Origin of the sequence: Streptomyces parvulus, from assembly GCF_014648855.1 — a bacterium.
GTDB lineage: Bacteria > Actinomycetota > Actinomycetes > Streptomycetales > Streptomycetaceae > Streptomyces > Streptomyces parvulus.
In genome coordinates this window covers 173,015-230,685 of sequence record NZ_BMRX01000007.1, presented here as the reverse complement: position 1 = coordinate 230,685, position 57,671 = coordinate 173,015, and the positions used below count along the sequence as shown (strand labels likewise).

Genomic DNA, 57,671 nt, shown 5'->3' with positions numbered 1-57,671 from the left:
CCTCAACGACATGTTCGGCAACCGCACCGTCTGCGGCATCGGCCGCGGCGACTCCGCGATGCGCGTGGCCGGCCGCAAGCCCAACACCCTCGCCCGCATCAGCGACGCCATGCGCGTGATCCGGGCGCTGGGCCGCGGCGAGGAGGCCGACCTCGGCGGCGGCACCACCGTGCGCTTCCCCTGGATCAAGCCGGGCGCCGAACTCCCCGTTTGGATGGCGGCGTACGGCCCGAAGGCCCTGAAGATGACCGGGGAGGAGGCCGACGGCTTCATCCTCCAGCTCGCCGACCTCTACCTCACCGAGTACATGGTCAAGGCCGTCAAGGACGCCGCGGCGGCCGCCGGCCGGGACCCGGACGAGGTGACGATCTGCGTCGCCGCCCCGGCCTACGTCACCCCCGACGACTCGCCCGAGGCGCTGGCCCACGCGCGGGAGCAGTGCCGCTGGTTCGGCGGCATGGTCGGCAACCACGTCGCCGACCTGGTCGCCAGGTACGGCGCCCACACCGGCGCGGTCCCCGACGAACTCACCGGCTACATCAAGTCCCGCGAGGGCTACGACTACAGCCACCACGGACGCAGCGGCAACCCCGACACCCGGTTCGTGCCGGACGAGATCGTCGACCGGTTCTGCCTCATCGGACCGCCGGAGAAGCACATCGAGAAGCTCCGGGCCCTGCGCGCCCTCGGCGTCGACCAGTTCGCCGTCTACGACATGCACGACGCGCAGGAAGCCGTGATCGACGCCTACGGCACCCGGATCATCTCCGCGCTCAACGCCTGACCCCCTCCGACTCCCCTCCCCTTCCTCCCGGGGGAGGGGCCCAGGGCGCACCCGCGCACCCCCCACGGCACCACCCCCGCACGGCCTCTCCCGTCCCACCGCACGATTGGCCTGCCCATGACCGACACCGCGCCCACGCCCATACCTCCCACCACCCAGGTCGCCCTCCCCGACGGCCGGGTGGAACTCGCCCCCGGCGCCCCGCCGCCCAGCGGCCCCTACGCCAACGACGACCTGCTGCCGGTCCCCGTCGAGGGCCGGACCTGGACCACGTACAACTTCTCCGCGCTGTGGGTCGGCATGGCCCACAACACCGCCTCCTGGACCCTGGCCTCCGGCCTCATCGCCGTCGGCATGGACTGGAAGCAGGCGGTGCTCACCATCGCCCTGGCCAACGTGATCGTGCTGGTCCCGATGCTGCTCACCGGGCACGCGGGACCCAAGTACGGCATCCCCTTCCCCGTCTTCGCGCGTGCCTCCTTCGGGATCCGCGGCGCCAACCTGCCCGCGGTCGTGCGGGCGCTGGTGGCGTGCGGCTGGTTCGGCATCCAGACCTGGATCGGCGGCGAGGCCATCTACTTCCTGGCCGGCAAGCTGATCGGCGACGGCTGGACGGGCGCGGCGGAGTTCGGCGGACACGCCTGGACGATGTGGCTGTCGTTCGCGATCTTCTGGGCGATCCAGGTCGCCGTCATCCTGCGCGGCATGGAGACGATCCGCCGCTTCGAGAACTGGGCGGCGCCCTTCGTCCTGGTCGGCGCGTTCGTGATGCTGTGGTGGATGGCCGACAAGGCGGGCGGCTTCGGCCCGCTCTTCGACCAGCCGTCCAGGCTGGGCTGGGGCGGGGATTTCTGGAAGCTCTTCTGGCCCTCCCTGATGGGCATGATCGGCTTCTGGTCGACGCTGTCCCTGAACATCCCGGACTTCACCCGCTACGGAAAGAGCCAGAAGGCCCAGACCCGGGGCCAGGCCCTCGGACTGCCCACCACCATGACGCTCTTCGCGTTCCTGTCGGTGATGGTCACCTCCGGGTCGCAGGCGGTCTACGGTGAACCGATCTGGGACCCGGTGCAGCTCGCCGCGAAGACGGACAACGTGGTCGGGCTGCTCTTCGCGCTCGTCACCGTCCTGGTGGCGACGCTGTCGGTGAACATCGCGGCCAACCTGGTCTCACCGGCCTTCGACTTCTCCAACGTCGCCCCGCGCAGGCTGAGTTTCCGGGCGGGCGCCCTCATCACCTGCGTCCTCGCCGTGCTGATCTTCCCGTGGAAGCTGTACGCCGACCCGCAGGGCTACATCTTCACCTGGCTCGGCCTGGTCGGCGGGCTCCTCGGCACGGTCGCGGGCATCCTCATCGCCGACTACTGGATCCTGCGCCGGGCCCGCCTCCACCTCGTCGACCTGTACCGGGCGGGCGGCCGCTACTGGTACGAGGGCGGCTGGAACTGGCGGGCGGTGGCGGCCTTCGTGACGGGCGGCGTCCTCGCCGTCGGCGGCGCCGACTTCCATCCCCTGATCGACGGCCGGCCCGTGCCCTTCCTCGAACCGCTGGCCGACTACGGCTGGGCGGTGGGTCTCGGCACGTCCCTGCTGCTGTACCTGGTGCTGATGCGGCTGCCCGCGACGCGGCCCCGGGTGCCCGAGGGGCCGGCCGACGCTCAGCCCTGACCGTCCGCCAGGGCGGCCACGGCCTCCTTGGCCGCCTTGATGGCGCCCTTGTTGATCGTGTCCGAGGACGGCGCCTTCTTCGACTCGAAGTCGCTGCCGTTGTACGTGATCATCACCAGGGCGTTGGAGGCACGGACCAGCACCGTGCCCTCACGCGTCTGCTGCTTGTCCTCGGTGGTGAGGTTCACGACCGAGTAGGCCGCGTCGCCGAGCCCCGGCACCTCGCCGCCCCCGCTCCGGTCGGCGACGCGCCCCTCGTACGACTTCCGGGCGGCGTCCTCGGAAGCCATCACCTCGAAGGAGACGTCGAGCCAGCGGTAGTCGTATCCCTTGAGCGCGTTCCAGGAACAGGTGCGGCGCACGTCGGTGTCGGTCGACGGGATCTCCTTGCCGGCCGCCTTGGCGCCCGGGACCAGGGAGGTGACCGTCTTCGCGGCCAGGCTCCCGCAGGGCGCGGGCGCGGCGGCGTACGTCTTCGTCGCCGCCTCGGTGGCGGGCGCGGAGGCGGACCGGTCGGCGGGAGGCGGCGTCTTGTCCTTCGCGGCCGGAGAGGTGTCCGGCCCGGACGACAGCGCCCAGCCCGCCGTGGCGAGCACGGCGACCGGCGCCAGACGCGCGGTCAGGGCGAGCGGCAGGGGAAGAGAACGCACGGCGCACTTCTCGTGGGGGACGGTGCGGAGGGGGTCCGCACAGCGGACGGGACGCCAGTCTCACACGAGTCCCGGTGGGGCGGAAGCCCGAACTCGGTGCGTGCCCGGGCGGTGACGCAGACGGACCGGGACGGGGTGACGAGCGCCCCGGCTCGCGGCGGGAGAGCCGCCGGCCGTCTCCGTCAGGGCACCCGTGCCGTCCACTCGGCCGAGGAGAACTTCGTCCGCGCCAGCTCCCGCGCCCGGGCCAGTTCCCCGTCGGTCACCTTGCCGCGGCTCAGCCCGTACCGGGCGTCGAAGGAGGAGATCATCCGCTCGATGACCTCCTCGCGGGCCAGTCCCGTCTGGCGGCGCAGCGGGTCCACCCGCTTCCTGGCGCTCCGGGTGCCCTTGTCGGACATCTTCTCCCGCCCGATGCGCAGCACCTCCAGCATCTTGTCCGCGTCGATGTCGTACGACATGGTCACGTGGTGCAGCACGGCGCCGGGACCGCCGCCGGGACCCACCACGCGCTTCTGTGCGGCGCCGGCGATCTTGCCCTGGTCGGTGGCGATGTCGTTCAGCGGCTGGTACCAGGCGCGGATCCCCATCTCGCCGAGCGCTCCCAGCACCCAGTCGTCGAGATAGGCGTAGCTGTCCTGGAAGGAGAGCCCCTGCACCAGCGCGTCCGGCACGGACAGCGAGTAGGTGATGGTGTTGCCGGGCTCGACGAACATGGCGCCGCCGCCGGAGATCCGGCGCACCACCTCGACGCCGTGACGGGCGGCGCCCTCGGCGTCCACCTCGTTGCGCAGCGACTGGAAGCTGCCGATGATCACCGCCGGGGCGCCCCACTCCCACACCCGCAGCGTGGGCGGCCGCCGGCCGGCCGCCACCTCGGCCGTCAGCACCTCGTCCAGTGCCATGTGCAGGGCCGGGGGCTCGGGCCCCTCGTGGATCACCTGCCAGTCGTAGTCCGTCCAGTCCGCGGCCTGTGCGAGCGCCCGCCGCACGGCGACCGCCACGCCCTGCGAGGTCAGTCCGTACATCACGGTCCCCTCGGGCAGCGCCGCGTCGATCCGCGCGGCGAGCCCGGCCGCGTCGGTGTCCGCGGGAGCGCCCTCCAGCGCGCGGTTCACCGCCTCCAGGGCCTCGTCCGGTTCGAGGAAGAAGTCGCCGGCCACGCGCACGTGCCGCAGCGCGCCGTCCTCCTCGTCGACGTCCACCACGACCAGCTTGCCGCCGGGGATCTTGTATTCACCGTGCACCGTCGCGCCTCCGTTCCGCATCCGGGCAACAGCCGGGCCGGCCGGTGTGTTCCCATGCTCCTCCTGGAGCGGCGGTGTCGCCTGCGTGGCCGCCCGGGGGCTGCACCAAAGGGCAGTGGAACTGCCCATTCGGTGCCGGAAGAGGGCCCGCGTCGAAGCCGCCGGGACAGAAGTTCTCCAAGACCTTCACAGCCGATGAACTTCCGGGCCGGAAGCCCGCACAACGGCTGCTAATGTCCCCGCCGTTCCACCCCCACAGCAGGAAGCCCGAGCTTTGGAACTCTCCTCATGACTACGCCAGACGAAACCCCCACTCATGCATTCGCGCCCGGCGGAAACCGCCGGCACCGCAGGGCGAGAGGCGGCCGGACCGGCGCACGCCGGGCCCTCGTGCTCGCCATGGCCGTGCCCGTCGCCTCCGCCACGCTGGCCGGCACCTCCGCCTTCGCCGCCGACGACGGCCCCGCGGCCGCGCGGGGCGTCTCCGCGGGCGTCCTCGACGCCGACGACGCCCAGCTGGTCGCGAACCTCGACGAACGCGTCGCCGACGCGCGCCTCGGCACGAACGTCAGCGGCGTGGTCCTCGACGCCGACTCGGACACCCCCCTGTGGGACCACAACGGCTCCACCACGCTGATGCCCGCCTCCAACGCCAAGCTCGCCACGGCGACCACCGCGCTGACGCTGCTGGGCGCGAACCACGAGTTCACCACGAAGGTCGTGTACGGCGACGGCACCCTCACCCTCGTCGGCGGCGGCGACCGCACCCTGTCCGGCGACGACGTCGCCGAGATGGCGAGGACCGCCGTCGACGGGCTGAAGGCCGCGGGCCTGTCCAGCGTCAAGGTGCGGGTGGACGACAGCCTGTTCGCCGAGCCGAGCCTCGCCGAGGGCTGGAACGAGGGCTACTACCCCACCGAGATCGCACCGGTCCGCTCACTGGTCGTCGACGGCGCCGCGGTCGACGACACGGCGATCGACGCGGGCAAGGTCTTCGCCGAGAAGCTCGCCGCGCTCGGCGTCACCGTCGACGGCGACGTCGCCCGCAGGACGGCCCGGGACTCCGACGTGCCGGTGGCCCAGCACAAGTCGGCGCCCCTGTCGGACATCGTCCGCACGATGCTGAAGACGAGCGACAACAACATCGCCGAGACGCTGTTGCGCATGTCCGCGGTGGAGCTGGGGAGGCCGGCCACCTTCGAGGGCGGCGCCGCACTCGTGCGCCAGGTGCTCAGCTCGTACGGGATCTCCCTCGACAACTTCGTGATGCACGACGGCAGCGGCCTCTCCCGCGCCGACCGCATCCCGGCCGCGACCCTCGCGCAGCTCCTCGACGCGGTCACCGAGTCCCCCGCCCTCGGCTCGATCCTCGACGGGCTGCCGGTCGCCGGCGAGGCCGGTGCCAGCCTCGGCCCGGAGTGGGGGCGCTTCGACGATCCCGACTCCCGGTGCGCGGTCGGCAAGGTGCGGGCGAAGACCGGCACGCTCACGGGCGCGATCGCGCTGAGCGGCGTCACGCGCACCGACGACGGGGACTGGCGGATCTTCTCCTTCATCGAGAACGACTCCACGGCGGCTCCCGGCGACATCAAGGACGCCATGGACGGGCTCGCCGCCACGGTGAACGGCTGCTGGGCCTGAGGCCTGCGGCTGCGGAGTTTCCGTGAAGAAAGTGCTGCTGTCCTTTCGGGCAGCAGCACTTTCTCATCGGCGGGTCAGCCGTGGTACGTGATGTAGCCGTTGCCGTCCCGGTCGTTGGCGCTCTTGGTGTAGGCGTGGACGTCGGCGCGGGCCCCGGTGGGCTTGTAGAAGTAGATCGTGTCCTTGTCGTTGTTCCATATGAAGTTGCAGTTCTGGCGGTAGACGACGTTCCCCGCGTCCGAATCGGTCCCGCGTCCGCCGCGCAGGCTGACCAGGTCGCCGGGCTGGAGCGTGTGGCTGTTCCGGAAGGTGAACGTGTTGCCCACGGCGTCCTTGACCTTGTAGCCCTTCAGGTTCACGGTCGTCGTCTTCGAGTAGTTCTTGATGGTCAGGTACTCGTTCCGGGTGTTGCCGCCGGAGCACTTGTTGGAGTCCCGGCCCGGGGCGTCGTACTGGACGCCCTTGATCTTCAGGGCCGAGGAGTACTCGGCGGCCTGCGCGGGAACGGCGGCGGCCAGACCGAGCGCGAGGGCACCGGCGGTCGCGGCGGCGGCGCTCAGGGTACGGCGGATGCGCATGAGGAATCCCCCCTCAGTGGTGCGGATGGAGCGCCCGGAGCCTATCCAATGTGAACATCAGATGTTGTTGATGTGGTGAAAGTGTGACCGCTCGGCTCTCACCCCCTCCCGCGAGGGCTGCTGCGTACAGGACGGCGGCCGCGCGCGCCGCTGCTTCGGGGCCACCGCCGGCCACCCCGTCCACGCGACGGTCCGCTGATGATCGCCGGAGTGTGCGACGGCGTCGGCTACCAGGCGGTCTGCCCGGTCATCGCGGGAACCTGGACGCCCGGCGCGCTGGTCCTGGCGCTGTTCGGACCGGCGACTCGGTGGCGCCGACCGGCGGCGGAGGCGGCCCCGTGGTCCCGGCCGCGGTCCGTCACGGCGACTCCCTCAGGGCCGGCGCGGGCACCAAGGTCGTCGCGGCCGCGTGCGGTGACGGACACCGCTGGAGGCGAGTCGGCGACCGCGCCGCCGGGCTTGCCGCCGGCCTTCGCGGATTGGCGTTCCGGCGTGCCTGTCAGGCGTCGGCGAGGAGCGGGTCGTAGGGGGTGCTCGTGCGGCGTCGCGCCATGAAGGCCACGAAGTCGCCCACGAAGTCGCTGCGGACGCAGGTGCCGTTCACCGTGGACAGGTCGCGGTGGAAGGCCGTGCGGAACAGGGCCCGGTAAGGGGGATCGGCACCCCTGATTCGTACGTGCGGAACCCTCCGAGGGCAGCGGCGAGGTGACCGGCGCCCGGCTCCGGACCCGGAGCGCGTGGCCGGGGTACCAGTGGCGGTGCGGCACCCGGCTCGGGGGCCACGGGTGCGCTGGCCCAGGTTGATTGAGTATCCGTGGATCCGGCGTCCCGGATGTTCCGGGGGCCCGGAACCGTGGTTGATTTCAGGTGCCGGTCCACCGGGCCCGCGGCGCCGCGCAGCACTTGCGGGGAATCCGCCGGCCCCGGTCGGCCGGCGAGTGCACGGGCGTGTGGAACGAGCCGCCCATGCCGATCGCCGGCTGTCCCGAGCCGGACGGCATGGGACCCCGGGTTCGAGCGGATGGTCGGGCGTGCTCCGCGGCGCGTCCTGACACCGGGAGCTCTTCCAGACGCCCGGGCACGTACGCCCTGGGACGGCAGAGGACGCGGGTGGCCCCCGCCGACCGTGGCCCCCCATCGTCGCTCGGGCCGGGAGTCTCGCGGTTCCTGCGAGGAGAGGCGGTGGACGTTCTGATCCTGTGCATGTCCGATGATGTGATCGTCTTGGTACGGTGCGGCGATGAGCGAGGATGACGGCCTGACCGCCGAGCGCGGTTTCGCTGGATCGCCCCTGGCCCGCGTCCTCGCCGACTCGCGTGCCCAACCGGTGCTGCTGTTCGTGGAGGGCGCCGCCGGACAGGGGAAGTCCCACCTGCTCCGGGAACTGGCCGACCTGCCCCGGGCGGCGGACGTGGCCCGCTCGTGGTGGCGGTGCGGTGCCGGTGACGGACCGCCGCCGGTGGACGCCGGCGCGGACACGCCGACCCTGTGGCTCGTGGACGATGCCCACCGGGCGGTCGGGGATGAACTCCGGTTGCTGCGGCGGATGCTGGAGGGCCTGCGGCCGGGCTCGGCGGCAGCGGTGGCCTACCGACCCGAGGAACTGCCCGTACCCGGGCTGCCTCTGGGCGATCCGCCGGTGACGTACCCGTCCCGGATGACCGTGCTCCGGCACCGGTTGGGGCTCTGGGACGAGGCACGCGTACGGCGGGCCGCCGTACGGGCGCTGGGGGAGGGATTCTCGTCCGAGGCGGCGAGGAGACTGCACGAGCGGACCGGCGGAGTACCCAGGGTCGTCGTCGACCTCCTGACCGAACTCCGCGAACGGCGGCCGGCCTTCGGCGGCACGGCGGCCGAAGTGGAAGCGGCAGGTCCCCCGGTCCGGCTGGCCGAGTTGGTGCTGAGCCGTACGCGCGCCCTGGCCCCCGAGGACCGGCCGGTCGTCTGGGCGGCCGCCGTCCTCGACGGACCCGCCGGCCGCGGCGAACTGCTGGCCGTGTCCGGGCTGGGCCCGGTGCCGGGCAACGCCGCGCTGCTGCGGGCGTTGGGGGGCGCGGCACTCTCGGAACTCGGCGAAGACCGCTACGGCTTCCCCGTCCCCCTGGCGGCATCGGCCGTCCGAGCCTCCCTGCCCGGCCCCGTACGCCAGAACCTCCACCGGCGAGCGGCGAAAGCCCTGCGCCGCGGGCAGCCCGTCCCCTGGGCCGCCGTGGCCGACCACCACAGGGCGGCCGGCCAGAGCCGAAAATGGATCAACGCGGTGGAGAGGGCCGCCGAGTCGGCCGCGGCCTCCAGCCGGCATCAGGAAGCCATCACGCTGCTGGAAAGGACGCTGGCCACCCCCGGACTCCCGCCACAGGTCCGCGCTCGACTGGCACCGCTGCTGGCCCGCAGCGCGGTGACCGGACTCCGCTCGGACCAGACCGTGGAAGTCCTCGCCCAGATCGTGCAGGACGCGTCACTTCCCGCGGCCGTACGCGGAGAGCTGCGGCTCGACCTGGGGCTGATGCTGTGCAACCAGATGGGACGGTACCCCGAGGGCTGGCGCGCCCTGGAGACCGCCGCCGCCGAACTGCACGAGGTCCGCCCCGGCCTGGCCGCACGTGCCATGGGCGCCCTGTCCAGCCCGTTCTGGCCGGGCAACTCCATCGACGTCCACCGGGAGTGGCTGGTCAAGGCCATGGCCGCCGCGGACATGAGCGGGGACGACGCGATGCGGACGGCGGTCCTGGCCAACAGGGTCGCCCTCGCGACGAGTTGCGCCGAGACGGACGCCTGGGAGCTGGTGCGGCGGCTGCCCAGGGGCACCACCGACACCGCCCGCGCCGGGCAGGCGGCACGCGGTCTGTGCAACGCCGCGGACTCCGCCGTGTGGCTGGGCCTGCACGAGCGGGCCTCCGACCTGCTCGCGGAGGGCCGGGAGCTGTCCGCACGAAGCGGTGCGCCCTACTTCGAGCACAACGCGCTGGGGGCGCAACTGCTCCAGGAATGGTGGACCGGCCAGTGGCCTGGTCTGGCCAGACGGTGCGAGGACTTCGTCGCGGCCACCGCCGACATGCCGCTCATCGCCTCCGACGCCTACGTCGTGCGCGGCCTGCTCGCCCTCGCCCAGGGTGACTGGGGGGAGGCGGCCTCCTGGCTGTCCCAGCGCGGGACGTTCGGCAGGGAGGACCTTCCCGTACCGCTGGCCACCACGGCGGCCGGCGCCCTGACCCGCCTCGCCCTGGCCCGCCAGGAGGTGCGGGCCGCGGCGGATCAGGCGCGAGCCGCCTGGTCCGTGGTGGCCGGCAAGGGAGTGTGGCCATGGGCCGCCGAACTCGCGCCGTGGGCCGTGGAAGCACTGGTACGCGCGGGCGACGACGTCACCGCGCGGGCCATGGTCCGGGACTTCGCCCAGGGGCTCGGCCCGGGCCAGGCACCCGCCGCCAGGGCCGCGCTGACCTGGTGCCGGGCCGTACTCGCCGAGACCACGGCGTCGGCCGGGGACCGGCGGGAGGGACTGCTGCGGGCCGCGGAGCTGTACCGGGCGGCCACTACGGCCTACGGGAAGCTGCCCCGCCCCTACGCGCAGACGCTGACGGCGGAGGGAGCGGCGCGCTGCGCACTGGCGGCGCACACCGACGCCGGTCCCGGCCAGGTCGCCGGGATCGAGCACGACGCCGCCCCGCCGGAACCGGCGACCGACCTCACCCGCGCCCTGTCGGCGGTGGCCGAACTGGAGGCCTGCGCCCAGCGCTTCACCGAACTGGGTGCCGTCTGGGACGCGGCCCGCACCAGGGCCCTGCTGCGCACTCGGCAGCCGGCCAGAAAGGGACGGCCGCCCGGACGGCCCTCGCACGCCGACGAGTTGTCGCCGCGGGAGTCGGAGGTCGCGCAGCTCGCGGTTTCCGGACTGACCAACCGTGAGATCGCGGTGACCCTGCACCTGTCTCCCCGCACGGTGGAACAGCACATCGCCCGTGCCATGCGCAAGACCGGCGCCCTCTCCCGTCGTGACCTCGCCCGTCGGCTGGAAGGGGGTTCCGGGACGGGGAACGCCCCCTCGCCCGGCCCCGACGGCCCTCCCGTCAGGACAGATGACGTCTGCTGAGCCGAAGCCTGCCGTCCGGCCTCCAGGCGTCCACGGTCGCACCCGCCCAGTCCAGCACCCAGCCGGGCCGCAGCCCGCGAGCCGACCAGCCGTCCGGACGCCGGCCGGGGGCGGGAAGGCCCGCCTTCTGCGCGGCGGTTGCCCTGTCGCAGGTCTCGCGCGCGATACGCAGGGCTGCCGCCCAGGTGTCGGCCGCGCCGGTGAAGACGTGGAGTCCGCACTGCTCGGGCCGTACGGAGTTCCGGATGGGCACGTGGACCTGGAAATAGATTTCGGGCACGGCACCGGCTCCTTGTTCTGCGTTCCTGCGCGCTTTCCCAGTGGGTCACATCAATGTACGGAACGGCTCGGCTCCTGAATATCCGGTGCCGGTCATCACCTATACGTATCCCCGCTTCGGAGTTTTCTGCGTATCCGTGAAATCGACGACCTGATATCGCGGTGAACGTGGGCTCTCTACTCTTCCCTAACGGCCTGAGGGGCCCCAGATGTTCGCCGGGGGCGGGGTGATTTCGGCTGTATGAATTTCTCGCCGCCGGCCTCTTGAATTTCGATAAATCGCTGCGCAATAGTTCGGGTCCACAGCGGGCTGCTGGCCCGCCGTCAGGCAGGAACTATTCCTGTCCGGGGCGCGCTTGTGTCCCGGCGGTAAACCCCCCATTGGGTTCCTGCCTGTCACCCGGAAGGAATCAGACGTGCGCAACTCTCGTAAGTACCGCCTGACCGCGGTCTGTCTCGTGCTCTCGGCCTCCACGGTGCTGGGGGCCCAGACCGTGGCCCAGGCGCAGGGCACGGACGCCACCCCCCACTACCAGCCCGAGATGGTCCGGGCGCTGGCCGCCTCGCTCGGTGTGAGCGACGAGGCGGCGGCCGGCCGTCTGGACCGGCAGGACACCCAGCAGGCCAAGCTCGCCGAGCTCGCCCGGAGAGGTATAGCCGGCGACGGGGCCTTCTTCGACGCCTCCGGCAGGCTGACCGTCAACGCCGCCGACAGCGCCGAGGCCGCGACGATCGAGAAGGCCGGCCTCGACGCCCGGGTGCCCGCACGGGGCCAGGCCGCACTCGACGAGGTCAAGGCGGAACTGGACGGCCTTGCCGCCAGGAAGGCACCGTCCGGCGTGGTCGCCTGGTCCGTGGACCTGGCGTCCGACAAGGTGACCGTCAAGGTCAACAACGACCGGGGAGCAGCCGCCCGGGCGTTCCTCGCCAAGGCCGCCGAGCACGGATCCGCCGTCCGCATCGTGCGCGGTGAGGAGGAGGCCGAGGCCAAGGCGGCGATCTACCCCGGCAGCAAGATGACGTTCAACAACACCGGCCAGTGGTGTTCCGTCGGGTACGGGGCCCGTGACAGGTCGGGCAACCAGTACCTGGTGACCGCGGGACACTGCGTCACGAACACCCTGCGCTACGACGGGACCGCCTTCGCCAAGGGCTACAAGACCCGCTACGCGCTCGGCACCCGCAGCGTCGACATGGGCATCCTGACCATCAACCCCGGCCACTACATCACCACGAGCGTCGGCACCTGGGGCAACAGCAGCCCGGTCGCCGTCAGGGGCGGCAACCGTGCCGTGTCGGGCGCCTCGGTCTGCAAGTCCGGCGCCACCACCGGTTGGACCTGCGGCACGATCGGCTCCTACAACAACACCGTCACCTACGTAGACCGCAACGGAGGGCCCGACACCGTCATCACCGGCCTGGCCACCTCCAGCGTCTGCGTCGAGGGCGGCGACAGCGGCGGTGCGTACATCTCCGGCAACCAGGCCCAGGGCATGACCTCCGGCGGCCCGATCGACCAGCAGTGCACCGGCGGGGTCTACTCCCGCGGTTCCTCGTACTTCCAGCCGCTCGACGACGCCCTCAACTACTACGGGCTGACGCTCAACTCCAACTGAACGCAGTCGTAGCAGGACCGGCCGGGGCCGCTCGTCAGCCGATGACGAGCGGCCCCGGCCGCCGGCTCGATCTGCCCCCGAGAACGACCCGCATGGCACGATGACCGCCATGTCGGGTCAGGTCTGGGTGTCGCTCATATCGCTCGGCGGCGTAGTCCTCGGCGGCTCGCTGTCCTACCCCGTCCAGCGCAGGACTCGACTCTCGGCGGAACGCGCTGAACAACAGTGGCAGAAGACCGCCTTGTCGGAGGCCCGGCGCGGGGAACGGCTGGCTCTGCTGGAGCGGTTCATCGAGGTGGCTGGCGTTCCTGGACGCGGCCGGGCGGTCATGGGGTAGCACACCGACGAGACGGAGACCCTTCGGGGGACGGCCCGCAGTAAGCCGGCCGCCGGCATGCCCGAGGCGGGGAAGGAGCGGCGCGGGGCGGTCGATAGCCTGCCGGGGGAGCGGGCGGAGAAGAACTCCGGTCCACACTCCTTAGATTCTGGTCCGGAGTGCGGCCCCGACCGTCAGGCGCGCGTAAACAGTGAGGTGAGAGCCCGTATGTTCACCACCCGACCCACCCTCCAGGGCACCTTCGGCATGGTCTCCTCCACCCACTGGCTGGCCTCGCAGTCCGCCATGGCCGTGCTGGAGGACGGGGGCAACGCCTACGACGCCGCCGTGGCCGGTGCCTTCGTGCTGCACGTCGTGGAGCCGCACCTCAACGGGCCCGCCGGTGAAGTGCCGATCCTGCTCGCGCCCGCGCACGGCGAGGTGCGGGTGCTGTGCGGGCAGGGAGTCGCGCCGGCCGGGGCGAGCGTCGCGCACTACAAGGGGCTCGGTCTGGACCTCGTACCCGGCACCGGGCCCCTGGCCGCCGCCGTGCCCGGCGCCTTCGACGCCTGGCTGCTCCTGCTGCGCGACCACGGCACCAAGACCCTCGCCGACGTGCTGAAGTACGCCATCGGCTACGCCGAGGACGGGCACGCGCCCGTGGAGCGCGTCGCGGAGACCGTCGAGACCGTACGGAACCTGTTCGAGACGGAGTGGACGACCTCCGCCGAGGTCTACCTGCCGGACGGCCGCCCGCCCCGCCCCGGCGAGCTGTTCCGCAACCCCGCCCTCGCCGCCACCTGGAAGCGGCTGCTGGCCGAGACGGCCGGCGCGGGGGACCGCGCGGCGGAGATCGACGCCGCGCGGGAGGTCTGGCGCTCCGGGTTCATAGCCGAGGCCCTGGTCCGGCAGGCCGCCCGGCCCACCATGGACACCAGCGGCGAACGCCACACCGGCACGCTCACCGCCGCCGACCTGGCCGGCTGGTCCGCGCACTACGAGGCACCCGCCACCTACGACTGGAACGGCTGGACCCTGTGCAAGGCCGGCCCCTGGAGCCAGGGCCCCGTCCTCCTCCAGCAGCTGGCGCTGCTCCCGCCCGAACTGCCCGCCTACGGCAGCGCCGACTACCTCCACCTCCTGATCGAGGGCTGCAAGCTGGCCATGGCCGACCGGGAGGCCTGGTACGGCGACGCCGACGGCGCCGACCGGGTGCCGCTCGGCGACCTGCTCTCGGACGGCTACAACGCCGCCCGGCGCGGACTCGTCGGTGACCGGGCGTCCTTCGAGCTGCGGCCCGGCGCCCCGGGCGGGCGCACCCCGCGCCTGAGCGCCCACGCGCTGCTGGCGGCCGACGAGGCGGAGGGCTTCGACGCCCTGGGCGTGGGCGAGCCGACGGTCGCCAAGAGCCCGGACTCCCCGGTGCCCGGCGAACCGGACGTCGCCGCCGACGGAGGAACCCGCGGGGACACCTGCCACCTCGACATCGTCGACCACTGGGGCAACATGGTCTCGGCCACGCCCAGCGGCGGCTGGCTCCAGTCCAACCCGGTCGTCCCCGAACTCGGCTTCCCCCTCGGCACCCGGCTCCAGATGACCTGGCTGGAGGAGGGCCTGCCCAACTCGCTCACCCCGGGCCGCCGCCCCCGCACCACGCTCACGCCCTCCGTCGCCCTGCGCGACGGCGTCCCGGTGATGGCGTTCGGCACACCCGGCGGCGACCAGCAGGACCAGTGGCAGCTGCACTTCTTCCTCGCGGTCGCCCTGCGCCCACGGGTACGCGGCGGCCTCGACCTCCAGGGCGCGATCGACGCCCCCAACTGGCACAACGACGGCTTCCCCGGCTCCTTCTTCCCGCGCGGCATGCGGCCCGGCAGCGTCACGGTCGAGTCCCGGACGCCCGCGGACGTCGTCGGGGAGCTGCGCCGCCGCGGGCACGACGTGACGGTGGGCGGCGCCTGGTCGGAGGGCAGGCTGTGCGCCGTCGCCCGCGACCCGGAGACGGGCGTGCTGTCGGCGGCCGCGAACCCGCGCGGCATGCAGGGGTACGCGGTCGGCCGCTGACGCCCGCACTCCGTGTTCGTGTCGATTCCACCCGGAGTACACCACCCGGGCGGGGATTGTCAGCGGGACGTGCTCTCATGGAGTCATGATCGAGAACAACGAAACCATCGACGAGTTTCTCGCCCGGCACGCCGACGACGTGGAGGAGGCCGTCCGCAAGGCGGCCGCACTGGAGATCATGCCGCGCTGGCGGCGGCTCGCCGCGGACGAGGTCGACCAGAAGGCGGGCCCGCACGACCTGGTGACGGACGCCGACCGCAAGGCCGAGCTGTACCTCACCGACGCCCTCGCCGCCCTGCTGCCCGGCTCGGTCGTCGTCGGCGAGGAGGCGGTCCACGCCAACCCCGCCTCCTACGGGGCGATACGGGGCGACGCACCGGTGTGGATCGTCGACCCCGTCGACGGCACCCGGCAGTTCGTCAGCGGCGAGCGGGGCTTCTGCACCCTGGTCGCGCTCGCCCAGCACGGCGTCGTCCACGCCTCCTGGACCTACGCCGCCGCCGACGACCTACTCGCCACGGCGGTGCGCGGGCGGGGCGCCCACCTGGACGGCGAGCGGCTGTACGCGGGCGTGCCCGAGCCGGGCCGCGACCTGCGCGTGGCGACCTCCCACCCGGACTACACGACGGACGAGCAGAAGCACGACCTGCTCGGCCTGCGCACCCCGGGCGTGGCACCGCGGCCCTGCGGTTCGGCCGGCCTGGAGTACCTCGCCGTCGCCCGCGGCGAGTCCGACGCCACCGCCTTCTCGTGGGAGGCCGCCTGGGACCACGCGGCCGGACTGCTCCTGGTCGAGGAGGCGGGCGGCACCCACCTGACCCGTACGGGCGTACCCTTCCGCATCACCGGCGGCAACGACCTGCCGTTCACCGCGGCCCGCGACGCGGCCACCGCCCGGCGGGTGGTGGGCCTGCTGTCCGGCGAGGCCTGATCCCGGCGCCGGGGCGGCTCCGGCCCGCCCGGGGCCGGGGCCCGGGTCGCCCGCCCCACCCGCGGCCGACGACCGCCGGACCCCGGGCCTATCCTGATCCGGAGTTGCCATCGGCTGACGAAGGGGTCCGAAGGTGCCGTCGATGCTCGATGCGGTCGTAGTGGGTGCGGGGCCGAACGGGCTGACCGCTGCCGTGGAGCTGGCCCGCCGGGGCTTCTCGGTCGCCGTCTTCGAGGCCCAGGGCACCGTGGGCGGCGGCGCGCGCACCGAGGAACTGACCCTGCCGGGCTTCCGGCACGACCCCTGCTCCGCCGCGCACCCGCTCGGCATCAACTCGCCCGCCTTCCGCGACCTCCCGCTGGAGCGGTACGGACTGGAGTGGCTGCACCCCGCGCTGCCGATGGCGCACCCCTTCCCCGACGGATCCGCCGCCGTGCTCTCCCGCTCGGTCGGCGAGACCGCCGCCTCCTTCGGCGCACGCGACGCGGGCACGTACCGCAGGCTGGTCGAGCGCTTCCTGCCCCGGTGGGACACCCTGGCCCGGGACTTCATGTCCCTGCCGCTGACCGCGCTGCCCCGCGACCCGGTCACCCTCGCCCGGTTCGGCCTGGTCGGCCTGCCCCCGTCGACGTGGCTGATGCGCCGCTTCCGCGACGAGAAGGCCAGGACCCTCTTCGCGGGCCTCGTCGCGCACGTCATGGCCCCCCTCGGCGGCTTCGCCACCGGCGCCGTCGGCATGGTCTTCGCCCTCGCCGCGCACGCCCGCGGCTGGCCCGTGGCCCGCGGCGGCTCCCAGGCCATCTCCGACGCCCTCGCCGGCCACCTGCGGGACCTCGGCGGCACCGTCCACACCGACTACGAGGTCAAGCGCCTCGACGACCTGCCGCCGGCCCGCGCCTACGTCTTCGACACCTCGCCGACCGCGCTCGCCCGCATCGCCGGGCTCGGCAGCCACTACGCCGGCTACCGGTACGGCCCCGGCGTCTTCAAGATCGACTACGCGCTGGACGGCCCCGTGCCGTGGACCGCCGAGGAACCCCGCCGCGCGGGCACCGTGCAGATCGGCGCCGACAGCGCCGAGATCGGCACCGCCCTGAACGCCGCCTCCCGCGAGGGCCGCGCCCCCGACGCCCCGTTCCTCATCACCGTGCAGCCCAGCGTCGCCGACCCCACCCGCGCGCCGGCCGGCAAGCACGTCTTCTGGGCGTACGGCCACGTCCCCCACGGCTGGACCGGCGACCTGACGGACGCGATAGAGCGCCAACTGGAGCGCTTCGCCCCCGGCTTCCGCGACCGCGTCCTCGCCCGCGCCACCGCCGGCCCGCCCGAACTGGCCGCGCGCAACGCCAACTACGTCGGCGGCGACATCGCCTCCGGCGCGGTCTCCGGCCTCCAGCTCCTGCTCCGCCCCAAGCTCTCCCTCCACCCGTACGCCACCCCGCACCCGGCCGTCTTCATCTGCTCGTCGGCCACCCCGCCCGGCCCGGGTGTGCACGGCATGTCGGGGCACAACGCGGCCAGGGCGGTGTGGCGCAGGCTCCGGCAGACCTGACGGGGCGGAGACCACCGACGACCGGAGAGGCCCCCATGACCACCATCACCCTCGTCCAGGGCGACATCACCCGCGAGAGCGCCGACGCGATCGTCAACGCGGCCAACTCCTCGCTGCTCGGCGGGGGCGGCGTCGACGGTGCCATCCACCGGCGGGGCGGCCCCGCGATCCTGGCGGAGTGCCGGAGCCTGCGCGCCGGTCACCTCGGCAAGGGCCTGCCCACCGGCGAAGCGGTGGCCACCACCGCCGGCGACCTGGACGCGCGCTGGGTCATCCACACCGTCGGCCCGGTGTACAGCACCACCGAGGACCGCTCCGGCCTCCTCGCCTCCTGCTACCGCGAGTCCCTGCGCGTCGCCGACGAACTGGGCGCCCGCACGGTCGCCTTCCCCGCCGTCTCCACGGGCGTCTACCGGTGGCCGCTGGACGACGCGGCCCGCATCGCCCTCGACACGGTCCGCACCACCCCCACCTCGGTGACGGAGGCCCGCTTCGTCCTCTTCGACGAGCGCGCGTACGAGGCGTTCAGCTCGCGGGCCGGCTGACCGGGCTCCCCGGCCCCCTGCCCACCAGCAGGGCCACCCCCACCAGCGCTCCGCTCACCCACAGCGGCCCCGTCGCCCCCGCCGGGGTGCCGAGCGCCGTCGCCGCGAGGAGCGGGCCCGCCGCCGCGCCGGTGTTGAGGGCCGCGGTCGCGTAGGAGCCGGCCATCGTGGGCGCCCCGGAAGCCGCGTAGAGGACCCGCGTGATCAGGGTGCCGCCCACCGCGAAGGACAGGGCGCCCTGCGCGAAGACCAGGGGGAGCAGGGCGGCGGGCCGGTCCGCCAGGAGGGCCAGGGCCGGCCAGCCGAGGAGCAGCGCGGGCGCGCAGACGGCGACGACCGCGCCGGGGCGCCGGTCGGAGAACCGGCCGGCGACGGTGACACCGGTGAGCGAACCGGCTCCGAACAGGACCAGCGCGACCGTGACCCAGAGTTCGCCCAGTCCGGCGGTGCCGGTCACGACCGGCGCGAGGAAGGTGAAGCTCGCGAAGGTCGCCGCGTTCACCAGGGCACCGAGCAGCATGACCGTCAGCAGGCGCCGGTCGCCGAGCCGGGCGAGTTCCGCGCGCAGCGGAGTTCCCGCGTCCGGCACCCGCGGGCCGGTGCGGGCCGGCACGCCGGCGAGGATGCCGGCGGCGGCGGGCAGGCAGAGGGCGGCGACCGCCCAGAACGTCGCCCGCCAGTCGAGCAGGGTGCCGAGCAGCGACCCGCCGGGCACACCGGCGATCGTCGCCACCGTGGTGCCGGACAGCAGGACGGCGAGCGCGCGCCCCTTCCGGTCCGGCGGGACCAGCGCGGCTGCGGTGGTCAGGGCCACGGCGAGGAATCCGGCGTTGGCGAGCGCCGCGACGACCCGGGTCGCGAAGAGGACGGCGAAGCTCGACGTGACGGCCCCCGCGGCGTGGGACGCCAGGAAGACCAGGACGCAACCGAGCAGGCTCGCCCGCGCGGGCAGGTTCCGGGCGAGGGCGGCCATCGACGGTGCCCCGACGACCATGCCGGCCGCGAAGGCCGTGGTGAGGGTGCCCGCCGTGCCGACGCTCACGTCCAGATCGGCGGCGATGTCCGGCACAAGGCCGGCCAGCATGAACTCCGAGGTGCCCATGGCGAAGACGGCCAGGGCGAGCAGGTACAGGGGGAGAGGCATCGAGTGGCTCCGGGGTGAGGAGAGGAACGAGGAGTCATCTCGTCACCGCGGCCGGCCCGGCCCCGCGGGCGCACCCGTCGGACCGCGGAGCGCGGTGCGACGACGGGGCCGGAGTGCGGGGCTGTGAACTGCGGACTAGGGCCTGTCTGACAATTCCCGTCGTCGCCCGGAGGGCGGCCTTGCGTCGTCAGGTGCGTGCTCTCGGCGTGCCGGGCGTGGAGCCTCGTACTGGATGTACTTGGCTCTGCGCCCGGTGCGGCGAGAGTGCGTGCATGGCGGCGCGAGGCTGGGGGCACCTCCCGGCCGGAGGCTGGGGGAGGGAATTGTCAGACAGGCCCTAGTGGTGCAGGGGGCCGGCGGCGTGACCGAGGGCCCCCACCCTGTCCGATTCGGGACTCGACATGGCCCGCACGCTACCCGACCACCCCGCGCGCGGGCATCCCGGTTTCCCGCCCCGCAGCCTTCGTGCGCCTCCCACCTGGCTTGACGCTTTAATGCGGCTGATGTGCAATAACGTCGCATCGACAACAAGCGTGGGGGAGACATGACAACCCGTCGGATACGAAGTGCCGCCGTCGCGGCGGCGGTTGCCGTCGGCGTCACCGCCTGCTCCGCGCCCGGTGGCGGCGGCAAGGGCGGCGGCGCCGAGGCGGCCGGGTCCGTGGTGATCGGGGTGGCCTCCGAACCGGACACTCTGAGCCCGCTGCTCGGCTACGGCAAGGACGGCAACTCCAAGATCTTCGACGGGCTCCTCGCCCGCGACACCGACCTGAGGCTGAAGCCCGCGCTCGCCACCGCCCTGCCGAAGATCACCGACGGCGGCCTGACCTACACGTACACCCTCCGCGAGGGCGTGAAGTTCAGCGACGGCGAACCGCTGACCGCCCGGGACGTCGTCTACACGTACCGCACCGTCCTCGACGAGAAGACGAACAACACCGCCCGCACCGAACTCGACGCCGTCGAGAACGTCCGCGCCGCGGGCGACGACACGGTCGTGTTCACGCTCAAGTACCCCTACGCCGCCTTCGCCGCCCGCACCGTGCTGCCCGTCGTCCCCGAGCACGTCGCGGGCGGCCAGGACCCGAACACCGGCGACTTCAACACCAGGCCCGTCGGCACCGGGCCGTACGTGCTCAGCGGCTGGAGCAAGGGCGAGAAGCTCACCTTCAAGGCCAACCCGCACTACTGGGGCGCAAAGCCCGCGGTGAAGTCGTTCACCACCGCGGTCATCGCCGACGACAGCGTGCGCGCCACCCGCCTGCGCTCCGGCGACCTCGACGGCGCCGTCCTGCCGCCCAACCTCGCCGCCACCTTCAAGAACGACGGGGGCAAGCGCACCTACGAGGCCCGGTCCTACGACTTCCGGGCCGTCACCCTGCCCACCTCCGGCAAGGTCACCGGCGACCGCGCGATCCGGCGGGCCCTGGACGCCGCCGTGGACCGCCGGGCCATGGTCGACAAGATCCTCGACGGCGCGGGCCGCCCGGCGTACGGGCCGCTGCCCGTCGACGACCCCTGGTACGAGCGCGTCATCGAGCGCCCCCGCGACCTCGCGGGCGCCGGGCGGATCCTGGACGAGGCCGGCTGGAAGGCGAGCTCCGGCGGCATCCGCGCCAAGGAGGGCCTGCGCGCCTCGTTCACCCTGTACTACCCCTCCGGCGACAAGGTCCGCCAGGACCACGCGCTCGCCTACGCCTCCGACGCCAAGAAGGCCGGCATCGAGGTGAAGGTGGAGGGGGCCACCTGGGAGGTCATCGAGCCGCGCATGGGACGCGACGCCGTCCTCGCCGGCTTCGGCAGCGTCGGCGACCCCGACTTCGGCCTCTACACCCTGCTGCACTCCTCGCTGGCCGGCGACGGCTTCAACAACATGGCCCACTACGACGTCCCGGCCGTGGACCAGGCACTCGACGCCGGCCGCCGCAGCCAGGACCCGAAGACGCGCGCCGCCGCCTACGACAAGCTCCAGCAGGCCCTCGTCGACAACCCGGGCTACACCTTCCTCACCCACATCGACCACCTCTACGTCCTCGCCGACCGCTGGGACGGGCTGACCACCCAGCTGGAGCCGCACGAGCACGGCTTCGCCAGCGGCCCCTGGTGGAACATCGAGGACTGGCAGCCCAAGAAGTGACCCGGTCTCCCCGGCGCGTGCCCTGGGGAGCGATGGCGCGGCTGGCGGGGCGGCGGGCGCTGTTCGCCCTCCCCGTCGTCCTCGTCGTCACCTTCGGCGTGTTCGCGATCGCCGCCGCCTCCCCCTTCGACCCCGTCAAGGCGTACGCCGGCACCGCCGCGCTCGGCGCCGACCAGGAGACCCTGGACCGGCTGCGGGAGAACCTCGGCGTGGACCAGTCCTTCGTCGCCCGCTGGTGGCACTGGCTGACCTCCGCGCTCTCCGGCGACCTCGGCCACTCCGGGGTCATGCGCCAGCCGGTGACGCAGGTCATCGGCGAACGCCTCGTCTGGTCCGCGCTGCTGTGCGCCGTCGCCTTCGCCGCCGCCGTCCTGGCCGGCACGGTCCTCGGCGTACTGGCCGCCCGCCGCCCCGGTTCGATGCTCGACCGGGCGGTCACCGCACTCGCGTACGTCCTGGAGGCCGCACCGGTCTTCTGGCTCGCCCTGCTCGCCGTGTGGCTGTTCGCCCTCCAGTGGGACGTCCTGCCGGCCGGCGGCCTGACCGACACCGCGAGCGAGCGGGTCACCGTCGGCCAGGTCGCGAGCCACGTCGCGCTGCCCGCGGGCGTCCTCGCCGTCTCCCAGCTGCCGTGGTTCACGCTCTACGTCCGCCAGGGCGTCGGCGACGCCCTGGCGGAGGACCCGGTGCGCGGTGCGCGGGCCCGCGGGCTGGGGGAGCGCACGGTCCTCGTCGGGCACGCCCTGCGCTCGGGTCTGCTCCCGGTGCTCACCCTGATCGGCTCCCGCGTGCCCGAACTCATCACCGGCGCCCTCCTGGTGGAGAGCGTGTTCAGCTGGCCGGGGATCGCCGCCGCCACCGTCGAGGCGGCCACCGCCGTCGACTTCCCGCTGCTGGCCGCGCTGACCACCCTCGCCACCGCCGCCGTGCTCGCCGGCAACCTGCTCGCCGACCTGCTCTACGGACTGTTCGACCCGAGGGTGAAGCTCAGTGACATGTGACCCCGCCGCGCCCAAGCCCGACCCCGCCGCGCCCAAGTCCACCGCGACCGCGACCGCCGCCGCCCCGGCCCCCGCACCCGCCTGGCGCTCAGTCGGCGCCGCCCGCCGTTCCACCCGCGCCCTGCGCCTGCGCACCTCCGCCGCGCTGCTCGCGCTGACCGTCCTGGCCGTGCTGCTCGTGCCGCCGCTGGTCCAGCTCGACCAGCAGGCCGTCGACCTCGCGGCGAAGCTGCGGCCACCGAGCCCGGAGCACCCCTTCGGCACCGACGACGTCGGCCGCGACCTGCTGCTGCGCTGCGTGTACGGCCTGCGCGTCTCCCTCCTCGTCGGAGTGGCCGCCGCGCTGACGGCGACGGTCGTCGGCACCGCCGTGGGCGCCACCGCCGGGGCGCTGGGCGGCTGGGTCGACCGGGGCGTGATGCGGGTCGTCGACACCGTCTCCTCCGTGCCGCACCTGCTGCTGGGCATCTTCATCGTGGCGATGTTCCGCCCCGGCGTCTGGCCCGTGGTCGTCTCCGTCGCGCTCACCCACTGGCTGTCCACGGCGCGCATCGTCCGCGCCGAGGTGCTGTCCCTGCGCTCGCGCCCCTACGTGGACGCGGCCGTCTCCGGCGGCGCGTCCCGGTGGCGGGTGGCCGTACGGCACCTGCTGCCGGGCGTGCTGCCCCAGGCCGCGCTGGCCGCCGTACTGATGGTGCCGCACGCCATGTGGCACGAGTCCGCGCTGTCCTTCCTCGGGCTCGGGCTGCCCACGCACACCGCGAGCCTCGGCAACCTGATCCAGGAGGCGCGGGGTTCGCTGCTCGCCGGGCAGTGGTGGCCCACCCTCTTCCCGGGCCTGTTCATCATCGTCCCCACCCTCGCCGTCGCCGGACTCGCGGGCGCCTGGAGGGAGCGGATCAACCCCCGCCGCCGATCGGAGCTGATGCTGTGACCGGGCGAACCCCCGTGCTGTCGGTGCGCGGTCTGTCGGTGCGCTTCCTGATGCCCGGCGGCCGCGGCGTCGCCGCCGTGACCGACGCGCACTTCGACGTGGCGGGCGGCGAGTGCCTGGCCCTGATCGGCGAGAGCGGCTGCGGCAAGTCCGTGCTCGCCTCCGCCCTGCTGGGGCTGCTCCCCGGCAACGCGCAGACCGCGGGCGCCGCGCTGCTCGGCGACCTGGACCTGCTCGCCGCCGACGAACGGACCCTCGCGCGCACCGTACGGGGACGCCTCGTCGGCCTGGTCCCCCAGAGCCCGGCCGCCCACCTCACCCCCGTCCGTACCATCCGCTCCCAGCTGGAGGAGACCGTCGCGGAACTCACCGGAGTCCGGGGCCGCACCGCCCTGCGCGCGGCCGCCGAGAAGGCCGCCGCACGCGCCGCCTTCCCCGCCGACCACCTCGACCGCCACCCGCACGAACTCTCCGGCGGCCTCGCCCAGCGCGCCGCCACCGCACTCGCCCTCGTCGGCGACGCCCCCCTGCTGCTGGCCGACGAGCCCACGACCGGACTCGACCGCGACCTGGTGGACCGCACCGTCGACGAGTTGAGACGACATGTCGACACAGCCCACGACGTCGACAAAGCAGACAGTGCGGACAAAGCAGACAGCGCGGACGACGCGGACAACGCAGAGAACGCCGGCAACACGGCGGGCCGCCGGGACCGCGCCCTGCTGATGATCACCCACGACCTGGCCGCCGCCGAACGCGTCGCCGACCGGATCGCCGTGATGTACGCGGGCCGCATCGTCGAACTCACCCGCGCCGCCGACTTCTTCGGCGCCCCCGGCCCCCGCCACCCCTACAGCCGGGGCCTCCTCGACGCGCTGCCCGACCGCGCCTTCACCCCGATCCCCGGCCTGCCGCCCGAACTCGGCGCCCTCCCCGGCGGCTGCGCCTTCGCCGCCCGCTGCGACCGCGCGAGCGACGCCTGCGCCGTACAACCGCCACTGACCGGGACGGCCGCCTGCCACCATCCGCACGCCGCGCTCACGGAGGCCGCCGACCGTGCTTGAACTGCGCACCGTGACCGCCGGATACACCCGCGGCGCGCCGGTCTTCCGCGACGTGACCCTGACCGTCGCACCGGGGGAGGCGGTCGGCCTGCTAGGCCCCAGCGGCTGCGGCAAGTCCACCCTCGCCCGGGTCGCCGCCCTGCTGCACCGGCCCGACGCCGGCACCCTGGTCGTCGACGGCACCCCCGTACGGCAGTGGCGCCACCGGGCCCCCCGGGAGCGGCGCACCGCCTTCGGCGTCGTCTTCCAGCAGGCCCGCCTCTCCGCGGATCCCCGGCTCACCCTCGCCGATCTGATCGCCGAACCCCTGCGCGCCACCGGCCGGCGCGCGGACGCCGCCGTCCGGGTCGCCGAACTGGCCGCCACCGCCGGCCTCACCACCGACCTCCTGACCAGGCGCCCCCACGAGGTCAGCGACGGCCAACTGCAGCGCGCCTGCGTGGCCCGCGCCCTGGTGCTGCGCCCCCGCTGGCTGGTCTGCGACGAGATGACGGCGATGCTCGACGCCTCGACCACGGCCGCCCTGGTGCGGGTCGTGGAGGACTACCGGACCGCCACCGGCGCCGGCCTGCTGGCCGTCGGCCACGACCGCGTGCTCCTGGACCGCTGGTGCGACCGCACCGTCGAGTGGGACGCCCTCACCCGTCCCCGGCCGGAAGCCGCCACAAGTGGCCCACCAGGAACGAACAAAGACCGACGGGATAATTGATTCGGTTGTGTTCGGGTCCTAGGGTGACCATGACCCAGTAGTCGCCGCGTCACCAGCAGTTGCGACCGACCCCCCTGCCAACTGCCCCCACAGCACCGTGTGTTGAGCCGCCCCCGAAGCCCACGGAAGGCCACGGTCATGCCGCACTCGCCCGTGTCACCCACCGGATCCCCGGCCCGCCCCCACCTCCCGGCCGTCAGCCGCCGCCGTCTCCTGGAGGGCGGTGCCGCCGTCCTCGGCGCCCTCGCCCTGTCCGCGTCGCCCACCGGGGCGCACGCGGCCGGACGGCGGCCGGCGGCCGACGCCTCCCCGGAGTGGAACGACTTCGGCGTGTTCCGGCTCGGAACCGAACCGCCGCACGCCACCCTCATGCCGTACCGGGACGCCGAGCAGGCCCTCGCGGGCGACCGCACCCGCTCGCCGTACCGGCTCAGCCTGGACGGCACCTGGAAGTTCGCCTACGCCGACCGCCCCGAGGACCGGGACGCCGACTTCCACCGCACCGACACCGACGACGGGGACTGGGACACCATCCCCGTCCCGTCCGTGTGGCAGCTGCACGGCCACGACTTCCCGATCTACCTGAACATCACCTACCCGTACTGGGGCCCCAACGGCCTCGGCGAGGACCCCCGGCCGCCCGCCGCGCCGACCCGCTACAACCCGGTCGGCCAGTACCGGCGCACCTTCACCGTCCCCCGCGACTGGACGGGCCGCCGCACCTTCCTCCACTTCGAGGGCGTCAAGTCCGCCCACTACGTGTGGATCAACGGCGAACTGCTCGGCTACGACGAGGACTCCTACACCCCCTCCGAGTACGACATCACCGACCACCTGAAGCCCGGCACCAACCAGATCGCCGTGGAGGTCTACCGCTACGCCGACGGCGACTGGCTGGAGGACCAGGACATGATCCGGCTGAGCGGCATCTTCCGCTCGGTCTACCTGTACTCCACCCCCACCGTGCACCTGCGCGACTTCAAGCTGGACACCCCGCTCGGCGACGGATACACCGCCGCCGAGCTGGCCGTCACCGCGAGCGTGCGGGCGTACGGCGAGGGCGGCACCGGCCGCTACACCGTCGAGACCCAGCTCTACGACGCGCGCGGCCACGCCGTCTGGTCCCGCGCCCTCCAGCAGACCGCCGACCTCGGCACGGCAGGCGCCGGCGAGGACGTCACCGTACGGGCCGCCAAGGCGGTGCCCGAGCCCCGGCTCTGGTCGGCCGAGCACCCGTACCTCTACACGGCCGTGCTGCGCCTGCGGGACCCGGCGGGCAAGGTCGTCGAGACCCTGTCCCACCGGGTCGGCCTGCGCGAGTTCGCGCTCAGGGACGGGCTGATGCGGATCAACGGCCGGCCCGTCTCCTTCCGCGGCACCAACCGGCACGAGATGCACCCGTCCCGCGGCACCGCCCTCACCCGCGAGGACATGGTCGAGGACGCGAAGATCATCAAGCGGATGAACATGAACAGCGTCCGCACCTCGCACTACCCCGACAACCCGTACTGGCTGGAACTGGCCGACGAGTACGGCCTCTACCTCGTCGACGAGACCAACCTGGAGACCCACGGCATCCGCGACGAGTACCCCGGCGACCATCCCGACTGGACCGAGGCCTGCGTGGCCCGCGCCCAGAACATGGTCCACCGCGACAAGAACCACGCCTCGGTCGTCATCTGGTCGCTGGGCAACGAGGCGGGCGGCGGCAGCACCTTCACCGCCATGCACGACTGGATCCGCTCCTACGACCCCACCCGCGTCATCCAGTACGAGGGCGACGACCGCCCCGGCATCAGCGACATCCGCTCCGAGATGTACGACACCCCGCAGCGCGTCGAGCAGCGCGCCCGGGACACCTCCGACACCCGGCCGTACGTCATGATCGAGTACGCCCACTCGATGGGGAACTCCACCGGCAACCTCAAGAAGTACTGGGACGTCGTCCGCGCCCACGACGTCCTCCAGGGCGGCTGGATCTGGGACTTCGTCGACCAGTCCCTGTACACCCCGGTCCCCGCCCGCACCCTGCTCACCGAGTCCGGGCCGGCCGCGCTGCGCGGCGAGATCCTCGCCACCCGCGGCAGCCTCGACCGGGACGAGGGCCTGTCCGGCATCACCGTCTTCGAGCGCGACGACAGCCTCGACCTGCGGGGCTCCCTCACCCTGGAGGCCTGGATCACCCCGCACGTGACCGGCTACCACCAGCCGATCATCGCCAAGGGCGACACCCAGTACGCGCTCAAGCAGAACGACCGGAAGCTGGAGTTCTTCATCCACTCCGAAGGCCAGTGGATCACCGCCAACTGGGACGTCCCCGATGACTGGACCGGCAAGGAGCACCACCTCGCCGGCGTCTTCGACGCGGACGCCGGGACGCTGACCCTCCACGTCGACGGTGTCGTACGGGCCACCCGCACCACCGACCGCCGCCCCAGCGGCAACACCGCGCCCCTCGCCCTCGCCACCGACGCCGACAACCAGATCAGGGAGTTCAGCGGCCGGATCCGGCGCGCCCGCGTCTACGCCCGCGCCCTCACCGCCGCCGAACTGGCCCGCGACGACCGCCGTCCGCACGACGACGGCGTGCGGTTCTGGTTCGACGCCGCCACGGTGCGCACCGAGCGGAAACGGCCCCGGGAGAAGACCTTCCTCGCCTACGGCGGCGACTGGGGCGACAACCCCAACGACGGTGCCTTCGTGGCCGACGGCATCGTCACCGCCGACCGCGGGCACACCGGCAAGGCCGCCGAGGTCAAGCGCGTCTACCAGGCCGTCCACGCCACCCGCCGGCCCGGCGGCGGCCCCGGGGCGCTCACCCTCGCCAACGAGTACCTGTTCACCGGACTGCGCGAGTTCGACGGCCGGTGGGAACTCGTCGCCGACGGCAAGGCGGTGCGGGGCGGGAAACTGACCCGGGACCAGCTCGACGTCGCTCCCGGCACCCGCAAGGACATCACCCTCCCCGTCCGGCTGCCGGACGACGCGGAGGAGGGCACCGAGTACTTCCTCGAACTCTCCTTCACCACCAAGGAGTCCGCCCCGTGGGCCGACGCGGGCTTCGAGGTGGCCCGGCAGCAGCTCCCCGCCGGCCCCGAAACCCCCGCCGCCGCCCCCGTACGGCTCGCGAGCGTCCCGGCCCTGCGCCACGACGACCGCGACCGGGAGGTGCGGGTCCGCGGCCGGGACTTCTCCGTCACCGTCGACAAGCGCACCGGCACCATCACCTCCTACGAGGCGAAGGGCACCCGGCTGCTCACCTCGGGCCCCGCGCCCAACTTCTGGCGGGCGCCCACCGACAACGACAAGGGCAACGGCCAGCACACCCGCAACCAGACCTGGCGCGACGCGGGCGCCCGCCGCGCGGTCACCGGCGTCGCCGTGCGGGCCCTCGGCGACCGCGCCGTGGAGATCAAGGTCAGCGGCACCCTGCCCACCACGGTCGAGTCGGCGTACACCACCACCTACACGGTGTTCGGCAACGGCGAGATCAAGGTCGACAACACCCTGCACCCGGGCGCCGCGTCCCTGCCCTACATCCCCGAGATCGGCACCCTCCTCTTCCTGCCGGGCCGCCTGGACCGCCTGCACTACTACGGGCGCGGCCCCGAGGAGAACCACTGGGACCGCAACACCGGCACCGACGTCGGCCTCTACTCCGGCACCGTCGCCGAGCAGTGGACGCCGTACATCCGCCCGCAGGAGAACGGCAACAAGACCGACGTCCGCTGGATCGCCCTCACCGGACCCGACGGCAAGGGGCTGCTCGCGTCCGGCGAACCCCTGCTGGAGGCCAACGCCTCCCACTTCACCCCCGAGGACCTCTCCACCGGCGTCCGGCACGACTACCAGCTGACGCCGCGCGACGAGGTCGTCCTGCGCCTCAACCACCGCCAGATGGGCGTCGGCGGCGACAACAGCTGGGGCGCGCACACGCACGACGAGTTCAAGCTGTTCGCCGACCGGGACTACGCCTACACCTACCGGCTGCGCCCGCTCACCGACGTGCGCGAGGCGATGCGCGCCGCACGGCGGCGCACGGCGACCGAGTAGCCCCCCGCGGGACGGCAGGAAGTCTCCCGGACGCGGGTACCGGTACGCCGGCGCCCAGTCCGGGAAACCTCCATGTCGGATTCCCGCCAGCCCGGGCCCCGTCGGTGCACCATGCTGGACCCATGCAGACGGGAATGCACACCGACACCGAGCGCTGCGTGCGCGCCGTCCGGTCGAAGGACGCGCGGTTCGACGGCTGGTTCTTCACCGCCGTCCTGACCACCCGCATCTACTGCCGGCCCAGCTGTCCCGTGGTGCCGCCCAAGTCCGAGAACATGACCTTCTACCCGAGCGCGGCCGCCTGCCAGCAGGCCGGATTCCGGGCCTGCAAACGCTGCCGCCCCGACACCAGCCCCGGCTCCCCGGAGTGGAACCGGCGGGCCGACCTCACCGCCCGCGCCATGCGGCTCATCGCCGACGGCGTCGTGGACCGCGAGGGCGTGCCCGGCCTCGCCGCCCGCCTCGGCTACAGCGCCCGGCAGGTCGAACGCCAGCTCCTCGCCGAGCTGGGCGCGGGCCCGCTCGCCCTCGCCCGCGCGCAGCGCGCCCAGACCGCCCGCGTCCTCATCGAGACCACCCCGCTGCCCATGGCGGACGTCGCCTTCGCGGCCGGCTTCGCCTCCGTCCGCGCCTTCAACGACACCGTCCGCGAGGTCTTCGCCCTCTCCCCGAGCGAACTGCGCACCCGCGCCCCGCAGCACCGCGTCGCCGGCTCCACCCCCGGCACCCTCTCTCTGCGCCTCCCCTTCCGCACCCCCCTCAACCCCGACAACCTCTTCGGCCACCTCGCCGCCACCGCCGTACCCGGCGTCGAGGAGTGGCGGGACGGCGCCTACCGCCGCACCCTGCGCCTCCCGCACGCTCACGGCACCGTGGCCCTCACCCCCGGCCCCGACCACATCGCCTGCCGCCTCACCCTCGGCGACCCGCGCGACCTGACCGTCGCGATCAGCCGCTGCCGCCGGCTGCTCGACCTGGACGCCGACCCGGTCGCCGTCGACGACCAGCTGCGCGCCGACCCGCTGCTCGCGCCGCTGGTCGACAAGGCACCCGGCCGGCGCGTCCCGCGCACGGTGGACGAGGCCGAGTTCGCGGTCCGGGCCGTCCTCGGCCAGCAGGTCTCCACCGCCGCCGCCCGCACCCACGCCGCCCGCCTGGTCACGGCCCACGGCGACCCGGTCGACGACCCGGAGGGCGGCCTGACCCACCTCTTCCCGTCGACGGCCGCGCTGGCGGCGGTGGACCCGCAGACCCTGGCGATGCCCCGGACCCGCCGCGCGACCCTCACCACCCTGGTCGCCCGCCTCGCCGACGGCTCGGTGAACCTGGGCGTCGAGTGCGACTGGGCCGACACCCGCGCCCGCCTCCTGGCGCTGCCCGGCTTCGGCCCCTGGACCGCCGACGTCATCGCGATGCGCGCCCTCGGCGACCCCGACGCCTTCCTCCCCACCGACCTCGGCGTCCGCCGGGCCGCCGGGGACCTGGGCCTGCCCTCCACCCCGGCCGCGCTCACCGCCCGCGCCGCGGCCTGGCGCCCCTGGCGGGCGTACGCCGTCCAGTACCTGTGGGCGACCGACAGCCACCCGATCAACTTCCTGCCCGCCTGAACCGGGCCGAGGAGCCCCCATGAAACAGCACACCGTGACCGACAGCCCCTACGGCCCGCTCACCCTGGTCGCCGAGGACGGCGTCCTGTGCGGCCTCTACATGACCGACCAGCGCCACCGCCCGCCGGAGGAGACCTTCGGAACACCCGACGACGCGCCGTTCGCGCAGGCGGAGGAGGAACTGACCGCGTACTTCGAGGGCAGGCTGACCGACTTCACCCTCGACCTGCGGCTGAACGGCACCCCGTTCCAGCGCACGGTATGGGACCGCCTCCGCTCCATCCCGTACGGCGAGACCAGGACCTACGGCGAACTCGCCGACGCCCTCGGCAACCCGGCCGCCTCCCGCGCCGTGGGCCTCGCCAACGGCCGCAACCCGATCGGCATCATCGTCCCCTGCCACCGCGTCATCGGCGCCGGCGGCTCCCTCACCGGCTACGGCGGCGGCCTGGACCGCAAGCGCCGGCTGCTGGACTTCGAGCGGGGCGTCCCGGCCCCGGCGCCGCTGTTCTAGCCCAGCCCGCGCAGCAGCTGGGGCAGGGCCGTGCCGATCGGTTCGCGGATCACCTCGTCGGCCAGGTCGTCGTACGGCGTCGGCTCCGCGTTGACGACGACCAGCCGGGCGCCGTGGTCGGCGGCCACCCCGGCCAGGCCCGCGGCGGGCTGCACCTGGAGGCTGGTGCCGACGGCGACGAACACCTGGCAGGCCTTGCTGACGGCGAGCGCCTCACCCATCACGACCGGGTCGAGGCGCTCGCCGAACATCACGGTCGCCGGCTTCAGGACGGAGCCGCACTCCAGACACGGCGGGTCGTCCTCACCGGCGTCGACCCGGGCGAGAGCGTCCGCCATCGGGCCGCGGACCCGGCAGCCGGTGCACACGTAGCTCAGCGCGGTGCCGTGCAGTTCGAGGACCTTGCGGGGGGAGAGCCCGGCGCGCTGGTGCAGGCCGTCCACGTTCTGCGTGATCACGCGGACCGGGACCCCCGAACGCTCCAGCTCGGCGACCGCCCGGTGCGCCGCGTTCGGCTCGGCGCCCAGCGTCCGGTTCGCCCGCCGCATCAGCCAGGAGCGGCGGCGGATCTCCGGATCGCCCATGTAGTACTCGTACGTGACGAGCTTCTCGGCCTCCGGGTCCCGCCGCCACAGCCCGTTGGGGCCGCGGTAGTCCGGGATGCCCGAGTCGGTGGAGACACCGGCCCCGCTGAGGATGGCGACGAGCGGCTTGCTGGACATGCGGTCGAGGGTAGGGCGGCGGGGGCGGGGCCGGCGAACGGTTATCGGCCGACCCGGACGCCGTTCTCCAGCTCCGCCGGGCCCGCTCCGTCCGCCAGTACGTCCAGCGCGGCCAGCACCCGGCCGTGCAGCGACCCGAGCAGGTGGGTGCCGAGTTCGCAGCGCGGCACCAGCCGCCACGACAGCAGTTCCTCCTCCTGGAGCCTGATCGCCTTCAGCTCCTCCTCGGAGAGCACGCCGCCGTCGTACAGGTACGCCACGATCGGCGGCCGGCCCGTGCCGGCCACCCAGTCCACCGCCAGCAGCCGTCCCAGCGGGACGTCCAGACCGATCTCCTCCAGGGTCTCGCGCCGCGCGCCCTGCCGCGGGGTCTCCCCGTCGTCGGACTCGATCGTCCCGCCGGGCAGCGCCCACCCCTCGCGGTAGTTCGGCTCGACGAGCAGCACCCGGCCCCCGGCGTCCCGGAAGAGCGCGGCGGCGCCGGCGAGGACACGGGGGAGGCCGGCGATGTACGTGGCGTAGTCAGGAGTGGTCATCCCGAAAGCGTAGCGAGAGCGGGGCCCGTCCCCGCCGAGGCCGTTCCAGGGTGCGGGCAGGGCATGACTAGGCGGGTGTCCTCCGGTTATGGTCGCAGCGGCGCGACTGCCTTGACGTGCGCAAGGCTCGGAGAGCAAGGGGAGATCAAGGTGGCTGACGCTGCTGTGGACGGGGCCCGCCGGGTGCTCGTCGCCGCGGACAAGTTCAAGGGGTCGCTGACGGCCGTGGAGGTCGCCGAGCGCGTGACGGCCGGGCTGCGCCGTGTCGTGCCCGACGTCGTGGTCGAGGCGCTGCCCGTCGCCGACGGCGGCGACGGCACCGTGGCCGCCGCGGTCGCGGCCGGGTTCGAGCGCCGCGAGGTGCGGGTCGCCGGGCCGCTGGGCGACCAGGTGACCGCGGCGTACGCGCTGCGCGGGGACACCGCCGTGGTGGAGATGGCCGAGGCCAGCGGCCTGCAGCGGCTGCCCGAGGGCGTCCTCGCGCCGCTGACCGCCTCGACTTACGGCTCGGGCGAGCTGCTGCGGGCCGCGCTGGACGCGGGGGCCCGGTCGATCGTGTTCGGGGTCGGCGGCAGCGCCACCACCGACGGTGGCGCCGGGATGCTGGCCGCGCTCGGCGCGCGGTTCCTGGACGCGGACGGCGAGCCGGTCGCGCCGGGCGGGGGCGGCCTCGCCGCGCTGGCCTCGGCCGACCTGTCCGGCCTGGACCCGCGCCTCGCGGAGGTCGAGCTGGTGCTCGCGAGTGACGTCGACAACCCGCTGACCGGCCCGAAGGGCGCGCCGGCGGTCTACGGCCCGCAGAAGGGCGCCTCGCCGGACGACGTGGCGGCCCTGGACGCGGCCCTCGCCCACTTCGCGGAAGTACTGGCGGGCACGGAGTCCGTCGGCGCGCGGGCCGCCGAGTACGCGGCCTCGCCGGGCGCCGGAGCGGCCGGCGGCATCGGGTACGGCGCGCTGCTGCTCGGGGCGCGGTTCCGGCCCGGCATCGAGGTGATGCTGGACGTGCTGGGCTTCGCGCCGGCGCTGGAGCGGGCCGGTCTGGTCGTCACGGGGGAGGGCTCGCTGGACGAGCAGACCCTGCACGGCAAGGCACCGGCCGGCGTCGCGGCGGCGGCGCGGGCGGCGGGCAAGGAGGTCGTCGCGGTGTGCGGGCGGCTGGCGCTGCCGGCGGACGCGCTGGGGCGGGCGGGGATCCGCCGCGCCTATCCGCTGACGGACGTGGAGCCCGACGTGGAGAAGTGCATCGCCGAGGCGGGGCCGATCCTGGAAACGGTGGCGGAGGGCATCGCCAGGGACTTCCTGAGCTGACAGAAGAAGGGCCCCGGACCGATCAGGTCCGGGGCCCTCTCCACATCGCCGTCGCTACGGCTGCGCCGCCCGCGCCTCGCGCCGGTTGTCACGGAAGTTGTTCACCCGCCGCGCCGTCGCGAACAGCGGGATCACCGCCCCCATCACCAGCTGCAGCGCGCACCCCGTCTGGAGCAGCAGCTGCCCGCTCGGCGCGTCGAAGGCCCACGCGGCCAGCAGACCCATGGAGAGCACGATCCACGAGAGCATGGCCACCGCGAGGCGCCCCCGCGGCTTCGGGTACTCGACGCGGCTGACCATCAGCCACGCCGTGCCGATGATCGCCAGCAGCGTCGCCACGAAGGGCAGCTCGAGCAGCACGATCGACACGACCGTCAGCGCACCGAACGGCGACGGCATGCCCTGGAAGGTGCCGTCCTTGACGGTGACGCAGGAGAACCGCGCGAGCCGCAGCACCACCGCCAGCAGCACCACGATCGCCCCCACCGCCGCCACGCGCTGGTAGGCGTCGTCCGCGACCATGCCGTAGACGAGCACGAAGTACGCCGGCGCCAGCCCGAAGCTGATCAGGTCGGAGAGGTTGTCCAGCTCCGCGCCCATGGGCGAGGAGCGCAGCTTGCGGGCCACGAGACCGTCGAACAGGTCGAAGATCGCCGCGCACAGCATCAGGATGACCGCGGTGGCCGCGCTGTGCCGGGCCATGCCCGACTCGTCGCTGCCCATGAGGTGCGGGATGAGGATGCCGGTGGTGGTGAAGTACACCGCCATGAACCCGCACGTGGCGTTGCCGAGGGTGAGGGTGTCCGCTATCGACAGGCGGAGCGAGAGGGGCATCTCCTCCTCTTCGTCCGCCTCGTCGGCCTCGGGCACCCATCCGGCCTGGGTCTGCGGATCAATCACGGTCAATTCGAGTCACCCCAGCCACCGTCTTCTGACCCACTTCGACGTCGACCTCCACACCCTCGGGCAGGTACAGGTCGACACGCGAGCCGAAGCGGATCAGACCGACCCGGTCGCCCTGCTCGACCTTGGTGCCCCGCGGCACGTACGGGACGATGCGGCGGGCCACCGCGCCGGCGATCTGGATCATCTCGATGTCGCCCAGCTCGGTGTCGAAGTGCCACACGACGCGCTCGTTGTTCTCGCTCTCCTTGTTGAAAGCGGGAACGAAGCCGCCCGGCACGTGCTCCACCGACGTCACCGTGCCCGACAGCGGGGCGCGGTTCACGTGGACGTTGAGCGGGCTCATGAAGATCGCGACGCGGGTGCGGCCGTCCTTCCACGGCATGATGCTCTGCACCACACCGTCGGCGGGCGAGACGACCCGGCCCTGGGTGATCTCGCGCTCGGGGTCGCGGAAGAACCACAGCATCCCGGCCGCGAGCGCGGTGGCCGGGACGGCGACGGCCTTGGCCGCGCCGGAACGGCGGGCACGCAGGAGGCTGACGGCTGCGGTGGCGACGGTCGGCAGAAGCCACGGCGATGCTCCGCGCGCGAGGCGTACGCCGGCGAGGCTGTCGCGAGGTGCAGAGGTTTGGCTGTGGGGCATGGATGACCTTCGTAGCGGATGATGCCGCACACTGACGGGGGACGGCGGCTTTCCGGCGATCGTAGCGGCTTTGAGCCGCAACTGGGTAAGCCAGGAAGCCGAGTCGGCGGCCGAACACTGCCTACGGGGTGTGACCTTCTTCTCCAAGAAAACACCCCGTATCCGGACATCTAACCCTGGAATCGATACTCTTCGAGCAGTCGGCGGCCGATGATCATTTTCTGGATCTCGGCGGTGCCTTCACCGATCAGGAGCATCGGGGCCTCGCGGTAGAGGCGCTCGATCTCGTACTCCTTGGAGAAGCCGTATCCGCCGTGGATCCGGAAGGCGTCCTCCACGACCTCTTTGCAGTACTCGGAGGCGAGGTACTTGGCCATCCCCGCTTCCAGGTCGTTTCGTTCGCCCGAGTCCTTTTTGCGTGCAGCGTTCACCATCATCGCATGCGCCGCCTCCACCTTGGTAGCCATCTCGGCCAGCTTGAACTGAATGGCCTGGTGCTGGGCGATCTGCTTGCCGAAAGTGTGGCGCTGCTGGGCGTACTGGACACCGAGTTCGAAGGCACGCTGAGCGACGCCGCAGCCACGGGCCGCCACATTGACCCGGCCGACCTCGACGCCGTCCATCATTTGGTAAAAACCTCGGCCGGTGACGCCGCCGAGCACCCGATCGGCCGGAACCCGCAGGCCGTCCATGATGAGCTCGGTCGTGTCGACGCCCTTGTAGCCCATCTTGTCGATCTTGCCGGGGATGGTCAGCCCGGGGCGCACCTCGCCGAAGCCGGGCTCCTTCTCCACGAGGAAGGTCGTCATCGACTTGTGGGCCGCGGTGCCCTCGGGGTGACCCTCGTCACTTTTCACGAGAACGGCCACCAGAGACGACGTACCGCCGTTCGTGAGCCACATCTTCTGGCCGTTCAGGACGTACTCGTCGCCGTCCCGCACCGCCTTCGAGGAGATGGCCGACACGTCGGAACCGAGCGCCGGCTCGGACATCGAGAAGGCGCCGCGGATGTCGCCCGCGGCCATCCGGGGCAGGAAGTGGTCCTTCTGCTCCTGCGTGCCGTGCTGCTTGAGCATGTACGCCACGATGAAGTGCGTGTTGATGATGCCGGACACCGACATCCAGCCCCGGGCGATCTCCTCCACGCACAGCGCGTAGGTGAGGAGCGACTCGCCCAGGCCCCCGTACTCCTCCGGAATCATCAGCCCGAACAGGCCGAGTTCCTTGAGCCCGTCGACGATGTCCTGCGGGTACTCGTCCCGGTGCTCCAGCTCCGTCGCGACCGGGATGATCTCCTTGTCCACGAAGTCCCGGACGGTGGAGAGGATCTCCGTCTGCACGTCCGTCAGGCCGTGGGTCTGGGCGAGGCGGCTCATCTACTTCCCCTGTTCCTTCAGGTCGGGGCGGCCCGGCTGCTCGCCGCCGCGCTCCTTGATGTACGTCTCTGTCGGCACCATCACCTTGCGACGGAACACGCACACGAGCGTGCCGTCCTGCTTGTAGCCCTTGGTCTCGACGTGGACGATGCCCCGGTCGTCCTTCGACTTGGACGGCCACTTGTCGAGCACGGTCGTCTCGCCGTAGACCGTGTCGCCGTGGAAGGTCGGCGCCACGTGCTTCAGCGACTCGATCTCCAGGTTGGCGATCGCCTTGCCGGAGACGTCCGGGACGGACATGCCGAGCAGGAGCGAGTAGATGTAGTTGCCCACCACCACGTTCCTGCCGAAGTCCGTCGTCTTCTCGGCGTAGTTCGTGTCCATGTGCAGGGGGTGGTGGTTCATGGTGAGGAGACAGAACAGGTGGTCGTCGTACTCGGTGACCGTCTTGCCCGGCCAGTGCTTGTACACCGCCCCGACCTCGAACTCCTCGTAGGTCCGTCCGAACTGCATCGCCGTCACGCCTCCGGGATCTCGAACTTGCTGGTGCGCTTCATGCCGGCGGCGCGTCCCTTGCCGGAGACGACCAGGGCCATCTTGCGGCTGGCCTCGTCGATCATCTCGTCGCCGAGCATCGCGGAGCCCTTCTTGCCGCCCGCCTCGGAGGTGTAGTAGTCGTACGCGTCCAGGATCAGCTCGGCGTGGTCGTAGTCCTCCTGGGAGGGCGAGAAGATCTCGTTGGACGCCTCGACCTGTCCGGGGTGCAGCACCCACTTGCCGTCGAAGCCGAGGGCGGCGGCGCGCTGCGCGACCTCGCGGTAGCCGTCCACGTTGCGGATCTGGAGGTAGGGTCCGTCGATCGCCTGGAGGTTGTTGGCGCGGGCGGCCATGAGGATCTTCATCAGGATGTAGTGGTAGGCGTCCGCCGGGTAGCCGGGCGGCTGCTCGCCCACCACGAGGGACTTCATGTTGATGGACGCCATGAAGTCGGCCGGGCCGAAGATGATGGTCTCGACGCGCGGGGAGGCCTGCGCGATCGCGTTGACGTTGTTCAGGCCCTGCGCGTTCTCGATCTGCGCCTCGATGCCGATGCGGCCGACCTCGAAGCCCATCGTCTTCTCGATCTGCGTGAGCAGCAGGTCGAGGGCGACCACCTGCTGCGCGTCCTGCACCTTCGGCAGCATGATGCAGTCCAGGTTCGGGCCCGCGCCCTCCACCACCGTCACGACGTCGCGGTACGTCCACTCGGTCGTCCAGTCGTTGACGCGCACGACGCGGGTCTTGCCCGTCCAGTCGCCCTCGTTGAGGAACTTGACGATGGTGTGGCGCGCCTCCGGCTTGGCGAGCGGCGCGCACGCGTCCTCCAGGTCGAGGAAGACCTGGTCGGCCGGGAGGCCCTGCGCCTTCTCCAGGAAGCGGGGGTTGCTTCCCGGCACCGCCAGACAGGAGCGGCGGGGGCGCAGGCGGTTGACGGTCGTCGTCATGCGGGGACCTCCAAGGGGTCGAGCTTGTTCGCGTACCGGATCTCGTCGACGATCCTGCCGATGATGCCGGTGATGTCGAAGTCCTTCGGGGTGAAGACCGCGGCCACTCCGGCGGCCTGCAGCGCTTCGGCATCTCCGTTCGGGATGATGCCACCGGCGATCACCGGTATATCCGTGGCACCGGCCACACGGAGGCGGTCCAGCACGTCGGGGACGAGCTGGGCGTGCGAGCCGGACAGGATGGACAGGCCCACCGCGTGCACGTCCTCGGCGAGCGCGGCGTCCACGATCTGCTCCGGCGTCAGCCGGATGCCCTGGTAGACCACCTCGAAGCCGGCGTCGCGGGCCCGCACCGCGATCTGCTCGGCGCCGTTGGAGTGGCCGTCCAGGCCGGGCTTGCCGACCAGGAAGCGCAGCTTGCCGACGCCGAGGTCCTTGGCGGTCAGATCCACCTTCCGGCGTACCCCGGCCAGCGCCGACCCCTCCTCGGCCGCGACGGCGACCGGCGCCGAGGACACCCCGGTGGGGGCCCGGAACTCGCCGAAGACCTCGCGCAGCGCCCCGGCCCACTCGCCGGTCGTGACGCCGGCGCGGGCGCACTCCAGGGTGGCCTCCATGAGGTTGTCGGTGCCCTTGGCGGCCTCCTTCAGCCTGTCCAGGGCCTTGCAGGGGCGCGGGTGGTTGAAGGGCGGCTGGTAGCGGGTGTCGCGCCAGTTCAGCAGCGAGGCGATGACGCGTGCCTCGACCGCCGGGTCGACGGTCTGGATCGCGGTGTCCAGGTCGGCGGTGAGCGGGTTCGGCTCGGTGCCCTCGAAGGCGTTGACGCCGATGATCTTCTCCTCGCCCGACTCGATCCGGGCCCGGCGCTCGGCGTGCGAGGCGACCAGCTGGGACTTGAGGTATCCGGACTCGACGGCGGCCATGGCGCCGCCCATCTCCTCGATGCGCTCCATCTCCGCGAGCGACTCCTCGACCAGCTCGTCCACCTTCGCCCCGACCACCGTCGAGCCCTCGAAGAGGTCGCCGTACTCCAGCAGGTCGCTCTCGTACGCCAGCACCTGCTGGATGCGCAGCGACCACTGCTGGTCCCAGGGCCGGGGCAGGCCCAGCGCCTCGTTCCAGGCCGGCAGCTGCACGGCACGCGCGCGCGCGTCCTTGGAGAGGGTGACCGCCAGCATCTCCAGGACGATCCGCTGGACGTTGTTCTCCGGCTGTGCCTCGGTCAGGCCCAGGGAGTTGACCTGGACGCCGTAGCGGAAGCGGCGGTGCTTGGGGTTCTCGATGCCGTACCGCTCGCGGGTGACGCGGTCCCAGATGCGGCCGAAGGCGCGCATCTTGCACATCTCCTCGACGAAGCGGACGCCCGCGTTCACGAAGAACGAGATGCGGCCCACGACGTCGCCCATGCGCTCCTGCGGCACCTGGCCGCTGTCGCGCACGGCGTCCAGGACGGCGATCGCGGTGGACATCGCGTACGCGATCTCCTGCACCGGCGTGGCGCCCGCCTCCTGCAGGTGGTAGCTGCAGATGTTGATCGGGTTCCACTTGGGGATGTGGGAGACCGTGTAGGCGATCATGTCCGTCGTCAGGCGGAGCGAGGGCCCCGGCGGGAAGACGTGCGTGCCGCGGGAGAGGTACTCCTTGACGATGTCGTTCTGGGTGGTGCCCTGGAGCTTGGTGATGTCGACGCCCTGCTCCTCGGCGACGACCTGGTAGAGCGCCAGCAGCCACATGGCCGTGGCGTTGATGGTCATCGAGGTGTTCATCTGGTCCAGGGGGATGTCCTGGAACAGCCGGCGCATGTCGCCGAGGTGCGCGACCGGCACGCCGACCCGGCCCACCTCGCCGCGGGCGAGGATGTGGTCGGAGTCGTAGCCGGTCTGGGTCGGCAGGTCGAACGCGACCGACAGACCCGTCTGGCCCTTGGCGAGGTTGCGCCGGTACAGCTCGTTGGACGCCTCGGCCGTGGAGTGACCGGCGTAGGTCCGCATCAACCACGGCCGGTCCTTCTCGCGCTTGCCTTCGGCGGGCTGGCGATCGGTCATGCGGCGCTCCTCAGACGTTCCGGAAGCGGTTGATGGCGTCGACGTGCCGGGCGCGCATCTCCTCGTCGCGCACGCCCAGGCCCTCCTCGGGGGCGAGGCAGAGCACACCGACCTTGCCCTGGTGGGCGTTGCGGTGGACGTCGTGGGCCGCCTGGCCGGTCTCCTCCAGGGCGTACACCTTGGAGAGGGTCGGGTGGATCTTGCCCTTGGCGATGAGGCGGTTGGCCTCCCAGGCTTCGCGGTAGTTGGCGAAGTGGGAGCCGATGATGCGCTTCAGGGACATCCACAGGTAGCGGTTGTCGTACTCGTGCATGTAGCCCGAGGTCGAGGCGCAGGTGGTGATGGTGCCGCCCTTGCGGGTGACGAAGACCGAGGCGCCGAAGGTCTCGCGGCCGGGGTGCTCGAAGACGATGTCGATGTCCTCGCCGCCGGTGAACTCGCGGATGCGCTTGCCGAAGCGCTTCCACTCCTTGGGGTCCTGGGTGCGCTCGTCCTTCCAGAACTTGTACCCCTCGGCGTTGCGGTCGATGATCGCCTCGGCGCCCATCGAGCGGCAGATCTCCGCCTTCTGCGGGCTGGAGACGACGCAGACCGGGTTGGCGCCGCCGGCCAGCGCGAACTGGGTGGCGTAGGAGCCGAGGCCGCCGCTGGCACCCCAGATGAGCACGTTGTCGCCCTGCTTCATGCCGGCCCCGTTGCGCGAGACCAGCTGGCGGTAGGCGGTGGAGTTGACCAGGCCGGGGGCCGCGGCCTCCTCCCAGCTGAGGTGGCCCGGCTTGGGCATCAGCTGGTTGGACTTGACGAGCGCGATCTCGGCGAGGCCGCCGAAGTTGGTCTCGAAGCCCCAGATGCGCTGCTCGGGGTCGAGCATCGTGTCGTTGTGTCCGTCGGAGGACTCCAGCTCGACGGAGAGGCAGTGCGCGACGACCTCGTCGCCGGGGTGCCAGGAGTTGACGCCGGGACCGGTGCGCAGCACGACGCCCGCGAGGTCGGAGCCGATGATGTGGTACGGCAGGTCGTGGCGCTTGGCCAGGTCGCTGGTGCGGCCGTACCGCTCCAGGAAGCCGAAGGTGGAGAGCGGCTCGAAGATCGACGTCCACACCGAGTTGTAGTTGACCGAGGAGGCCATGACGGCCACCAGGGCCTCGCCGGGGCCCAGCTCCGGCAGCGCCACCTCGTCGAGGTGGATCGACTTGCGCGGGTCCTTGTCGCGGGTCTCGAGGCCCGCGAACATCTCGGTCTCGTCCTTGTGCACGGTGATCGCGCGGTACGACTCGGGGAGCTGCAGGGCGGCGAAGTCGTCCGGCGTGGAGTCGGCCGACTGGATCGCGGCCAGGATGTCCTTCATGGTCACGGTGTTGCCTCCGGCGTCGAGCGCCCTGAGGGAGGGGCGCTGAGGGTTACGTCGGTGCTGCTGAGGGTCGGGTGAGGGGTGCCGTCGGTTCGGCGGGTGTGGTGCTTCGGCAGCGCTTTGTGGCGCGGAGGGTGCCTGTGACGCAGGCGCCGGGCACGCGGGCGATGGCTCGCGGGGACAGCCCGGACACCTTCAACGTATGGCACCGCGTGTCACCCCGCAAGGCACTGGGTGCCAGAACTTCCACTCAGATGAAAAATTACCGCGACAGATGAGCGATGATCGATCGAACGGGGGTCGCGAGACGCTGGAAAACAGGCGTTGACATGCGAAAACGGCCACCCGGTCGGGTGGCCGTCGTCACAGCGGACAGGCGGAAAAACCGGCGTCAGTGCTCCTTGAGGGCCTGCTCGATGGTCCGCATGACCTCGTGCAGCGGCGCGTCGGTCCGCGCGACCGTCACCAGCACGTCGCCCTGCACGGACGCCGAGGAGCCCGCCTGGCGCCCCGTGGAGGCCGCGCCCCGCCCCGCCCCGATGCCGGTGCCGAAGGTCTTGCGGACGATCGCGAAGGCGTGGTCGAGCTGGCTCTCCACGTCGCCCTGGCCACCCGCCCGCAGCCAGCGCCGCAGCACGTGGTTGTGGGCGGTGACCACGGCGGAGGCGGCCACCTCCGCCAGCAGCGGGTCGTCGTTGGCGTCGTCGTCGTGCGCGTGCTCGTCGAAGTGGCCGAGCAGGTAGCGGGTGAACAGGCGCTCGTAGCGGGCCACCGACGCGATCTCCGCCTCGCGCAGGGTGGGCACCTCACGGGTCAGCTTGTAGCGGGCGACCGAGATCTCCGGCCGCGCCGCGTACATCTTCATGACCTCCTTGATGCCGCGGCACACCGTGTCGAGCGGATGCTCGTGCGCCGGCGCCGCGTTGAGGACCGCCTCCGCGCGCACCAGGGTGTCGTCGTGGTCCGGGAAGATCGCCTCTTCCTTGGAGCGGAAGTGGCGGAAGAAGGTGCGGCGGGCGACCCCGGCCTGGGCCGCGATCTCGTCGACGGTGGTCGCCTCGTACCCCTTGGCCGCGAACAGCTCCATGGCCGCCGCCGCCAGCTCCCGGCGCATTTTGAGCCTCTGGGCGGCGGCCCGGCTGCCCGCCGCGCTCTCCGGAGCGTCGGCCGAGGCTGGGGTACGTGTGGACTTGGCGGGCTGGGGCATGACCCGAACGTACTGCATGTGCACGCAATCATGCGCGTGACCGGGGATCTCCCCGCCCGCGGAGGGCGGGGGAGACCCGGCGGGATCGAGCAGCCCGCCCCAGTCCTCGGGTGACCGGAACCAGTCGCCCGGACGCTCAGCGGCGGGCATGTTCGCGGAAGCCGCGGCCCGTCTTGCGGCCGAGGCAGCCCGCGGCCACCAGATGCTCCAGCAACGGCGCCGGAGCCAGACCGGGGTCGCGGAACTCGCGGTGCAGGACCTTCTCGATGGCCAGCGACACGTCCAGGCCGACCACGTCAAGCAGCTCGAAGGGGCCCATCGGGTAACCGCCGCCCAGCTTCATCGCGGCGTCGATGTCGTCGAGCGTCGCGTAGTGCTCCTGGACCATCTTCACCGCGTTGTTCAGGTACGGGAACAGCAGCGCGTTGACGATGAACCCGGCCCGGTCGCCGCAGTCCACGGCGTGCTTGCGGATCTTCGCGCAGACCTCCCGCACGGTGGCGTGCACGTCGTCCGCCGTGAGCACCGTGCGGACCACCTCGACCAGCTTCATGGCCGGCGCGGGGTTGAAGAAGTGCATGCCGATGACGTCCTGCGGGCGCGAGGTGGCGCGGGCGCAGGCGACGACGGGCAGCGAGGAGGTGGTGGTGGCCAGCACCGCGCCGGGCTTGCAGACCTTGTCCAGCGTCGCGAACAGCTGCCGCTTGACCTCCAGGTCCTCGGCGACCGCCTCCACGGCCAGGTCGACGTCGGCGAAGTCGTCGTAGGACCCCGTCGGCGTGATCCGCTCCAGCGCCCGCGCGGCGTCCTCGGCGCTCATCCGCCCCTTGTCGACGGAGCGGGCCAGCGACTTGCCGACCCGGGCCCTCGCGGTCTGCGCCTTCTCCGCGCTGCGGGCGGCGAGCACGACCTCGTACCCGGCCTTGGCGAACACCTCCGCGATGCCGGAGGCCATGGTGCCCGACCCGGCGACCCCCACCGCGCGCACCGGACGGCCCGCGACGGGGACGGCGTCCGCGCGCGGGGTCAGCGCGTCCGGCACCACGACGGCGCTGCCCGGCGCCTCGTAGGTGTAGAAGCCGCGCCCCGCCTTGCGGCCGGTCAGGCCCGCCTCGCTGAGCTGCCTGAGGATCGGCGCGGGCGCGTGCAGCCGGTCGCGGGAGGCGGCGTACATGGCCTCAAGGACCGTGCGCGCGGTGTCCACGCCGACCAGGTCCAACAGGGCCAGCGGCCCCATCGGCAGGCCGCAGCCGAGGCGCATCGCGGCGTCGATGTCCTCGCGGGAGGCGTAGTTGGCCTCGTACATGGCCGCGGCCTGGTTGAGGTAGCCGAACAGCAGGCCGTCCGCGACGAACCCGGGCCGGTCGCCCACCGCCACCGGCTCCTTGCCGAGGTCCAGGGCCAGGTCGGTGACCGCCGCGACGGCGGCCGGCGCGGTCAGCACCGAGGAGACGACCTCGACCAGCTTCATGGCCGGGGCCGGGTTGAAGAAGTGCAGCCCGAGCACCCGCTCCGGACGGGACGACTCGGCGGCAAGACGCGTCACCGACAGGGCGTTGGTGCCGGTCGCCAGGATGGTCTCCGGACGCACGATCCCGTCCAGTTCCCGGAAGACCAGCTGCTTGACCTCGTACGACTCCGGCACCACCTCGATCACCAGGTCGGCGTCGGCCGCCGCGCGCAGGTCGGTGGTGGTGCGGACGCGGGCGAGGGCCTCGCCGCGCTCCTCGGCGGTGAGGCGGCCGCGCTCGACGGCGCGGGCGGTGGAGGACTCCAGCGCGGCCAGTGCCCTGGCGGCCTGCTCCTCGCTGACGTCGACGCCGACGACGGTGCGGCCGGCCCGGGCCAGCACCTCGGTGATGCCGGTGCCCATGGTGCCGAGGCCGACCACGGCGATGGTCCGGAGCGGGGACAGAGGGGTGTCGGACAGGGGAGTGGCCATCGCGGGACTCCAGGAATGAGGGTGACGACGGACCACGCGCGGACGCCGCTCGGGGCGCGCCGGTCGCGTGGAGGAGGAAGGAGTGCGGAGTGCGGGTGTGGCCGGGCTGGATTCGCACACGCCCGGTGCCGTCGCGGGGGCGTGCACACGCCCGCCCGGCGGCTCTCTCCGGCCCGGCCCTGTCCCGGGGCCGAACCGTCCTGCGGTACCCGTGGTACCGAACCGACTGATCTCCCGGCGGCCGCGTCACCAGACCACCGTGAGGAGTTGCTGCGGGAGGGTGACCCGCTCGTCTGAGGTTAACTCGCGGGTAACGAGCGCGCCAGCCCCTCGTGTTCGTGATGTACGTCCCACGAGGGGTGTGACGCCCCTAACCTCGGTGTCATGGACGAAGAGTTGCGAGTGGTCACGGAGCGCTTACGGGCCGAGGCGGCGGCCTCGGGCGTGCCGGACGCCCCGGCGGCCCACGACTGTCTGGCGGCGACCGCGGACCGCGACGAACTGGCCGCGGTGCTCACCGAGCCCGGACATCCGCTCTGGGCGCGGGAGCTGGCCGCCTTCCGGCTCGGGACCGCCGGGGACCGCCGGGCCTTCGAGTCCCTCGTACTGCTGCTCAACCACCGGGACCCGCCGCGCTGCGCCGCCGCCGCCCGTGCCCTGGCCCGCCTCGGCGACCCCCGCACCGCCCGCGCGGCCGCCGCCCTCGCCACCAACGAACTGCGGGTCGCCTACGCCCTGCAACCGGTGCGGCTGCTGGTCGAGCTGCGGGCCCCCGAGGCCGTGCCCGCTCTGATCACCACGCTGGAACGCCGGCTGCGCCCCCACGACCCGCACCGCCGCGTCGCGCTCGCCTGCGTCGAGGGGCTGGGGGCCCTCGGCGACGACCGGGCCGGCCCCGTGCTGAACGACGCCCTGGCCCACCCGGCGCTGGCCGAGGCGGCGGTGCGGGCGCTGGCGCGCATCCCCGGGCAGCGGTGAGCCGCCGGCCGGTTCAGCCGGCCAGGTCGGCGGCATACCGCACCTCGGGCACCTCGACGCCCTCCACCAGGAACGGCTCCTCGGTGCCGTCGAACCGGAAACCCGCCCGTTCGTAGAAGCGCCGGGCGCGGGTGTTGTCCCGCAGCACCCACAGCAGCATCCGCCGGTGCCCCGCCGCCGCGCACCGGCGCGTGGACTCCCGGATCAGGGCCTGCCCGACGCCCGCGCCGAGCCGCTCCGGGTCCACGTAGATCGCGTACAACTCGGCTTCCTCCGTGGCCCGTTGACCGTCCCGGTAGGGACCGTGGCAGGCCCAGCCGACGACCTCGCCGCGCTCGTCCTCGGCGACCAGGTTCTCCACCCCCGCCGGTGCGCCGTCGAACAGGACGCGGCGCCGCTCGGCGTCGCCGGCGGGGTCCATGCCGTCCAGGTACACCTGCGGGACCAGGCCCCGGTACGCGGTCCGCCAGCCCCGCACGCGGATGAGGGCCACCCGCTCGCAGTCGGCGCGGGTCATCTCCCGCACCAGCGGCCCGCTCACGGCGCCACCACCGCGAAGGCCTCGATCTCCATCAGGAACTCCGGCCGGACCAGCGCGGACACCTGCACGGCCGACGCGGCCGGCAGCCGGTCGCCGGGTATGTGCGCGGCGCGAGCGGCGCGGATCGCGTCCATGTGCGCCATGTCCGTGACGAAGTACGTCAGCTTCACCACGTCGCCGAAACCGGCGCCCGCCGCGGCCAGGCACCGGCGCAGGTTCTCGAAGACCTGGCGGGCCTGAGCGGCGGGGTCGCCCACGCCGACCAACCGGCCGTCCTCGTCGAGGGCGAGCTGACCCGAGACGGCCACGAACCGCCCGGTGCCGACGACGACATGGGAGTACTGGGCGGCGGGCGCGACGCCGTCGGGGGCGTGGATCCTGGTCGGCTCGGTCATACGCCCATCCTGGCCCACGGCACCGACAGCGCCCCCGGCAGGATCCCCCGTGCTAGCCGCGGAAGCCGAGCAGCCCGTGCAGCGTCGATCCGCGCGAGGACGTCGACGCCGCCTTGGACTCCAGCGGCTCCGGCTCGGGCAGTGCCGCGCACACGGCGTCCGGTTCGCCCGTGCCCGCCGCGCCGGGGCCGCCCGGCACGGTGCCGTCGGCCAGGTAGGCGGCCAGGTGCCCGTCCAGGCAGGAGTTGCCGCTCAGCGTGATGCCGTGGTTCCCGCCGCCCTCCTCGACGACGAGGGCCGAGCCGCGCAGCAGCCGGTGCGCGGCGACCGCGCCCCCGTACGGGGTGGCCGCGTCGCCGGTCGCCTGGAACAGCAGCGCGGGCGGCAGATCGCGGTTGGCGACGTCCACCGGGCGGCGCGGACCCGTCGGCCAGGACGCGCACGGCGCGTTGTACCAGGCGTTGTTCCAGACCATGAACGGCGCCTTCTCGTACAGGCCCCAGTGGTCGTCGCGCCACTCCTCCCAGTCGCGCGGCCAGGCCGCGTCGCGGCACTGCACGGCGGTGTAGACGCTGTAGCCGTTGTCCCCGGCCGCGTCCTGGGCCCCGAAGTTCTCGTACGCCTCGACCAGCGGCCCGATGTCCCCGTCGTTCGCGTAGGCGGCGAAGGCCTCCGCGAGGTAGGGCCAGTAGCCGTTGTAGTAGCCGCCCGGGATGAAGGTGTCCTCCAGCTCCGAGGCGCCGACCCGTCCGCCCGCGGGCTCCTTCGCCAGGGCCGCCCGCATCGCGTACCACGCCCGCTCGACCCGCTCCGGATCGCCGCCCAGCCCGTAGGCCGCGTCGTGCCGGGCGACCCACGCCAGGAACGCCCGGTGCCGGTCGTTGAAGGCGAGGTCCTGGTTGAGGTTGGCGTCGTACCAGACGTCGTCCGGGCCGACGACGGAGTCCAGGGCCAGCCGCCGCACCCGCGCGGGGAAGAGCTTGGCGTAGACGGCGCCGAGATAGGTCCCGTACGAGTAGCCGAAGTAGTTGATCCGCTCCGCGCCGAGCGCCGCCCGGATCGCGTCCACGTCCCGCGCGGCGCTCACCGTGTCGATGTACGGCAGGACGTCCGCGTACTGGTCGCCGCAGGCGTCGGCGAAGGCCTCCGCGCGCGCCAGGTTGGCCCGCTCGGCCTGCGGCGTGCCGGGCAGCGAGTCGGGGCGCACGGGGTCGAAGTGGCCGGGCCGGCAGTCCAGGGCGGGGCTGCTGCGGCCCACCCCGCGCGGGTCGAAGCCGACGACGTCGTACTGCGCGGCCACCTTCGCGGGCAGCGAGGACGCCACGAACCCGGCGAGCGTCAGCCCGCTGCCGCCGGGGCCGCCGGGATTGACCAGCAGCGGGCCCTGGTACGCCGCCGCGGTGTGCGGCACCCGGGACAGGGCGAGCGTGATCTGCCGCCCGCGCGGGCGCGCGTGGTCGAGCGGGACCTTCAGGGACGCGCACTGGAGCGTCGGGTAGTCCTCCGTGGCGCACTTCCGCCACTGGAGGTCCGCCGAGGGCGCGGCGGCCGGGGTCCGGGCGGGACGGGCCGTGCTCGCCTCGGCGGGGAGGGCCGTGACACTCCCGGCGGCGATGACGGCGGCGCCGCACAGCACGGCTGCGCGTTGTCTCATGGCGTCCTCCGGAGAAGGCGGCTGCGGTCCGCGCGGGTCGCGGTCCTCGCCGCATCGTCCCGGCGAGCGCCCTCGGAAGAACGCTTTCTGCACCGACGTGACCCGATTGGGCCGGAAGATGCCCTCGAATGCCCCGAAGGCCGTCGAGTGCTGCTAGATGAGCGAAAGTTGGACCGGCTCCGTGGTGGCGGCGGCCCCGGTGGCTTCCCCGGCGTCCGGCGCGGGACCGGGCTCGGCGATCCGCCGGGGCATTCCCGCCCGGGCGGGGCCGATGCCGTACTCGCGGGCCAGGTCGTGCACCTGACGGGTGATCCGGCGCTGGTACCACTTCGGGGCGTAGGCCCCCTCCGCGTACAGCCGCTCGTACCGGCGCACCAGGTGCGGATGGTGCTCCGCCAGCCAGGCCATGAACCATTCGCGGGCCCCCGGGCGCAGGTGCAGCACGAGGGGTGTGACCGAGGTGGCCCCGGCGGCGGCGATCGCCCGCACCGTCGCGCGCAGTTGGGCCGGTTCGTCGCCGAGGAAGGGGATCACCGGCGCCATCAGGACCCCGCAGCCGATGCCGTGCTCACCGAGGGTCCGTACGACCTCCAGCCGGCGTTCCGGCGCCGGCGTGCCCGGCTCCACGGTGCGCCACAGCTCGGTGTCGGTGAAGCCGACCGAGACCGAGATGCCCACGTCCGTCACCCGGGCCGCCCGCGTCAGCCGGTCCAGGTCGCGCAGGATCAGGGTGCCCTTGGTCAGGATCGAGAAGGGGTTGGCGCGCTCGGCGAGGGCGTCGATGATGCCGGGCATCAGCCGGTAGCGGCCCTCGGCGCGCTGGTAGCAGTCGACGTTGGTGCCCATCGCCACGTGCTCGCCCTGCCAGCGGCGCGACGCCAGCTGCCGGCGCAGCAGCTCGGGCGCGTTCACCTTGACGACGATCTGCGAGTCGAAGCCGAGCCCCGTGTCGAGGTCCAGGTAGCTGTGCGTCTTCCTCGCGAAGCAGTAGACGCACGCGTGCGTGCAGCCCCGGTAGGGGTTCACGGTCCACTCGAACGGCATCCGCGAGGCCCCCGGCACGCGGTTGAGGATCGAGCGGGCCCGGACCTCGTGGAAGGTGACGCCGCGGAACTCGGGCGTGTCGAAGGTGCGGGTGGTCACCGCGTCCGCGCCGAACAGCGCGGGGTCGGCCGCCCGGGTGTGGTCGGAGTCGGTGAGGTTCTCCCAGCGCATGGACGCCTCCTCGGTAGTACTGGCCACACAATAGAACATGTGTTCCCTTGATCGTGCGGCGCAGTCGCGCGCGGCCGCTTCACGCCCCCCGATTTGGTGGCCGGGCGGCGGGGTGGTTGGCTTGCCCCGACCCCGAGAACCAGGCCCTGGAGGAACCCGATGGCGCAGGTCGAGGCGGAGACGGAGCGGATCGTCGCGGCGGACGCGGAGACGGTGTTCGACACCCTCGCCGACTACAGCGGAACCCGCGAGAAGCTGCTCCCCGAGCACTTCAGCGAGTACGAGGTCCGCGAGGGCGGCGACGGCGAGGGCACCCTCGTGCACTGGAAGCTCCAGGCCACCAGCAAGCGCGTCCGCGACTGCCTGCTGGAGGTCACCGAGCCGGCCGACGGCGAGCTGGTCGAGAAGGACCGCAACTCCTCGATGGTCACCACCTGGCGGGTCACGCCCGCGGGCGAGGGGAAGTCCCGGGTGGTCGTCCACACCGCCTGGCAGGGCGCCGGCGGCGTCGGCGGCTTCTTCGAGAAGACCTTCGCGCCCAAGGGGCTCGCCCGGATCTACGACGCGATGCTCACCCGGCTCGCCGCCGAGGTCGAGAAGCCGTAGTACCGGCCCCCGCGCCGCCGCACGCCTCCTCGGCCGTCAAGAGGCAAGCGCCGCGCGGTCGTTGGCCGACTCACCGGTTCGAGTGATCTCCGGTGGAATGCGCCGCTTTTCCGTAACTCGCCGCACTTGTTCGCAGTTGTCGCCTCAGGCGGCAATTGTGAGCAGGTGTGACGAGGGGAGCGGGACGTGGGCGGGATCACTCTGGTGCAGGACGAGCCGGTCACCGCGCCCCAGGCGCCACCGCTGCCACCCACGCCCGATCCGGAGCCGGACGCGGCGCTCAGTCCGCGCCGGGTGCGTCTGGTCTTCGTCGGACTGATGCTCGCGCTGCTGCTCGCGGCGCTGGAGCAGATGATCGTCGCCACCGCGCTGCCGAAGATCGTCGGCGAGCTGCACGGCCTGGACAAGATGTCCTGGGCGATCACCGCCTACCTGCTCACCTCCACCGTCGGCCTGCCGATCTACGGCAAGCTCGGCGACCTCTTCGGACGCAAAGGCGTCTTCCAGTTCGCCATCCTGGTCTTCGTCGTCGGGTCCGCACTCGCCGGGCGCGCGCAGACCATGGACCAGCTGATCGCCTTCCGCGCCGTCCAGGGCGTCGGCGCGGGCGGCCTGATGATCGGCGTGCAGGCGATCATCGCGGACATCGTCCCGCCCCGCGAACGCGGCCGCTTCATGGGTCTGATCGGCGCCGCCTTCGGACTCGCCTCCGTGGCCGGCCCCCTGCTCGGCGGCTACTTCACCGACCACCTCTCCTGGCGCTGGTGCTTCTACATCAACGTGCCGTTCGGCCTCGTCACCATGGCCGTCGTCGCCGTCGTCCTGAAGCTGCCCAGGCCACGGGTCAAGGCCCGCCTGGACGTCCTGGGCGCCCTGCTGCTCGCCGCGGCCTCCACCTGCCTGGTACTGCTGACCAGTTGGGGCGGGACCGAGTACGCGTGGGGCTCGAAGGTCATCCTCGGACTCGCCGCCGGAGCCGCCGCGTCCACCGTCCTCTTCCTGGTCGCCGAGCGCTTCGCGCCCGAACCGATCATCCCGCTGCGGCTGTTCCGGGACTCCGTCTTCAACGTCACCGGCCTGGTCGGCCTCGTCGTCGGCGTCGCCCTGTTCGGCGCCGCCAGCTACCTGCCGACCTTCCTCCAGATGGTCGACGGCGCCAGCGCCACCGAGTCCGGGCTGCTGATGCTGCCCATGATGGGCGGCATCGTCGTCGCCTCGATCGCCTCCGGGCAGCTCATCAGCCGCACCGGGCACTACCGCTCCCACCCGATCCTCGGCAGCGCCCTGTCCGTCGTCGGCATGTGGCTGCTCTCCCGGCTCGACGAGGACACCTCCCGGCTGAACTACAGCATCTGGATGGCCGTCCTCGGCGCCGGCATCGGCATGGTGATGCCCGTCCTGGTCCTCGCCGTGCAGAACTCCGTGCGCCCCGCCGACCTCGGCACGGCCACCAGCGCCAACAACTACTTCCGGCAGATCGGCGGCAGCGTGGGCGCCGCCATCTTCGGCACCCTCTTCGCCGACCGGCTCACCGACGCCCTGGCCGACCGCGTCCCCGCCGAGGCCGGGGCCGGACTGCCGGACGCCGAGGCCATCACCCCACAGCTCGTCCACTCCCTGCCCCCGGCGCTGCGCGACGCCTACATCGGGGCGTACGCCGACGCCATGCCGCGGATCTTCCTCTACCTGGTGCCGGTGCTCGTCCTCGGACTGCTCATCGCCCTCTTCCTCAAGGAGAAACCACTGGTGTCCCACAACACCCCCGTCACCGAGCCGGAGACCGCGCAGTCCACCGCCCAGGTCCCGCAGGCCCGCGCGCCGTATGCCGGCGGCATCCCCGTCTGCGGCACCGTGCAGCACCCCGACGGCACCGTCGTACCCCGTGCCGCGCTCACCCTCATCGACGTCGGCGGACAGCAGATCGGCCGGGGCGCCAGCGGCGACGACGGACGCTACGCCCTCGCCACGCCCGGCTCCGGCGCGTACGTCCTGATCGCCGCGGCCGGCGGCCACCAGCCGCAGGCCGTCTCCGTGACCGTCGGCGAACGCCCGGTCGAACTGGACGTCGTCCTCGGCGGCGCGGGCCGCCTGGCGGGCGGCGTGTTCACCGCCGACGGCAGCCCCGTGCGCGACGCGACCGTCACCCTCACCAACGTCCACGGCGAGGTCGTCGCCACCACCCGCAGCGGGCGCGAGGGCGGGTACGTCATCACCGAGCTGGTGGCCGGCGAGTACACCCTCGCCGCGAGCGCGCCCGCCTTCCGCCCGGCCGCCCTGCCCGTCAGCGTCCAGGCCTCCCGCGAGACCCGCCAGGACGTCGAACTGGCCGGCGGCGCCGTGCTGCGCGGCACCGTGCGGGCGAGCGGCGGACGCGTCGTGGAGGACGCGCGCGTGACCCTGCTCGACGCGGCCGGCAACGTCGTCGACACCCTGACCACCGGCCCCGACGGCACCTTCCGGTTCGTCGACCTCTCGTCCGGCGAGTACACGGTCATCGCGGCCGGATACCCGCCGGTCGCCACCGTGCTCCAGGTGGCCGGCGGCGGCCGCACCGAGCGCGACCTCCAGCTCGGGCACGAGGACTGAGACCCGCCCACCGGCGCGCGGGCGCGCGCGCCGGTGCGTTTGCGCGCCACCAATTCCCCCGTTGCGGCACATGGTCACCGGGCGCCGCCGTACGGTGGTGACGGCTACTCAGATCTTGCGGAGCCGTGGGCAGGGAGGGCCTGACGCCATGGACCATGGCACCGAACGGGACACATCTCACGGCCGCCCGGCCGGACGCGGCGCCCCGCCGCCCGACCCCGTGACCGGCCGTGTCCCGCTGGCCGTCGTCGTCGTGGACCGCGACGGACTGGTCTCCCACTGGAGCAGCGGCGCACGGCGCCTGTTCCGGCTGCCCAGACAGGAGGCCGTCGGCCGTCCGGCGCCCGACCTCCTGCCCGTCACCGGGGTGCTCCCCGGAACCGCCGCCGACGACGCCTCCTACGACGCGTACGCCGACTACGACGGCCTCGGACCCGGCCTGGAGTCCTCCCTCGACGGACGCCTCTCCTACCCGGCGGCGGGCCGGGCCCGGCTGACCGTGCCGGCCGCCCGCCGCGTCGACGTGCTCTGGTGGGCCTACCCCCTGGTGGGACCCGGCCCCGAGCGGCTGCTGGTGCTCGCCGCCGACGCCGAGGGGCTGCGCGGGGACCGCGCCGACGGCGGCGCCGGGGCCGCCTCGGCGGAGCGGATCGCGCCCGGATTCGCCCTCCACACCGACTTCCCCGGCGCCGAAGAACTCGCCCGCCGCCTCCCCGAGATCCTGCCCAGCATGAGCGTCGGCGAGAGCGCCCGCATCGTCGCGCAGGTCCTCGAACTGGGCTATCCCGTACTGGAGTTCAGCCAGAGCGATCGCGTGCCCGTCACCCCCGACTGGGGCGTTCCCCGGCGTGCCGAGCGCAAGGCGCGGCGCGAACGGGCCGCCCGCGCGCTCGCCGCAGGCGAACCGGTCCCGGACGACCTGCGCGACGAGGCCGAGGACGCCGAGGACCTGGAGTACGCCGCCGTCCGCGAACGCCTGGAGTTCCTCAACGAGGTCAGCGGACGCATCGGCACCTCCCTCGACCTCGCCCGGACCATCGGCGAGGTGAGCAGAGCGGTGGTCCCGCGCTTCACCGACGTCGCCGGCACCTATCTGCGCGAACAGGTCGTGGCCGGCGAGGGCTTCCCCGACGGCGTGCCCGACACGACGACGATGTGGCACCGGGTCGCCCTGGAGCACACCGACGAACCCGGCCGCTGGGACGACGTCGTACCCGTCGGCGAGGCCATGCCCTTCCCGGCGCACACCCCCTTCTTCCAGTGCATGACCAGTGGCGAACCGGTCCTGGTGCCGCGCGTCACCGAGGAGATGGGGCACGCCGTCGCCTCGCAGTTCGAGAAGCGGGACATCCGCCCGCTGATCACCGGCCGGTCGATGCTGCTCGTGCCCCTCAAGGCACGCCAGGTCGTCCTCGGCTTCATGATCCTGCTGCGCCATCCCGAGCGGCCCGTCTTCAACGACATGGACCGGGTGACCGGCGCCGAACTCGCCGCCCGCGCCGGGCTCGTGCTCGACAACGCACGCATGTACACGTACCAGGAGAACGTCGCCGAGACGCTCCAGGACAGCATGCTGCCGCACATCCCCGACCGCATGGCCGGCTGCGACATCGCCACCCGCTACCTGCCCGGCACCCTCCTCGGCCGCGTCGGCGGCGACTGGTTCGACGCGGTGAAGCTGCCGGGCGCCCGCACCGCCCTCGTCGTCGGGGACGTCATGGGCCACGGGCTCAACTCGGCGGCGATGATGGGCCAGTTGCGCACCGCTGTGCAGACCATGGCCGGCCTCGACCTGCCGCCCGCCCAGCTGCTGCGCAAGCTCGACGACCTCGCCCAGCGGCTCGGCGACACCCACCTCGCCACCTGCCTGTACGCCGTCTACGACCCCGTCGCCGGGGAACTCCACCTCGCCAACGCCGGCCACATCCCGCCCGTCCTGGTGCGCGCCGCCGACGGCGGCAGCGAGCTGATCGACCTGCCCACCGGTGCGCCGATCGGCGTCGGAGGGGTGCCCTTCGAGTCGGTGCGGGTGCCGGTGGAGCCGGGCGACCGGCTGGTGATGTGCACCGACGGGCTGGTGGAGATGCGGGGCGAGGACATCGGTGTCGGCCTCGCCACCCTGTGCGAGTCCGCGGCCCACCCGGCCGCGTCCATGGACGATGCCTGCGACACCGTCATCCGCGCGCTCGGCGCCCGCGGCGGCCGCAAGGACGACGTCGCCCTGCTGATGACGCGGCTGCGCGGCGTCGAGCCCGACGCCGTCGCCGAGTGGCGGCTCGCCCTCGACCCCGCGGAGGCCGGCCGGGCCCGCGCGGCGGTCCGCGAGCAGCTCCACGACTGGGGCCTCGGAAAGCAGGCCGCCGCGGCCGAGCTGCTGGTCGGCGAACTCGTCACCAACGCCCTGCGGCACTCCCGCACCCGGCCCGTGGTGCTGCGCCTGGTGCGGGCGGACACGCTGCTGTGCGAGGTGGACGACGACGACCACGAGCTGCCCGCGCTCAAGGCCGCCGGGCCGCTGGACGAGGCCGGGCGGGGGCTGCGCGTGGTGAGCACCCTGGCCCGCGAGTGGGGTGCGAGCCGGACCCGGACCGGCAAGACCGTCTGGTGCGAACTGACCCTGCCCCGCCGCTGATCCGCGCACGTTTCGCACGTCCGGTGAAGGAATGCGCCGGGCGCTTGTGGCCGCGCACGGGGCGCGATACACCGTACGCACCCGTCGCTCTCGACGGGCCGTACGTCGTCGCACCTGGGGAGACGGGCATGAGCGTGACGAGTCGGTACCGGGCCGCCTGGGAGGGCTTCTGGCAGGAGGCTCCCGGTGGCCAGGGGGCGGTGTTCTGGGACGCGGAGCCGATGCTGACGGCCGGCCGCCACCTCGCCCACTTCGAGCCCCACCTGACCGACCCCGCCCTGCCGCTGATCGACCTCGGCTGCGGCAACGGCACCCAGACCCGCTACTTCGCCGAACGCTTCCCGCGCGTGGTCGGCGCCGACCTGTCCGCCGCCGCCCTCGACCACGCCCGCCGCGCCGACCCCGGGGGCCGGGCGGAGTACCGGCAGCTGGACGCCGCCGACAAGGCCGAGGCGGAGTCGCTCCACGCGGAGCTGGGCGACGCCAACGTCTACGTGCGCGGCGTACTGCACCAGTGCGAGCCCGACGACCGGCAGCCCCTCGCCGACGCCCTCGCCGCCCTCCTCGGCGGCCACGGCCGCGCCTTCCTGGTGGAGCCCCTCCAGGCGGCCGGCACCGTCCTCGCGGACCTCGCCCGGTCCGCCGACGGCCCGCCCGCCAAGCTCGCCCCCGTCCTGCGCCACGGCCTCACCCCCGGCGCGATCCCCGACGAGGCGGTGCCCGAGCACCTGCACGCCGCCGGACTGACCGTGCTGGCGAGCGGCGAACTGCCGCTGATCACCACGGAGTACACGGGGGAGGGCACCCGCGTCGAGCTGCCGTCGGCCTGGGTGGTCGCCGGAGCCCGGGCGGAGTAGCGCGGGCGGCCGGTCCGGGAGCCGGGTCAGCGCAGGCCGGCGAAGAGGTCGTTCTCCGGGAGGGGCGCGCCGGTGGTGTCCCGGACCCGGACGAAGGTCTCCGTGCCCATCAGCTCGGCGAACGTCTCCTTGCCCATCTTGAGGAAGAAGATGTTCTCGCCCTGGCTGGCGTGCGCGGCCAGGGCGTCGAACTTCCGGTCGCTGAACGCGGTGGTGTCCACCCACGTGGTGACCTGGTCGTCCGGCAGGCCGATCTCGGCCAGGGCGGCTGCCTCGGCCGGGTCCGGCTCCGGCACGTCCTCCTGGAACTCGCTCATGATCTCGCCGAAGCGCCGCATCGCCGAGTGGGGCATCGTCGTCCAGTACACCTTCGGGGTCAGCCCGGACAGCTCCAGCGCCGCCATGGTGATGCGATGGGCCTGGATGTGGTCGGGGTGACCGTAGAAGCCGTTCTCGTCGTAGGTGACGACCACGTCGGGCCGGTAGTGGCGCATGAGGTCCGCGAGGCGGGCGGCGCCCTCCTCCACGGGGGTCCGCCAGAAGGAGCCGGGAGCGTCGTTGCTCGGCCAGCCCATCATCCCCGAGTCGGCGTAGTCCAGCGTCTCCAGATCGCTGATCCCCAGGGCCGCACGGCTCGCGTCCAGTTCCTGACGGCGCATGCGGGCGACGGCCGCCGGGTCGTGGCCGGGATCGCCCGGCTTGACGCCTCCGGGCCCGTCACCGCATCCGCCGTCGGTACAGGTCACCAGGACCGTGCGGACGCCCTCCGCCGCGTACCGCGCGAGGATGCCGCCCGTTCCGGTGGCCTCGTCGTCGGGGTGGGCGTGCACGGCCATGAGCGTCAAGGGCCGGTCGGTCATGAGGCAGTCCTCCTGCGTCGGTACGTCTTGCTCCGGGTGCGCGGCGCCCCCGGTCTCTCCGCCGGATCCAACGGCGCGGGCCGGTCCGGCTGTTCCCGACACCGCCGCGCGCGCTCCGGCCGGCCGGACGAGGCCGCCCGAGTGGTATGGACCACTGGCTGTCGTGTGGCCCCTGGCCAGCCCATTCACCGGCATGTAGCGTCCTGGTCATGAAGATCCTCATCAGCGCCGACATGGAGGGCGCCACCGGCGTCACCTGGCCGGCCGACGTGCTGCCGGGGACGCCGCAGTGGGAGCGGTGCCGGTCGATGTTCACCTCCGACGTGAACGCGGCCGTGCTCGGTTTCTTCGACGGCGGCGCCGACGAGGTGCTGGTCAACGAGGCCCACTGGAGCATGCGCAACCTGCTCCTGGAGCGGCTCGACGAGCGGACCGAGATGCTCACCGGTCGGCACAAGGCGCTGTCCATGGTCGAGGGCGTCCAGCACGGGGACGTGGACGGCATCGCGTTCATCGGGTACCACGCCGGCGCCGGGATGGAGGGCGTCCTCGCGCACACCTACCTCGCCAACCAGATCACGGGCGTCTGGCTGAACGACGTACGGGCCAGCGAGGGTCTGCTGAACGCGCACGTCGTCGCCGAGTACGGCGTGCCGGTCGTGCTGGTCACCGGGGACGACCTGGCCTGCGAGGACGCGCTCGG

The 57,671-nt window shown here is 72.9% G+C and carries 45 protein-coding genes and 2 pseudogenes (2 of these 47 running past the window's edge); 25 read left to right on the top strand and 22 right to left on the bottom strand.

Translation table 11 applies throughout. The annotated features are described in order from the left end of the window. Both IE108_RS15230 and IE108_RS15225 read left to right on the top strand, forming a co-directional pair. Nucleotides 1-784, top strand: the 3' portion of a protein-coding gene (locus IE108_RS15230; protein ID WP_064730580.1) for a TIGR03842 family LLM class F420-dependent oxidoreductase. 239 nt of this gene lie to the left of the window's left edge; 784 of the gene's 1,023 nt are visible here — the last part of the coding sequence; the start codon falls outside the window, past its left edge; it ends in the stop codon at nucleotides 782-784. Between the two features lie 117 nt (nucleotides 785-901). Then, nucleotides 902-2,452 (top strand): NCS1 family nucleobase:cation symporter-1, encoded by a 1,551-nt coding sequence (locus tag IE108_RS15225; RefSeq protein WP_064730581.1) that lies wholly within the window; start codon nucleotides 902-904, stop codon nucleotides 2,450-2,452. Here the strand turns inward: IE108_RS15225 and IE108_RS15220 are convergent. Together IE108_RS15220 and lplAB are read right to left on the bottom strand one after the other, a co-directional pair. Next, complete coding sequence (locus IE108_RS15220; protein ID WP_064730582.1) at nucleotides 2,443-3,102, bottom strand: hypothetical protein; 660 nt, start codon at nucleotides 3,100-3,102, stop codon at nucleotides 2,443-2,445. The genes IE108_RS15225 and IE108_RS15220 overlap by 10 nt on opposite strands. A gap of 182 nt (nucleotides 3,103-3,284) precedes the next feature. Beyond that, a complete protein-coding gene (gene lplAB / locus IE108_RS15215) occupies nucleotides 3,285-4,349 on the bottom strand; it encodes a lipoate-protein ligase LplAB (RefSeq protein ID WP_064730583.1) in 1,065 nt (354 codons plus the stop codon). Nucleotides 4,350-4,637: 288 nt separating this feature from the next. Here lplAB and dacB point away from each other — a divergent pair, with 288 nt between their 5' ends. Further along, complete coding sequence (dacB, locus tag IE108_RS15210; protein WP_064730584.1) at nucleotides 4,638-5,990, top strand: D-alanyl-D-alanine carboxypeptidase/D-alanyl-D-alanine endopeptidase; 1,353 nt, start codon at nucleotides 4,638-4,640, stop codon at nucleotides 5,988-5,990. 74 nt (nucleotides 5,991-6,064) lie between these two features. Here dacB and IE108_RS15205 read toward each other — a convergent pair whose 3' ends face one another. Together IE108_RS15205 and IE108_RS15200 are read right to left on the bottom strand one after the other, a co-directional pair. Further along, nucleotides 6,065-6,568 (bottom strand): lamin tail domain-containing protein, encoded by a 504-nt coding sequence (locus tag IE108_RS15205; RefSeq protein WP_064730585.1) that lies wholly within the window; start codon nucleotides 6,566-6,568, stop codon nucleotides 6,065-6,067. Nucleotides 6,569-7,067: 499 nt separating this feature from the next. Further along, a pseudogene (locus tag IE108_RS15200) lies at nucleotides 7,068-7,217 on the bottom strand (calcium-binding protein); the annotation flags it as partial. A gap of 591 nt (nucleotides 7,218-7,808) precedes the next feature. Here IE108_RS15200 and IE108_RS15195 point away from each other — a divergent pair. Continuing rightward, the gene (locus tag IE108_RS15195; RefSeq protein WP_064730586.1) at nucleotides 7,809-10,658 is read left to right on the top strand and encodes a helix-turn-helix transcriptional regulator; all 2,850 of its coding nucleotides are present in this window, start codon (nucleotides 7,809-7,811) and stop codon (nucleotides 10,656-10,658) included. On the opposite strand, the gene IE108_RS15190 is transcribed toward IE108_RS15195, so the two are convergent. Next, nucleotides 10,636-10,938 (bottom strand): hypothetical protein, encoded by a 303-nt coding sequence (locus IE108_RS15190; RefSeq protein WP_064730587.1) that lies wholly within the window; start codon nucleotides 10,936-10,938, stop codon nucleotides 10,636-10,638. The genes IE108_RS15195 and IE108_RS15190 overlap by 23 nt on opposite strands. Nucleotides 10,939-11,353: 415 nt before the next feature. Here IE108_RS15190 and IE108_RS15185 point away from each other — a divergent pair, with 415 nt between their 5' ends. The 6 genes and pseudogenes from IE108_RS15185 to IE108_RS15160 all read left to right on the top strand — a co-directional run bounded on the left by IE108_RS15185 (nucleotide 11,354) and on the right by IE108_RS15160 (nucleotide 17,961). Beyond that, the gene (locus IE108_RS15185; RefSeq protein WP_064730588.1) at nucleotides 11,354-12,553 is read left to right on the top strand and encodes a S1 family peptidase; all 1,200 of its coding nucleotides are present in this window, start codon (nucleotides 11,354-11,356) and stop codon (nucleotides 12,551-12,553) included. Between the two features lie 100 nt (nucleotides 12,554-12,653). After that, nucleotides 12,654-12,854 (top strand): annotated as a pseudogene (locus tag IE108_RS15180) (hypothetical protein); the annotation flags it as partial. A 243-nt stretch (nucleotides 12,855-13,097) separates the two neighbouring features. Further along, nucleotides 13,098-14,933 (top strand): gamma-glutamyltransferase family protein, encoded by a 1,836-nt coding sequence (locus IE108_RS15175; protein WP_064730589.1) that lies wholly within the window; start codon nucleotides 13,098-13,100, stop codon nucleotides 14,931-14,933. Between the two features lie 85 nt (nucleotides 14,934-15,018). Further along, nucleotides 15,019-15,864, top strand: a complete 846-nt coding sequence (locus IE108_RS15170; protein WP_064730590.1) for an inositol monophosphatase family protein — start codon at nucleotides 15,019-15,021, stop codon at nucleotides 15,862-15,864. Between the two features lie 142 nt (nucleotides 15,865-16,006). Further along, a complete protein-coding gene (locus IE108_RS15165; protein WP_064730591.1) occupies nucleotides 16,007-17,416 on the top strand; it encodes a phytoene desaturase family protein in 1,410 nt (469 codons plus the stop codon). A gap of 35 nt (nucleotides 17,417-17,451) precedes the next feature. Continuing rightward, nucleotides 17,452-17,961 carry an O-acetyl-ADP-ribose deacetylase gene (locus IE108_RS15160; protein WP_064730592.1) on the top strand — a complete coding sequence of 170 codons (510 nt, stop codon included), beginning with the start codon at nucleotides 17,452-17,454 and terminating at the stop codon, nucleotides 17,959-17,961. Here IE108_RS15160 and IE108_RS15155 read toward each other — a convergent pair. Beyond that, entirely contained in the window at nucleotides 17,942-19,105 is a 1,164-nt protein-coding gene (locus tag IE108_RS15155) for a Cmx/CmrA family chloramphenicol efflux MFS transporter (protein ID WP_064730593.1), read from the bottom strand. The genes IE108_RS15160 and IE108_RS15155 overlap by 20 nt on opposite strands. Nucleotides 19,106-19,649: 544 nt before the next feature. On the opposite strand from IE108_RS15155, the gene IE108_RS15150 reads away from it, so the two are divergent. The 8 genes from IE108_RS15150 to IE108_RS15115 all read left to right on the top strand — a co-directional run bounded on the left by IE108_RS15150 (nucleotide 19,650) and on the right by IE108_RS15115 (nucleotide 31,124). Beyond that, a complete protein-coding gene (locus tag IE108_RS15150; RefSeq protein ID WP_064730594.1) occupies nucleotides 19,650-21,242 on the top strand; it encodes an ABC transporter substrate-binding protein in 1,593 nt (530 codons plus the stop codon). Nucleotides 21,243-21,274: 32 nt separating this feature from the next. Further along, a complete protein-coding gene (locus IE108_RS15145) occupies nucleotides 21,275-22,243 on the top strand; it encodes an ABC transporter permease (protein ID WP_064730595.1) in 969 nt (322 codons plus the stop codon). A 121-nt stretch (nucleotides 22,244-22,364) separates the two neighbouring features. Continuing rightward, nucleotides 22,365-23,177 (top strand): ABC transporter permease, encoded by an 813-nt coding sequence (locus IE108_RS15140; protein ID WP_202544529.1) that lies wholly within the window; start codon nucleotides 22,365-22,367, stop codon nucleotides 23,175-23,177. Then, nucleotides 23,174-24,241, top strand: a complete 1,068-nt coding sequence (locus tag IE108_RS15135; RefSeq protein WP_079163723.1) for an oligopeptide/dipeptide ABC transporter ATP-binding protein — start codon at nucleotides 23,174-23,176, stop codon at nucleotides 24,239-24,241. The genes IE108_RS15140 and IE108_RS15135 overlap by 4 nt, the downstream gene beginning before the upstream one ends. Next, the gene (locus IE108_RS15130; protein ID WP_064730597.1) at nucleotides 24,234-24,950 is read left to right on the top strand and encodes an ABC transporter ATP-binding protein; all 717 of its coding nucleotides are present in this window, start codon (nucleotides 24,234-24,236) and stop codon (nucleotides 24,948-24,950) included. Before IE108_RS15135 ends, IE108_RS15130 begins: the two co-directional genes overlap by 8 nt. Before the next feature lie 138 nt (nucleotides 24,951-25,088). Then, on the top strand, nucleotides 25,089-29,003 hold the full coding sequence (locus IE108_RS15125) for a glycoside hydrolase family 2 TIM barrel-domain containing protein (RefSeq protein ID WP_064730598.1): 3,915 nt from the start codon (nucleotides 25,089-25,091) through the stop codon (nucleotides 29,001-29,003). A 122-nt stretch (nucleotides 29,004-29,125) separates the two neighbouring features. Then, nucleotides 29,126-30,610: an AlkA N-terminal domain-containing protein gene (locus IE108_RS15120; RefSeq protein WP_269465972.1), complete on the top strand. Its 1,485-nt coding sequence runs from the start codon at nucleotides 29,126-29,128 to the stop codon at nucleotides 30,608-30,610. Between the two features lie 19 nt (nucleotides 30,611-30,629). Further along, entirely contained in the window at nucleotides 30,630-31,124 is a 495-nt protein-coding gene (locus IE108_RS15115) for a methylated-DNA--[protein]-cysteine S-methyltransferase (RefSeq protein WP_064730600.1), read from the top strand. Here the strand turns inward: IE108_RS15115 and IE108_RS15110 are convergent. Together IE108_RS15110 and IE108_RS15105 are read right to left on the bottom strand one after the other, a co-directional pair. Further along, nucleotides 31,121-31,846 carry an SIR2 family NAD-dependent protein deacylase gene (locus tag IE108_RS15110; RefSeq protein WP_064730601.1) on the bottom strand — a complete coding sequence of 242 codons (726 nt, stop codon included), beginning with the start codon at nucleotides 31,844-31,846 and terminating at the stop codon, nucleotides 31,121-31,123. The two genes, IE108_RS15115 and IE108_RS15110, sit on opposite strands and share 4 nt — an antisense overlap. 41 nt (nucleotides 31,847-31,887) lie before the next feature. Next, complete coding sequence (locus IE108_RS15105; protein WP_064730602.1) at nucleotides 31,888-32,382, bottom strand: NUDIX domain-containing protein; 495 nt, start codon at nucleotides 32,380-32,382, stop codon at nucleotides 31,888-31,890. Nucleotides 32,383-32,547: 165 nt separating this feature from the next. On the opposite strand from IE108_RS15105, the gene IE108_RS15100 reads away from it, so the two are divergent. Beyond that, a complete protein-coding gene (locus IE108_RS15100; protein WP_064730603.1) occupies nucleotides 32,548-33,690 on the top strand; it encodes a glycerate kinase in 1,143 nt (380 codons plus the stop codon). A 54-nt stretch (nucleotides 33,691-33,744) separates the two neighbouring features. Here IE108_RS15100 and pssA read toward each other — a convergent pair whose 3' ends face one another. The 9 genes from pssA to IE108_RS15055 form a co-directional block, all read right to left on the bottom strand. Continuing rightward, the gene (gene pssA / locus IE108_RS15095) at nucleotides 33,745-34,560 is read right to left on the bottom strand and encodes a CDP-diacylglycerol--serine O-phosphatidyltransferase (RefSeq protein ID WP_064730604.1); all 816 of its coding nucleotides are present in this window, start codon (nucleotides 34,558-34,560) and stop codon (nucleotides 33,745-33,747) included. 22 nt (nucleotides 34,561-34,582) lie between these two features. After that, nucleotides 34,583-35,239, bottom strand: coding sequence for a phosphatidylserine decarboxylase (locus tag IE108_RS15090; RefSeq protein WP_064730605.1), 657 nt, complete (start codon nucleotides 35,237-35,239; stop codon nucleotides 34,583-34,585). Nucleotides 35,240-35,409: 170 nt separating this feature from the next. Continuing rightward, nucleotides 35,410-36,615 carry an acyl-CoA dehydrogenase family protein gene (locus IE108_RS15085; RefSeq protein WP_064730606.1) on the bottom strand — a complete coding sequence of 402 codons (1,206 nt, stop codon included), beginning with the start codon at nucleotides 36,613-36,615 and terminating at the stop codon, nucleotides 35,410-35,412. After that, complete coding sequence (locus IE108_RS15080; protein ID WP_064730607.1) at nucleotides 36,616-37,128, bottom strand: MaoC family dehydratase; 513 nt, start codon at nucleotides 37,126-37,128, stop codon at nucleotides 36,616-36,618. A 5-nt stretch (nucleotides 37,129-37,133) separates the two neighbouring features. Then, entirely contained in the window at nucleotides 37,134-38,099 is a 966-nt protein-coding gene (locus tag IE108_RS15075) for an HpcH/HpaI aldolase/citrate lyase family protein (RefSeq protein WP_064730608.1), read from the bottom strand. After that, nucleotides 38,096-40,144 carry an ethylmalonyl-CoA mutase gene (locus IE108_RS15070; protein ID WP_064730609.1) on the bottom strand — a complete coding sequence of 683 codons (2,049 nt, stop codon included), beginning with the start codon at nucleotides 40,142-40,144 and terminating at the stop codon, nucleotides 38,096-38,098. Before IE108_RS15070 ends, IE108_RS15075 begins: the two co-directional genes overlap by 4 nt. A gap of 10 nt (nucleotides 40,145-40,154) precedes the next feature. Beyond that, nucleotides 40,155-41,492, bottom strand: a complete 1,338-nt coding sequence (ccrA, locus tag IE108_RS15065) for a crotonyl-CoA carboxylase/reductase (protein ID WP_064732036.1) — start codon at nucleotides 41,490-41,492, stop codon at nucleotides 40,155-40,157. Nucleotides 41,493-41,886: 394 nt separating this feature from the next. Then, a complete protein-coding gene (locus tag IE108_RS15060) occupies nucleotides 41,887-42,702 on the bottom strand; it encodes a TetR family transcriptional regulator (protein WP_079163862.1) in 816 nt (271 codons plus the stop codon). A gap of 136 nt (nucleotides 42,703-42,838) precedes the next feature. Then, entirely contained in the window at nucleotides 42,839-44,644 is a 1,806-nt protein-coding gene (locus IE108_RS15055; RefSeq protein ID WP_064730611.1) for a 3-hydroxyacyl-CoA dehydrogenase family protein, read from the bottom strand. 384 nt (nucleotides 44,645-45,028) lie between these two features. Here IE108_RS15055 and IE108_RS15050 point away from each other — a divergent pair, with 384 nt between their 5' ends. Continuing rightward, on the top strand, nucleotides 45,029-45,622 hold the full coding sequence (locus IE108_RS15050) for an adenylosuccinate lyase (RefSeq protein WP_064730612.1): 594 nt from the start codon (nucleotides 45,029-45,031) through the stop codon (nucleotides 45,620-45,622). 13 nt (nucleotides 45,623-45,635) lie between these two features. Here IE108_RS15050 and IE108_RS15045 read toward each other — a convergent pair whose 3' ends face one another. From IE108_RS15045 to IE108_RS15030, 4 genes are all read right to left on the bottom strand, one after another. Beyond that, nucleotides 45,636-46,139, bottom strand: coding sequence for a GNAT family N-acetyltransferase (locus IE108_RS15045; protein WP_107420504.1), 504 nt, complete (start codon nucleotides 46,137-46,139; stop codon nucleotides 45,636-45,638). Between the two features lie 20 nt (nucleotides 46,140-46,159). Then, nucleotides 46,160-46,558, bottom strand: a complete 399-nt coding sequence (locus tag IE108_RS15040) for a RidA family protein (RefSeq protein ID WP_064730614.1) — start codon at nucleotides 46,556-46,558, stop codon at nucleotides 46,160-46,162. Nucleotides 46,559-46,610: 52 nt separating this feature from the next. Then, nucleotides 46,611-48,212 (bottom strand): alpha/beta hydrolase, encoded by a 1,602-nt coding sequence (locus IE108_RS15035; RefSeq protein WP_064730615.1) that lies wholly within the window; start codon nucleotides 48,210-48,212, stop codon nucleotides 46,611-46,613. Nucleotides 48,213-48,365: 153 nt separating this feature from the next. Further along, the gene (locus tag IE108_RS15030; protein ID WP_064730616.1) at nucleotides 48,366-49,427 is read right to left on the bottom strand and encodes an Rv2578c family radical SAM protein; all 1,062 of its coding nucleotides are present in this window, start codon (nucleotides 49,425-49,427) and stop codon (nucleotides 48,366-48,368) included. Between the two features lie 159 nt (nucleotides 49,428-49,586). On the opposite strand from IE108_RS15030, the gene IE108_RS15025 reads away from it, so the two are divergent. The 4 genes from IE108_RS15025 to IE108_RS15010 all read left to right on the top strand — a co-directional run bounded on the left by IE108_RS15025 (nucleotide 49,587) and on the right by IE108_RS15010 (nucleotide 56,108). After that, nucleotides 49,587-50,033: an SRPBCC family protein gene (locus IE108_RS15025; RefSeq protein WP_064730617.1), complete on the top strand. Its 447-nt coding sequence runs from the start codon at nucleotides 49,587-49,589 to the stop codon at nucleotides 50,031-50,033. Between the two features lie 186 nt (nucleotides 50,034-50,219). Next, the gene (locus tag IE108_RS15020) at nucleotides 50,220-52,619 is read left to right on the top strand and encodes an MFS transporter (RefSeq protein WP_064730618.1); all 2,400 of its coding nucleotides are present in this window, start codon (nucleotides 50,220-50,222) and stop codon (nucleotides 52,617-52,619) included. 148 nt (nucleotides 52,620-52,767) lie between these two features. Continuing rightward, nucleotides 52,768-55,251, top strand: a complete 2,484-nt coding sequence (locus IE108_RS15015; RefSeq protein WP_064730619.1) for an ATP-binding SpoIIE family protein phosphatase — start codon at nucleotides 52,768-52,770, stop codon at nucleotides 55,249-55,251. Nucleotides 55,252-55,379: 128 nt separating this feature from the next. Continuing rightward, entirely contained in the window at nucleotides 55,380-56,108 is a 729-nt protein-coding gene (locus IE108_RS15010; protein ID WP_064730620.1) for a class I SAM-dependent methyltransferase, read from the top strand. Nucleotides 56,109-56,134: 26 nt separating this feature from the next. On the opposite strand, the gene IE108_RS15005 is transcribed toward IE108_RS15010, so the two are convergent. After that, entirely contained in the window at nucleotides 56,135-56,968 is an 834-nt protein-coding gene (locus tag IE108_RS15005; protein ID WP_064730621.1) for a PIG-L family deacetylase, read from the bottom strand. A 209-nt stretch (nucleotides 56,969-57,177) separates the two neighbouring features. Between IE108_RS15005 and IE108_RS15000 the strand changes: the two genes are divergently transcribed. Beyond that, on the top strand, nucleotides 57,178-57,671 hold the 5' portion of the coding sequence (locus tag IE108_RS15000) for a M55 family metallopeptidase (RefSeq protein ID WP_064730622.1). The gene runs 340 nt beyond the window's last position; 494 of the gene's 834 nt are visible here — the first part of the coding sequence; it begins with the start codon at nucleotides 57,178-57,180; the stop codon falls past the right edge of the window.

Bases quoted from the DNA above. Each gene is read 5' to 3' on its own strand.
- IE108_RS15060 (WP_079163862.1), bottom strand. From the start codon at position 42,702: ATGCCCCAGCCCGCCAAGTCCACACGTACCCCAGCCTCGGCCGACGCT.
- IE108_RS15030 (WP_064730616.1), bottom strand. From the start codon at position 49,427: ATGCGCTGGGAGAACCTCACCGACTCCGACCACACCCGGGCGGCCGAC.
- IE108_RS15015 (WP_064730619.1), top strand. From the start codon at position 52,768: ATGGACCATGGCACCGAACGGGACACATCTCACGGCCGCCCGGCCGGA.
- IE108_RS15155 (WP_064730593.1), bottom strand. From the start codon at position 19,105: ATGCCTCTCCCCCTGTACCTGCTCGCCCTGGCCGTCTTCGCCATGGGC.
- IE108_RS15105 (WP_064730602.1), bottom strand. From the start codon at position 32,382: ATGACCACTCCTGACTACGCCACGTACATCGCCGGCCTCCCCCGTGTC.
- IE108_RS15145 (WP_064730595.1), top strand. From the start codon at position 21,275: ATGGCGCGGCTGGCGGGGCGGCGGGCGCTGTTCGCCCTCCCCGTCGTC.
- IE108_RS15005 (WP_064730621.1), bottom strand. From the start codon at position 56,968: ATGACCGACCGGCCCTTGACGCTCATGGCCGTGCACGCCCACCCCGAC.
- IE108_RS15025 (WP_064730617.1), top strand. From the start codon at position 49,587: ATGGCGCAGGTCGAGGCGGAGACGGAGCGGATCGTCGCGGCGGACGCG.
- IE108_RS15165 (WP_064730591.1), top strand. From the start codon at position 16,007: ATGCTCGATGCGGTCGTAGTGGGTGCGGGGCCGAACGGGCTGACCGCT.
- IE108_RS15040 (WP_064730614.1), bottom strand. From the start codon at position 46,558: ATGACCGAGCCGACCAGGATCCACGCCCCCGACGGCGTCGCGCCCGCC.
- IE108_RS15010 (WP_064730620.1), top strand. From the start codon at position 55,380: ATGAGCGTGACGAGTCGGTACCGGGCCGCCTGGGAGGGCTTCTGGCAG.
- IE108_RS15175 (WP_064730589.1), top strand. From the start codon at position 13,098: ATGTTCACCACCCGACCCACCCTCCAGGGCACCTTCGGCATGGTCTCC.
- IE108_RS15085 (WP_064730606.1), bottom strand. From the start codon at position 36,615: ATGAGCCGCCTCGCCCAGACCCACGGCCTGACGGACGTGCAGACGGAG.
- IE108_RS15045 (WP_107420504.1), bottom strand. From the start codon at position 46,139: ATGACCCGCGCCGACTGCGAGCGGGTGGCCCTCATCCGCGTGCGGGGC.
- IE108_RS15110 (WP_064730601.1), bottom strand. From the start codon at position 31,846: ATGTCCAGCAAGCCGCTCGTCGCCATCCTCAGCGGGGCCGGTGTCTCC.
- IE108_RS15225 (WP_064730581.1), top strand. From the start codon at position 902: ATGACCGACACCGCGCCCACGCCCATACCTCCCACCACCCAGGTCGCC.
- IE108_RS15075 (WP_064730608.1), bottom strand. From the start codon at position 38,099: ATGACGACGACCGTCAACCGCCTGCGCCCCCGCCGCTCCTGTCTGGCG.
- IE108_RS15055 (WP_064730611.1), bottom strand. From the start codon at position 44,644: ATGGCCACTCCCCTGTCCGACACCCCTCTGTCCCCGCTCCGGACCATC.
- IE108_RS15050 (WP_064730612.1), top strand. From the start codon at position 45,029: ATGGACGAAGAGTTGCGAGTGGTCACGGAGCGCTTACGGGCCGAGGCG.
- dacB (WP_064730584.1), top strand. From the start codon at position 4,638: ATGACTACGCCAGACGAAACCCCCACTCATGCATTCGCGCCCGGCGGA.
- IE108_RS15195 (WP_064730586.1), top strand. From the start codon at position 7,809: ATGAGCGAGGATGACGGCCTGACCGCCGAGCGCGGTTTCGCTGGATCG.
- IE108_RS15205 (WP_064730585.1), bottom strand. From the start codon at position 6,568: ATGCGCATCCGCCGTACCCTGAGCGCCGCCGCCGCGACCGCCGGTGCC.
- IE108_RS15160 (WP_064730592.1), top strand. From the start codon at position 17,452: ATGACCACCATCACCCTCGTCCAGGGCGACATCACCCGCGAGAGCGCC.
- IE108_RS15120 (WP_269465972.1), top strand. From the start codon at position 29,126: ATGCAGACGGGAATGCACACCGACACCGAGCGCTGCGTGCGCGCCGTC.
- IE108_RS15125 (WP_064730598.1), top strand. From the start codon at position 25,089: ATGCCGCACTCGCCCGTGTCACCCACCGGATCCCCGGCCCGCCCCCAC.
- IE108_RS15080 (WP_064730607.1), bottom strand. From the start codon at position 37,128: ATGCAGTTCGGACGGACCTACGAGGAGTTCGAGGTCGGGGCGGTGTAC.
- ccrA (WP_064732036.1), bottom strand. From the start codon at position 41,492: ATGAAGGACATCCTGGCCGCGATCCAGTCGGCCGACTCCACGCCGGAC.
- IE108_RS15115 (WP_064730600.1), top strand. From the start codon at position 30,630: ATGAAACAGCACACCGTGACCGACAGCCCCTACGGCCCGCTCACCCTG.
- IE108_RS15090 (WP_064730605.1), bottom strand. From the start codon at position 35,239: ATGCCCCACAGCCAAACCTCTGCACCTCGCGACAGCCTCGCCGGCGTA.
- IE108_RS15070 (WP_064730609.1), bottom strand. From the start codon at position 40,144: ATGACCGATCGCCAGCCCGCCGAAGGCAAGCGCGAGAAGGACCGGCCG.
- IE108_RS15170 (WP_064730590.1), top strand. From the start codon at position 15,019: ATGATCGAGAACAACGAAACCATCGACGAGTTTCTCGCCCGGCACGCC.
- IE108_RS15150 (WP_064730594.1), top strand. From the start codon at position 19,650: ATGACAACCCGTCGGATACGAAGTGCCGCCGTCGCGGCGGCGGTTGCC.
- IE108_RS15035 (WP_064730615.1), bottom strand. From the start codon at position 48,212: ATGAGACAACGCGCAGCCGTGCTGTGCGGCGCCGCCGTCATCGCCGCC.